This window comes from Streptomyces sp. NPDC037290 (assembly GCF_055603245.1).
Map to the genome: position 1 here is coordinate 901,184 of NZ_JBVJVZ010000001.1, position 52,662 is coordinate 953,845.

Sequence of the window (52,662 nt, forward strand, 5' to 3'; positions counted from 1 at the left end):
TCGCATTGCCAGCCCATTCCTACCCCGACCCCCGGCAGGTGACGGAAGTGTCCGACAGGGAAGCGCCACGCCGTCGTGTGCCCGGGCCGGCCAAGCCGCCGCGGCCGAGGAGTGCCGTGCGGCGGCAGCCCGGGCCCGGCGCGCGTCCCGCCCGGCGGCCGAGCGGCGCACGGCCGCCGGCCCAGCGCCCCCTCCGGCTCGGCAGCGCGCGGCCCCGGCTGCGCATGGTCAGTCTCGCCCTGACCCTGGTCCTGCTCGCCTTCGTCGTACGGCTGCTCCAGGTGCAGGCCGTCGACGCCAGCGCCTACGCCGCGCGGGCCGAGCAGAACCGGTATGTCGCGCACACGCTGGTCGCCGCACGCGGCGGGATCACCGACCGCAACGGTGTGGCCCTCGCCATCAGCGAGGACGCCTACGACATCACGGCCGACCCCACGATGTTCACCAGGAAGCAGCTGAAGATCGGCGACGGGCCCGAGCAGGCCGCCGCGCTGCTCTCGCCGATCCTCGGGCAGAGCCAGGACGAGCTCGTGAAGAAGCTGCGGCCCGAGAACCCGAACTCCCGGTACACCCGGCTCGCCACCAGGCAGACCCCGCAGGTCTGGAAGCAGATCAAGGACCTGAGGAACGCGCTCGCCAAGAAGGCCGAGACGGACCACAACACCGCCAACGTGCTGGCCGGCGTCTTCGCCGACCCCAGCAGTCAGCGCGTGTACCCCAACGGCGACCTCGCCGCCGGGATACTGGGCTGGGTCAACGCCGACGGCCAGGGCGGCGGCGGTATCGAGCAGGAGCTGAACAAGCAGATGGCGGGCAAGGACGGCAAGATCCGTTATGCCCAGTCCGGCGGACGTGAGGTGCCCACCGTCGGGTCCAACGAGACCCCCGCCGTGCCCGGCTCCGACGTCGAGCTGACCATCGACCGCGACATCCAGTGGGCCGCGCAGACCGCCATCACCGAACAGGTGAGGAAGTCCAGGGCGGACCGCGGGTACGTCGTCGTCCAGGACACCCGCACCGGCGAGATCCTGGCCATGGCCAACGCACCCGGCTTCGACCCGAACAACCTGTCCAAGGCGGACGCGGAGGCCATGGGCAACGCCGCCGTCCAGGACGCCTACGAGCCGGGCTCGACCGCCAAGATCATGTCCATGGCGGCCGTGCTGCAGGAGAACGCCGCGACCCCGCTCACCCACGTCGTCGTACCCAACCGGCTGCACCGCGGCGACCGGCTCTTCTCGGACGACGTCGACCACGACACCTGGTACCTCACCCTCAACGGCGTCCTCGCCAAGTCCAGCAACATCGGCACCATCCTGGCCACCGGCCAGCTCGGCAGGACGCAGGCCGAGGCGAACAAGGTCCTCTACTCCTACCTGCGCAAGTTCGGCATCGGCAGCTACACCGGGCTCGGCTTCCCCGGCGAGACCCCCGGCATCCTCGCGCCGTACCAGAAGTGGTCCACCTCGCAGCAGTACACGATTCCTTTCGGCCAGGGCTTCTCCCTCAACGCCCTGCAGGCCGCGTCCGTCTACTCGACCATCGCCAACGGCGGGGTCCGGATCGAGCCGACCCTGGTGCGCGGCACCAAGGGCCCCGACGGCCGCTTCACCCCCGCACCGAAGCCGAAGCAGACACGGGTCGTCAGCCAGAAGACCGCCACGTCCGTCGCCCAGATGCTGGAGTCCGTCGTGGACGACGAACAGGGCACCGGCATCAGGGCCCGCATCCCCGGCTACCGGGTCGCGGGCAAGACCGGCACGGCCAACCGTGTGGATCCGGCCACCGGCAGGTACCACGGATACACCTCGTCGTTCGCCGGTTTCGCGCCCGCGGACAACCCCCGCATCACCGTCTACTGCGCCATCCAGAACGCCACCTCCGGCAGCTACTACGGCGGCCAGATCTGCGGTCCCATCTACAAACAGGTGATGGAGTTCGCGCTGAAGACCCTGCAGGTGCCGCCGACCGGCGCGCAGCCCGCCAACCTGCCCGTCGACTACAAGCCCTGATCAGCACCTCGGAAACACCAGGAACCAGCCCGTGACAACGATCACCCCGGAACCCGGGAACCAAGGCGCCGTGCGCCCCTCACTTCGCTCCGGAGCGGGTGCGCCGGGTACGCTCACCGCCGTGCCACACGCTGATCAGTCCCAAACCACCCAGAAGGGCGCTTCCGTGACATATCCGGGACCGCCGCGACCGGTCGAGGTCTCCGCCACACCCCTCGCGGAACTGGCCGATCAGCTGGGTGCCGCCGTCCCGGACGCCGCCGCCGAGGTCACGGGCATCACCCACGACTCGCGCGCCGTGCGCCCCGGCGACCTGTACGCCGCCCTCCCGGGTGCCCGTCTGCACGGCGCCGACTTCGTCACCCAGGCCGCCGGGCTGGGCGCGGTCGCCGTGCTCACCGACCCGACGGGCGCCGAGCGTGCCGCCGCCACCGGACTGCCGGTCCTCGTGGTGGACGACCCGCGCGCGAGGATGGGCGAACTCGCGGCCACCATCTACGGCCACCCGGGCCGCGACCTGCTCCAGATCGGCATCACCGGCACCTCCGGCAAGACCACCACGGCCTATCTGGTCGAGGGCGGTCTGCGGACCGCGAAGTCCACCGGTCTCGTCGGCACGGTCGAGATGCGCATCGGAGACGAGCGCATCAAGTCCGAACGCACCACCCCCGAAGCCACCGACCTGCAGGCCCTGTTCGCCGTCATGCGCGAGCGCGGCGTCCAGGCGGTCGCCATGGAGGTCTCCAGCCACGCCCTGGTCCTCGGCCGGGTCGACGGCTGCGTCTTCGACATCGCCGTCTTCACCAACCTCAGCCCGGAACACATGGAGTTCCACTCCGACATGGAGGACTACTTCCGGGCCAAGGCACAGCTCTTCACGCCGGACCGCAGCCGGCTCGGCGTGATCAACGCCGACGACGAGTACGGCCGCCGGCTCGCCGAGGAGGCGACCGTCCCGGTCGTCACCTTCTCCGCCGAGGGCCACCCCGACGCCGACTGGCGCGCCGAACACGTCCAGGTCGGCCCCATGGACTCGACGTTCACGGTCGTCGGTCCGAACGGCGAGCGCGTCCACGCCAAGTCCCCGCTGCCGGGCCCCTTCAACGTGGCGAACACCCTCGCCGCCATCGTCGCCCTCGCCGCCGCCGGCCTCGACCCGCAGGCCGCCGCCGACGGCATCGCCGCCGTACCGGGCGTCCCCGGCCGCCTGGAGCGCGTGGACGCCGGGCAGCCCTACCTCGCGGTCGTCGACTACGCCCACAAGACCGACGCGGTCGAGTCGGTGCTCAAGGCGCTGCGCAAGGTCACCAAGGGCAGGCTGCACGTGGTCCTCGGCTGCGGCGGCGACCGCGACCGGACCAAGCGTGCCCCGATGGGCGCGGCCGCGGCCCGGCTCAGCGACACGGCCGTACTGACCTCCGACAACCCCCGCTCCGAGGACCCCCTCGCGATCCTCGCGACCATGCTCCAGGGCGCGGCCTCCGTGCCCGCGCACGAGCGCGGCGAGGTGCTCCTCTTCGAGGACCGGGCCGCTGCGATCGCCGCCGCCGTGGGCCGCGCCCAGGCCGGCGACACCGTGCTGGTCGCGGGCAAGGGCCACGAGCAGGGCCAGGACATCGCCGGCGTGGTCCGTCCCTTTGACGACCGCCAGGTGCTCCGCGAAGCCATCCAGAAGACCCAGGGATGAAAATCCAGAAGACCCAGGGGATGAACTTGTGATCGCCCTCTCCCTCGCCGAGATCGCAGCAGTCGTCGGCGGGCAGACGCACGACATACCGGATCCGTCCACGCAGGTCACGGGACCGGTCGTCCGGGACTCCCGAGAGGTGGAGCCCGGCAGCCTGTTCGCCGCCTTCGTCGGCGAGCGCGTGGACGGCCACGACTTCGCGGCGCAGGTCGTCGAGGCGGGCGCGGTCGCCGTACTGGCGTCGCGCCCGGTCGGCGTGCCCGCGATCGTCGTCGAGGACGTCCAGACGGCCCTCGGCGCCCTAGCCCGGCACGTCGTCAGGCGGCTCGGCGCGACCCTCGTCGCCCTGACCGGCTCGGCGGGCAAGACCAGCACCAAGGACCTGATCGCGCAGGTGCTCCAGCGCAAGGCGCCGACCGTGTTCACGCCCGGCTCGTTCAACAACGAGATCGGGCTGCCGCTGACCGCCCTGTCCGCCACCGAGGAGACGCGGTTCCTCGTGCTGGAGATGGGCGCGCGCGGCGTCGGGCACATCCGCTACCTCACCGGCCTCACCCCGCCGAAGATCGGCCTGGTCCTCAACGTCGGCACCGCCCACATCGGCGAGTTCGGCGGCCGGGAGCAGATCGCCGAGGCCAAGGGCGAGCTCGTCGAAGGGCTCCCGGAGGACGGGGCGGCGATCCTCAACGCCGACGACCCGCTGGTCAGGGCCATGGCCTCGCGTACCAAGGCGAAGGTGGTCCTTTTCGGAGAGTCGACCGAAGCGGACGTACGCGCCGAGAACGTACGACTCACGGACAGCGGACAGCCCTCCTTCAGGCTTCTCACACCCTCCGGTGCATGCGATGTGACCATGCGCCTGTACGGTGAGCACCACGTGTCGAACGCGCTCGCCGCGGCCGCCGTCGCCCATGAGCTGGGCATGTCCGCGGAAGAGATCGCCACCGCGCTCTCCGAGGCGGGCTCCCTCTCCCGCTGGCGCATGGAGGTCACCGAGCGCCCGGACGGCGTGACCATCGTCAACGACGCCTACAACGCCAACCCCGAGTCCATGCGGGCCGCCCTGAGGGCGCTCGCGGCCATGGGCAAGGGGCGCCGCACGTGGGCGGTGCTCGGCCAGATGGCCGAGCTGGGGGACGAGGCGCTCGCCGAGCACGACGCCGTCGGACGGCTCGCCGTCCGGCTCAACGTCAGCAAGCTCGTCGCCGTCGGGGGGATTGAGGCCTCCTGGCTGCAACTGGGCGCATATAACGAGGGTTCGTGGGGTGAGGAGTCGGTGCACGTGTCCGACGCACAGGCGGCGGTCGACCTGTTGCGCAGCGAGTTGCGCCCGGGGGACGTCGTACTCGTGAAGGCGTCCCGTTCGGTGGGTCTGGAGAGCGTTGCCCAGGCGCTCGTCGAGACCGGTGCCGAGGGTGAGGTTGCCGCCCGATGATGAAGCAGATCCTGTTCTCAGGAGTCATTGGCCTCTTCCTGACGCTGATCGGCACCCCGCTGCTGATCAAGCTCCTCGCCCGCAAGGGCTACGGCCAGTACATCCGTGACGACGGCCCGCGCGAGCACGCCAGCAAGCGCGGTACGCCGACCATGGGCGGTATCGCCTTCATCCTGGCGACGATCGCGGCGTACTTCCTGAGCAAGCTCATCACCGGTTACCCGCCCACCTACTCCGGGCTGCTGGTCCTCGGGCTGATGTTCGGCATGGGCCTGGTCGGCTTCCTCGACGACTACATCAAGATCGTCAAGCGGCGTTCGCTGGGTCTGCGGGCCAAGGCGAAGATGGCCGGCCAGCTGATCGTCGGCATCTCCTTCGCCGTGCTGTCCCTGATGTTCGCCGACGCGCGCGGCAACACCCCGGCCTCCACCAAGCTGTCCTTCATCACCGACTTCGGCTGGACGATCGGCCCGGTGCTGTTCGTCGTCTGGGCGCTGTTCATGATCCTCGCGATGTCGAACGGCGTGAACCTCACCGACGGTCTGGACGGCCTCGCCACCGGCGCCTCCGTGCTCGTCTTCGGCGCCTACACGTTCATCGGCGTCTGGCAGTTCCAGGAGTCCTGCGCCAACGCGCAGACGCTGACCAACCCGGCCGCCTGCTACGAGGTGCGCGACCCGCTCGACCTCGCCGTCATCGCCTCCGCGCTGATGGGAGCCTGCCTGGGCTTCCTGTGGTGGAACACCTCGCCGGCCAAGATCTTCATGGGCGACACCGGTTCGCTCGCCCTCGGCGGCGTCCTCACGGGCCTGGCCATCCTCTCCCGCACGGAGCTGCTGGTGGCCATCATGGGCGGCCTGTTCGTCCTCATCACCATGTCGGTCGTCATCCAGGTCGGCTCCTTCCGGCTCACCGGCAAGCGCGTCTTCCGGATGGCGCCACTCCAGCACCACTTCGAACTCAAGGGCTGGTCCGAAGTCCTGGTGGTGGTCCGCTTCTGGATCATTCAGGGCATCTGTGTGATTGTCGGACTGGGCCTCTTCTATGCAGGATGGGCAGCGGACAAGTGACCTCCACCTCGGAGCTCTTCGACTTCCAGGGCAAGCACGTCACCGTCGCCGGGCTCGGTGTATCCGGCGTCCCGGCGGCGAGAGTGCTGCACGCGCGCGGGGCGGTCGTCACGGTCGTCAACGACGGCGACGACGCACGCGCGCGTGAGCAGGCCGCCGAACTCCAGGCGCTCGGCATCACCGTGCGCCTCGGCGACGGCGCGACCCTGCCGGAGGGCACCGAGCTGATCGTCACCGCGCCCGGCTGGAAGCCCGACAAGCCGCTGTTCCTGGCGGCGGAGAAGGCAGGCGTGCCGGTCTGGGGCGACGTCGAGCTGGCCTGGCGCCTGCGCGGCCCTGACGCCGCCCCCTGGCTGGCCGTCACGGGCACCAACGGCAAGACCACGACCGTGCAGATGCTCGCGTCGATCCTGAGGGCGGCCGGCCTGCGCACGGCCGCCGTCGGCAACATCGGCGTCTCCCTGCTGGACGCGGTCCTCGGCGAGGAGCGGTACGACGTACTCGCCGTGGAGCTGTCCAGCTACCAGCTCCACTGGGCGCCCTCCCTGCGGGCCGATTCTGCCGCGGTCCTCAACCTCGCGCCCGACCACCTGGACTGGCACGGCTCCATGGAGGCCTACGCCCGCGACAAGGGCCGCATCTACGAGGGCAATCGGGTCGCCTGCGTGTACAACGTCGAGGACAAGGCCACCGAGGACCTGGTGCGCGAGGCCGACGTCGAGGAGGGCTGCCGGGCCATCGGGTTCACCCTCGGTGCGCCCGCGCCCTCCCAACTGGGCGTCGTGGACGGCATCCTGGTCGACCGCGCCTTCGTGGAGAACCGGCAGAAGAAGGCGCAGGAGCTGGCCGAGGTCTCCGACGTCAACCCGCCGGCCCCGCACAACATCGCCAACGCCCTTGCCGCGGCAGCCCTCGCGCGCGCCTTCGGGGTGCCCGCAGTGGCCGTACGCGAGGGTCTCAGGGCCTTCCAGCCGGACGCCCACCGCATCGCGCACGTCGCCGACATCGACGCGGTGGCGTACGTGGACGACTCCAAGGCGACCAACACGCATGCCGCGGAAGCGTCGTTGGCGTCATATGAGTCGATTGTATGGATTGCCGGGGGTCTGGCGAAGGGTGCGACCTTCGACGAGCTGGTCGCCAAGTCGGCGAAGCGACTTCGCGGGGCCGTTCTGATCGGTGCCGATCGTGCCCTGATCCGCGAGGCCCTCGCGCGACACGCCCCGGAAGTACCCGTCGTGGACCTCGACCGGACCGACACTGGGGCGATGCTCACGGCGGTGACGGAAGCGAAGCGGCTCGCGCAGCCCGGTGACACGGTGCTGCTGGCCCCGGCCTGCGCCTCCATGGACATGTTCACCAACTACAACCAGCGCGGTGACGCGTTCGCGGCGGCGGTCCGCGAACTCGAAGCCTGACCCCGGCCGCCTGCCGGGCGGATCTTGGGAGGGACGCGTGGGACGGTCGACGTTCAGTGGAGGCGCCGATGCCCAGTAGCCGTACCGGCCGGCCACCCGTGCAGCGGGCGTCCGGGCGCCCCACCCTTCCCCGGCCCTCGGGCGACAACCCCGCACTACGGCTGTACACGCGCGCGCGGAAGGCCTGGGACCGTCCGCTGACCGCCTACTACCTGATCCTCGGCGGCAGCGTGCTCATCATCGTGCTGGGCCTGGTGATGGTCTACTCGGCCTCCCAGATCACCGCGCTGCAGATGTCGCTGCCGGGGTCGTACTTCTTCCGCAAGCAGCTGCTGGCCGCTGTGATGGGCGGCGTACTGCTGTTCGCCGCTTCCCGCATGCCGGTGAAGCTGCACCGGGCGCTGGCCTACCCGATCCTGGCCGGTGCCGTCTTCCTGATGGCCCTGGTGCAGGTGCCGGGGATAGGAGTGGCGGTCAACGGCAACCAGAACTGGATCGCCCTCGGCGGCTCCTTCCAGATCCAGCCGAGCGAGTTCGGCAAGCTGGCCCTGGTGCTGTGGGGTGCCGACCTGATCGCGCGCAAGCAGGAGAAGAAGCTGCTCAACCAGTGGAAGCACATGCTGGTGCCGCTGGTGCCGGTCGCCTTCCTGCTGCTCGGGCTGATCATGCTCGGCGGTGACATGGGCACCGCGATCATCCTCACGGCCATCCTGTTCGGCCTGCTGTGGCTCGCCGGGGCGCCGACGCGGCTGTTCGCCGTGGTGCTGCAGATCGCCGCCCTGATCGGGTTCGTCCTCATCAAGACCAGCCCCAACCGGATGGCCCGGCTCTCCTGCATCGGCGCCACCGAGCCCAAGGCGGGCGCCGCCGACTGCTGGCAGGCCGTGCACGGCATCTACGCCCTCGCCTCCGGCGGACTCTTCGGCTCCGGGCTCGGCGCGAGTGTGGAAAAATGGGGCCAACTCCCCGAAGCCCACACCGACTTCATCTTCGCCGTCACCGGTGAGGAACTGGGCCTGGCGGGGACACTGTCGGTGCTCGCCCTGTTCGCGGCTCTAGGCTATGCGGGTATCCGCGTGGCCGGACGCACGGAGGACCCCTTCGTGAGGTACGCCGCGGGAGGCGTGACCACCTGGATCACCGCCCAGGCGGTGATCAACATCGGTGCGGTGCTCGGTCTGCTGCCGATCGCCGGCGTCCCCCTCCCGCTGTTCTCCTACGGAGGGTCCGCCCTGCTGCCGACCATGTTCGCCATCGGGCTGCTGATCGCCTTCGCGCGCGACGAGCCCGCTGCGCGGGCGGCGCTTGCGATGCGGCAACCTCGCTTTGGTAGAAAGCGGGCGGGAGGCTCCGGTTTTGGCCGGGCGCCTCGGAGATGGAACACGATGCGACGGCGTGCCTCGGCGGCGCGTTCGTCCGGAGAGCGGTGAATTTCGGTGCATGTCGTACTCGCCGGCGGGGGCACCGCGGGCCACATCGAGCCCGCGCTCGCCCTCGCGGACGCCCTGCGCAGGCAGGACCCGACCGTGGGGATCACGGCCCTGGGCACGGAGCGCGGCCTGGAGACCCGGCTGGTCCCGGAGCGCGGCTACGAGCTGGCGCTCATCCCGGCGGTGCCGCTGCCCCGCAAGCCAACCCCCGAGCTGATCACCGTCCCGGGCCGGCTGCGCGGCACGATCAAGGCCGCCGAGCAGATCCTGGAACGCACCAAGGCGGACGTCGTGGTCGGTTTCGGCGGTTACGTCGCCCTGCCCGGCTACCTGGCCGCCAAGCGGCTCGGGGTGCCCATCGTGATCCACGAGGCCAACGCCCGGCCGGGCCTGGCCAACAAGATCGGCTCCCGGTACGCCGCCCGGGTCGCCGTCTCCACCCCGGACAGCAAGCTGCGTGACGCCCGCTACATCGGCATCCCGCTGCGCCGCTCCATCGCCACCCTGGACCGGGCCGCCGCCCGCCCCGAGGGCCGGCACCGCTTCGGTCTCGACCCGAACCTGCCCACGCTGCTCGTCTCGGGCGGCTCCCAGGGCGCCCGGCGCCTCAACGAGGTCGTCCAGCAGGTCGCGCCCTGGCTCCAGCAGGCCGGCATCCAGATCCTGCACGCGGTCGGCCCGAAGAACGAACTGCCGCAGGTGCATCAGATGCCGGGAATGCCGCCCTATGTCCCGGTAAGTTACCTGGACCGGATGGACCTCGCGTACGCCGCGGCCGACATGATGCTCTGCCGTGCGGGCGCGATGACCGTCGCCGAACTCTCCGCCGTCGGGCTCCCGGCCGCCTATGTCCCGCTGCCCATCGGCAACGGCGAACAGCGGCTCAACGCCCAGCCGGTGGTGAAGGCCGGCGGCGGACTCCTCGTCGACGACGCGGAACTCACGCCCGAGTGGGTGCAGCAGAACGTCCTGCCCGTGCTCGCCGACCCGCACCGGCTGTACGAGATGTCCCGCGCGGCAAGCGAGTTCGGCCGCCGGGACGCCGACGAGCTGCTCGCCGGCATGGTGTACGAGGCGATTGCCTCGCGCCGATAGGACCGTATGACGAAAGGGCAGTGAGCGTGGCCGGACCGACGACCGCCGAGCGCGGTGAACGCCAGCAGGAGTCGTCCGGCCCGCCGTCCGCCCGCCGGCTGGGAAGACTGCGCCTTCGTACGATCGTCATTCTGGCTCTGGCCGTCGTGCTTCTCGGCGCCGGTGCGACCTGGGTGTTGTACGGCTCTTCATGGCTGCGCGTTGACCACGTCTCGGTGTCCGGCACCGGCGTGCTGACCCCCGCCGAGGTGCGCGACGCGGCGGCCGTACCCGTCGGGGCGCCGATGATTTCCGTCGACACCGAGGGCATCGAAGCCCGACTGCGCCGGAAACTGCCCCGGATCGACACGGTCGACGTGGTCCGTTCCTGGCCCCGTGGAATCGGACTGAAAGTGACTGAGCGCACTCCGGTTCTGCTGCTCCGAAAGGGCGGGAACTTCGTCGAAGTCGATGACGAAGGTGTCCGTTTCGCTACCGTTTCGCGGGCGCCGAACGCCGTTCCGATGCTGGAATTGTCCGCTTCCCGCACGGGTCCCGGCGCCGCCAGCTTCCGGCGTTTCGGCACCGACCGGCTGGTGCGCGAGGCGGTCCGGGTGACCGGCGCCCTCCCGGCCGCCGTTGCGAAACAGGCCCGGACCGTCCAAGTCCGCTCCTATGACGACATCTCGCTGCAGTTGGCCGACGGCCGCACGGTGGGGTGGGGCAGCGGCGAGAACGGCCGCGCCAAGGCACGGACCCTCACAGCTCTCATGAAAGCAGCTCCCCGCGCGCGGCACTTCGATGTCAGCGTTCCCACCGCGCCTGCGTCATCGGGGAGTTGACGCACATCAGCGCAGGCCAGCACCCTGGTTGGGCACTGCTACGGCTGATCACATAGGGTGAAAAGAAAAACGGGAGGTTCGGCGTGTTCGTTGAACGGGCGCCACTTGTCGACTTAGTGTCCTGTTCAGAAGACTCCAGGGAACAGACACACTGGTAACCCTAAACTTCAGCGTTAGGGTTCGGGTCGGCGCTACGGACCGTCCCATTCGGCATCCGTCGTCCCGGCGCGGGGCACCGCACGGCGGCGACAACGTAATTCGAGGCGAGAGGCCTTCGACGTGGCAGCACCGCAGAACTACCTCGCAGTCATCAAGGTCATCGGTGTCGGCGGCGGTGGTGTCAATGCCATCAACCGGATGATCGAGGTCGGTCTCAAGGGTGTCGAGTTCATCGCCATCAACACCGATGCACAGGCGCTGTTGATGAGCGACGCCGACGTCAAGCTCGACGTCGGCCGCGAACTCACCCGCGGACTCGGCGCCGGAGCCAACCCGGCCGTCGGCCGCAAGGCCGCCGAGGACCACCGCGAGGAGATCGAGGAGGTCCTCAAGGGGGCCGACATGGTCTTCGTGACGGCCGGTGAAGGCGGCGGCACCGGCACCGGCGGCGCACCCGTCGTGGCCAACATCGCACGCTCGCTGGGCGCCCTGACCATCGGCGTGGTCACGCGCCCGTTCACCTTCGAGGGACGGCGTCGCGCGAACCAGGCCGAGGACGGCATCGCCGAGCTGCGCGAAGAGGTCGACACCCTCATCGTGATCCCCAACGACCGGCTGCTGTCCATCTCGGACCGCCAGGTATCGGTCCTGGACGCCTTCAAGTCCGCGGACCAGGTCCTGCTCTCCGGTGTCCAGGGCATCACCGACCTCATCACCACCCCTGGCCTGATCAACCTCGACTTCGCCGATGTGAAGTCGGTCATGTCCGAGGCCGGTTCGGCCCTCATGGGCATCGGCTCGGCCCGCGGCGACGACCGCGCCGTGGCCGCCGCCGAGATGGCGATCTCCTCGCCGCTGCTCGAGGCGTCCATCGACGGCGCCCGCGGCGTGCTGCTCTCCATCTCCGGCGGCTCCGACCTGGGCCTCTTCGAGATCAACGAGGCCGCCCAGCTGGTCAGCGAGGCCGCACACCCCGAGGCCAACATCATCTTCGGCGCGGTCATCGACGACGCCCTCGGCGACGAGGTGCGGGTCACCGTGATCGCGGCCGGCTTCGACGGCGGCCAGCCTCCGGCCCGCCGGGACAACGTCCTCGGCTCGGCCTCGTCCTCGACGGCCCCGCGTCGCGAGGAGCCCGCCCCGGCGCGGCCGGCCGAGCCCAGCCGGCCGGCCTTCGGCTCGCTCGGCAGCGTGACGCCGAAGGAGGAGCCGGAGCCGGCGCCGGAGCCGGTGCCCGACATCCCGGTCACCCCGCCGGTGACGCCGGCGCCCCGGGCGTACTCGGACAGCGCGGCCGAGGAACTGGACGTCCCGGACTTCCTCAAGTGATAGGACAGCGCGAGAGCGTGAGCGGCGCGCACTTCGCCTTCACCGACCGGTGGGGCGGGGTGAGCGCCGCTCCGTATGAGGAGCTGAATCTGGGCGGCGCGGTCGGCGACGGACCGGAGGCCGTACGGGCCAACCGGGACATCGCCGCCAAGTCGCTCGGCCTCGACCCGCACCTGGTCGTCTGGATGAACCAGGTGCACGGCGCCGACGCGGTCGTGGTGGACGAGCCCTGGGGCGACCGGCCGGCGCCGGAGGTCGACGCGATCGTCACCGCCCGCCGCGGCCTCGCCCTCGCCGTCCTCACCGCCGACTGCGTGCCGGTGCTGCTGGCCGACCCCGTCGCCGGGGTCGCGGCGGCCGCCCACGCCGGCCGGCCCGGCATGGTCGCGGGGGTCGTCCCCGCCGCCGTACGGGCCATGGTCGAACTCGGCGCCGAGCCGGGCCGGATCACCGCCCGCACCGGACCGGCCGTCTGCGGGCGGTGCTACGAGGTGCCGGAGCGGATGCGCGCCGAAGTGGCAGCCGTCGAGCCGGCGGCGCACGCTGAAACGAGCTGGGGCACGCCGGCGGTCGACGTGAGCGCCGGGGTGCACGCGCAGCTCGACCGGCTCGGGGTGCGCGACCGGGCGCAGTCGCCGGTGTGCACGCTGGAGTCGGGCGACCACTTCTCGTACCGCCGTGACCGCACGACGGGGCGGCTCGCGAGCTATGTGTGGCTGGACTGATGGGGCATGACGGACCGTAAGACCGAACTCGCCGCAAATCTGGCGAAAGTGGAGGAGCGCATCACCGCCGCGTGTGTGGCGGCGGGGCGCAAGCGGGAAGAGGTGACCCTGATCGTGGTCACCAAGACCTACCCGGCGAGTGATGTGCGGATCCTGTCGGAACTCGGTGTGCGTCAGGTCGCCGAGAACCGTGACCAGGACGCGGCACCGAAGGCCGCCGCATGCTCGGATTTGCCGCTCACATGGCATTTTGTCGGCCAGTTGCAGACCAACAAGGTGCGTTCGGTGGTCGGTTACGCCGATGTCGTGCAGTCCGTCGACCGTGCCCGGCTCGTCACCGCGCTGTCCAAGGAGGCGGTGCGGGCGGAGCGTGAGGTGGGCTGCCTGATCCAGGTCGCGCTGGACGCGGGCGCGAGCGGCCGGGGGGAGCGCGGCGGCATCGCGCCGGACGGAATCGAAGAGTTGGCCGACCTCGTCGGCGAGGCGCCGGGGCTGCGGCTCGACGGGCTGATGACCGTCGCTCCGCTCACCGGTGAATACGCGGGACGCGAACAGGCGGCGTTCGGGCGGCTCATGGATTTGTCGACTGACCTGCGCCGCGCTCATCCGGCTGCAACCATGGTGTCGGCAGGGATGAGCGCGGACCTCGAACAGGCCGTGGCCGCCGGAGCGACACATGTGCGCGTCGGCACTGCGGTACTCGGAGTCCGCCCCAGGCTCGGGTAACGTCGCCAGGAAGTCGGACCACAGCAGAAAATATGGTCAGTACCTGCGAAGGCGGGCACAACGACCACGTGGATCGCGGGCACTTGGCAGTCGTCAGCCGATCCACCACAGAGCGGAGGACTCAGAGCATGGCCGGCGCGATGCGCAAGATGGCGGTCTACCTCGGCCTCGTGGAGGACGATGGGTACGACGGCCGCGGATTCGACCCCGACGACGATTTCGAGCCCGAGTTGGACCCCGAGCCCGAGCGGGACCACCGACGGCATGAATCTTCACACCAAGCGCACAGCGCACATCAGTCCCAAAGGGACGAAGAGGTGCGAATCGTGCAACCGCCCGCGCCGCGCGAATCGGTGGCCCGTTCAACGGCGCTCGCCGCGGAATCCGGACGTCCGGCGCGGATCGCGCCCGTGGCGTCCATCACACAAGAACGTCAGTCCCTGGAGAAGAACGCGCCGGTGATCATGCCCAAGGTCGTGTCGGAACGAGAGCCTTACCGGATCACTACGCTTCACCCGCGGACCTACAACGAAGCCCGTACCATCGGGGAACACTTCCGTGAGGGCACCCCGGTGATCATGAATCTGACTGAGATGGATGACACAGACGCGAAGCGACTTGTCGACTTTGCGGCCGGTTTGGTGTTTGGTCTTCACGGCAGCATCGAGCGGGTGACGCAGAAGGTGTTCCTGTTGTCTCCTGCTAACGTCGATGTCACGGCGGAGGACAAGGCCCGCATCGCAGAGGGCGGGTTCTTCAACCAGAGCTGAGACGCACAACCAGATCGAAGCTCGGAAGAGCACGGAACAGGGGAGAGGGAAGCGCAGGCGATGAGCGTGTTCGTCACGGTGGTCCACACCGCGCTGCTGGTGTTCCTCGCCGTGCTCATCTTCCGGCTGGTCATGGATTACGTGTTCCAGTTCGCCCGCTCGTGGCAACCCGGCAAGGCGATGGTGGTCGTACTGGAGGCCACCTACACTGTCACCGATCCACCGCTGAAGCTTCTGCGGCGGTTCATCCCGCCGCTGCGTCTCGGGGGCGTGGCGCTCGACCTGTCCTTCTTCGTGCTGATGATCATCGTCTACATCCTCCTCTCCATCACGGGGAGCTTCATGTGATGAGGGTGGACGATACGGTCTTGCCGACTGCCGATGACTACGTTGAGGTGAAGAGATGCCGTTGACCCCCGAGGACGTGCGGAACAAGCAGTTCACGACCGTCCGCCTCCGAGAAGGCTATGACGAGGACGAGGTCGATGCCTTCCTCGATGAGGTCGAAGCCGAACTGACCCGTCTGCTCCGCGAGAACGAGGACCTGCGCGCCAAGCTGGCCGCGGCGACCCGTGCGGCCGCGCAGAACCAGCAGAACATGCGCAAGGGCCCGCCGGAGCAGGACCAGCAGCAGCACCCGCAGCAGCAGGGCATGCGAGGTCCCGGCGCGCCGGTGCCCGCCGGCATATCGGGCCCGCCGCAGCAGCAGATGGGTGGCCCCATGGGTGGCCCGCCCCAGCTGCCGAGCGGTGCCCCGCAGCTGCCCGCCGGTCCCGGCGGCCAGGGCGGCCCTCAGGGTCCCGGTCCGATGGGCCAGGGTCCGATGGGTCAGGGCCCGATGGGTGGTCAGCCGCCCATGCAGCAGCAGATGGGTGGTCCGATGGGCGGCCCCATGGGCGGTCCGATGGGCGGCCCCGGTCAGGGCCCTGGTGGCGACAGCGCCGCCCGAGTCCTCTCGCTGGCCCAGCAGACCGCCGACCAGGCGATCGCCGAGGCCCGCTCCGAGGCCAACAAGATCGTCGGCGAGGCCCGCAGCCGCGCCGAGGGTCTGGAGCGTGACGCCCGTGCCAAGGCCGACGCCCTGGAGCGGGACGCGCAGGAGAAGCACCGCGTCGCGATGGGCTCCCTGGAGTCCGCCCGCGCCACGCTGGAGCGCAAGGTCGAGGACCTGCGCGGCTTCGAACGCGAGTACCGCACGCGTCTGAAGTCGTACCTCGAGTCCCAGCTGCGTCAGCTGGAGACCCAGGCCGACGACTCCCTGGCCCCGCCGCGCACCCCGGCCACCGCGTCGCTGCCGCCGTCCCCGGCGCCCTCCATGGCTCCGGCCGGCGCGAGCGCCCCGTCGTACGGGGGCAACCAGACGATGGGCGGCAACCCCGCCCCGTCCGCCCCGTCCTACGGCGGCCAGCAGCAGATGACCCCGGCCATGACCCAGCCGATGGCCCCGGTCCGTCCGCAGGGCCCGTCCCCGATGGGCCAGGCACCCTCGCCGATGCGCGGGTTCCTGATCGACGAGGACGACAACTGAGCACCGGGCACTAGTACGACAACGGCGTCGGCAGCGCTCCATAGGGCGGGCCCCCGGACTTCGGTCCGGGGGCCCGCCCTTTTTACGCGGGTTGCGTGACCCGTAGGTGTGGCACCGCGGGTGTGACCGGTCGGTGTGACCTGTAGGTGTGAGAAGGGCCCGGCCTCCTCGGTGGAGACCGGGCCCTTCTCGGAGCGTTGGCGTTTACGCCGTGCGCAGCCGGAACGTGAGGGACAGCCCCTCGTCGGTGAACGGCTCGCCGTAGCTGCCGTCGGCCTCACCCTGCCGGAAGTCCGTCGACAGGACCTCGTCGGCGATCAGTTCCGCATGCTCGCCGAGCGCGGCGACCACCGCCGGGTCCGTGGACGTCCACCGCAGAGCGATCCGGTCGGCCACGTCCAACCCGCTGTTCTTGCGGGCCTCCTGGATCAGCCGGATCGCGTCACGGGCCAGGCCCGCCTGCCGCAGTTCCTCGGTGATCTCCAGGTCCAGGGCGACCGTGGCCCCGGAGTCGGAGGCCACCGACCAGCCCTCGCGCGGGGTTTCCGTGATGATCACCTCGTCCGGAGCGAGGGTGACCGTCTCACCGTCGACCTCCACGGAGGCCGTGCCCTCACGCAGCGCGAGGGAGAGCGCGGCGGCGTCAGCGCCGGCGACGGCCTTGGCCACGTCCTGCACCCGCTTGCCGAACCGCTTGCCCAGCGCACGGAAGTTGGCCTTGGCGGTCGTGTCCACCAGCGAGCCACCGACCTCGGACAGCGAGGCGAGCGAGGAGACGTTCAGCTCCTCGGTGATCTGGGTGTGCAGCTCGCGGTCCAGGGACTCGAAGCCGGCCGCGGAGATCAGCGCGCGGGACAGCGGCTGACGCGTCTTGACGCCCGACTCCGCGCGCGTGGCCCGGCCCAGCTCCACCAGCCGGCGGACCAGGACCATCTGCCTGGACAGCTCCGGGTCGATGGAGGACAGGTCCGCCTCCGGCCAGGAGGCCAGGTGTACGGACTCCGGCGCGCCCGGGGTGACCGGCACGACCAGGTCCTGCCATACCCGCTCGGTGATGAACGGGGTGATCGGCGCCATCAGCCTGGTGACCGTCTCCAGCACCTCGTGCAGCGTGCGCAGCGCGGCCTTGTCGCCCTGCCAGAAGCGGCGGCGCGAGCGGCGGACGTACCAGTTGGACAGGTCGTCGACGAACGCGGAGAGCAGCTTGCCGGCGCGCTGGGTGTCGTACGCCTCCAGCGCCTGGGTCACCTGGTCGGTGAGCGCGTGCAGCTCGGACAGCAGCCAGCGGTCGAGCACCGGGCGCTCGGCCGGGGCCGGGTCGGCCGCGCTGGGCGCCCACTGGGACGTACGGGCGTACAGCGCCTGGAAGGCGACCGTGTTCCAGTACGTCAGCAGGGTCTTGCGGACGACCTCCTGGATGGTGCCGTGGCCGACCCGGCGGGCCGCCCACGGCGAGCCGCCGGCCGCCATGAACCAGCGCACCGCGTCAGCGCCGTGCTGGTCCATGAGCGGGATCGGCTGCAGGATGTTGCCCAGGTGCTTGGACATCTTGCGGCCGTCCTCGGCGAGGATGTGGCCGAGGCAGACGACGTTCTCGTACGACGACTGGTCGAAGACGAGCGTGCCGACGGCCATCAGCGTGTAGAACCACCCACGCGTCTGGTCGATCGCCTCGGAGATGAACTGCGCCGGGTACCGGCTCTCGAACAGCTCCTTGTTCTTGTACGGGTAGCCCCACTGTGCGAACGGCATCGAACCCGAGTCGTACCAGGCGTCGATGACCTCGGGCACGCGCGTGGCCGTCTTGCCGCAGCCGTCGTGGCGGCAGGCGAAGGTGACCTCGTCGATGAACGGGCGGTGCGGGTCGAGGCCCGACTGGTCCGTGCCGGTCAGCTCGGTCAGCTCCGCGCGGGAGCCGACGCAGGTGAGGTGGTCGTCCTCACAGCGCCAGATCGGCAGCGGGGTGCCCCAGTAGCGGTTGCGGGACAGCGCCCAGTCGATGTTGTTGTTCAGCCAGTCGCCGAAGCGGCCGTGCTTGACCGTGTCCGGGAACCAGTTGGTCTTCTCGTTCTCCTGGATGAGGCGGTTCTTGATCGCCGTCGTGCGGATGTACCAGGACGGCTGCGCGTAGTAGAGCAGCGCGGTGTGGCAGCGCCAGCAGTGCGGGTAGCTGTGCTCGTACGGGATGTGCTTGAACAGGAGGCCACGCTGCTGGAGGTCCTCGGTGAGCCGTTCGTCCGCCTTCTTGAAGAAGACACCGCCGACCAGCGGGACGTCCTCCTCGAAGGTGCCGTCCGGGCGGACCGGGTTCACGACCGGCAGGCCGTAGGAACGGCAGACCTTGAGGTCGTCCTCACCGAAGGCGGGGGACTGGTGGACCAGACCCGTGCCGTCCTCGGTGGTGACGTAGTCGGCGTTCACGACGAAGTGCGCCGGCTCCGGGAACTCCACGAGCTCGAACGGACGCTGGTACGTCCAGCGCTCCATCTCGGCGCCGGTGAAGGTCTGGCCCGTGCTCTCCCAGCCCTCGCCGAGCGCCTTGGCGAGCAGCGGCTCGGCGACGACGAGCTTCTCCTCGCCGTTGGTCGCGACGACGTAGGTGACGTCCGGGTGCGCGGCGACCGCCGTGTTGGACACCAGGGTCCAGGGGGTCGTCGTCCACACCAGGAGCGCGGCCTCGCCGGCGAGGGGACCGGAGGTGAGCGGGAAGCGGACGTACACGGACGGGTCGACGACCGTCTCGTAGCCCTGCGCGAGCTCGTGGTCGGACAGGCCGGTGCCGCAGCGCGGGCACCAGGGGGCGACCCGGTGGTCCTGGACCAGCAGGCCCTTGCCGAAGATCTCCTTCAGGGACCACCAGACCGACTCCACGTACTCGGGGTCCATGGTCCGGTAGGCGTCGTCCAGGTCGACCCAGTAGCCCATGCGGGTCGTCAGCTCGGCGAAGGCGTCGGTGTGCCGGGTCACGGACTCGCGGCACCTGGCGTTGAACTCGGCGATGCCGTACGCCTCGATGTCCTGCTTGCCGGAGAAGCCCAGCTCCTTCTCGACGGCCAGCTCCACGGGCAGGCCGTGGCAGTCCCAGCCGGCCTTGCGGGCCACGTGGTAGCCGCGCATGGTGCGGAAGCGGGGGAAGACGTCCTTGAAGACGCGCGCCTCGATGTGGTGGGCGCCGGGCATGCCGTTGGCGGTGGGCGGGCCTTCGTAGAAGACCCATTCCGGGCGGCCCTCGGACTGCTCCAGGCTCTTGGCGAAGATCTTCTGGTCGCGCCAGAAGTCGAGCACGGCGTGCTCAAGAGCGGGCAGGTCGACCTGTGCGGGCACCTGGCGGTACGTCGGCGCTGTCATCTGCGAGCATCCTCCAACGGACTTGCTGCCTTCCGTCGGAGGGACGAGAGCCTTCGATCCTGTCTACGCCGTGTGCGGCGCGCTCCCGCGGTACCACCCTCCTTGGCCCTCCGTCGCGCCGTACGCGCCGGTGAGCCCCCTCATTGGGGTCGCGAAGCCGGTTCTACGGACCCGGGACGGGCTTTCTTCCGGCGGCTCCGGGGTGATCTTCACGTCGCGCTCGCCCCCGGGCTCACACCGTCCCCGGGTCGCTCTGGGCTGCGTACGCCGCTACTCGTCCCCATCCACGCTTTTCGCTCCGCCCAGTGTACGGCGCCTCGCGGACAGCGGCCGACCGGATTTCCGTACGGTGTCGCGGCGCGCGGGGCGAGGGGCCGGGATGACCCGAATGGCGAGGGGGTGGCCGCTCGGGTCCGGCGAGGACCGGCTCCGGCGGATTACCCGGCGGGGAGCTGGGCACAACGGATGCAGGCCCGCTGCGCGGGGGGTGCGGGCGGGCGAATCGGGCGGTGTGCCCCGTTGCCGCGGGACTCAAGTCGATTTATCGTCCCAGCACGATTCGCGAGCAAGATCACAATATGTGAAGGGGCCGCGGCCATGGTGGCGAAAAAGACCGCCGTACAGCAGCCGGCGACCGCCCGGCGCAGGGACGCGGCCGCCTCCGGCGCGGCTGCCACCGGCGGTGGGGCCAAGACGGGGGCCGGGAAGAAGACGCTGGCCGGGGGCAAGGGCACCGGGGGAAAGAACGCGGAGCCGGCCGCCGGGAAGCCGGCCGTGAAGCAGACGGCCGCCAGGGAGAAGGCCGCGGGGAAGGCTGTGGCCAAGGGTGCGGCCGAGGGGACGGTCGGCAAGAAGTCCGCGGCCAGGGCGACAGCCGCCGGGGAGACGGTCGCCGAGAGGACCGCCGCCAAGAAGTCCGAGGCGAGGGGGACGGCCGGCAAGAAGGCGGTGGTGGACGAAGCGGCCGTTGAGAAGAAAGCCGGCAAGAAGGCGGCTGCGGTTGCCGAGAAGACGGCCGCGGCGAAGACGGCGGGCGGGAAAGCGGCAGGCGGGAAGGCGGCCATGCAGAAAAGGGCCGCCGGGGCGGGTGCCGCGACCAGGACCGCCGTCAAGGAGGCGACGTCAGCGAAGAAGGCCGCTGCCAAGAAGACTGCTGCCGAGAAGACCGCCGCCGAGAAGGCCACGGCAAAGAAGACGCCGGCCGGGAAGGCGGCGGCCAGGAGGGCGGTCGCCGACGCGGGGGCGTCGGCCGAGGCAGCGGCCTTGGAGCAGGCGGTGGCCGAGAAGGCCGCCGGGAAGAGGACCACGGCGAGGACGAAGGGGGTGGTGGAGGCGGAGGAGACGGCCGTCAGGAAGCCGGCGGCGAAGAAGGCCGGCGGCGCAAGGACGGGCGCCGAGGGCGTCTCCACGGAGGCGGCCCACACGAGCAGGGCCAAGAAAGCGGGCGCGGCGCGGGCCGCGAAGCAGACGGGAGCCACGACAGTGGTTGCGAAGAAGACTCCTGGCACGGCCACGGCGCAGACCGCCGTTCCCAAGGCGCGGGTCGCCGCGGCGGAGCCCGGCGAACTGGCGGTGCGCCCCGGCGAGGACCCCTGGACACCGGAAGAGGTCGCTTCGGCCCGTACCGAGCTGCTGTCCGAGGTGGAGCGGCTGCAGAACGAGATCAGCTCCTCCGAGGCGTCCCTGGTGGGCCTGATGCGGGACTCAGGGGACGGCGCGGGAGACGACCAGGCCGACACGGGCACGAAGAACATCACGCGCGAGCACGAGATGGCGCTGGCCGCCAACGCGCGCGAGATGCTGATCCAGAACGAGCACGCCCTGGAACGGCTGGACGAGGGTACCTACGGCCTGTGCGAGAACTGCGGCAACCCCATCGGCAAGGCCCGGATGCAGGCCTTCCCGCGGGCCACGCTGTGCGTGGAGTGCAAACAGAAGCAGGAACGCCGCTCCTGAGCGGGAGCGGCCGTGCCGTAGTCTCGTCCTCAGTCAGGCACCTAGGTTGAGGGACTCACGTGGCAGAGGCGGAGCGCATCATCGGTACGCCGGACACCCCGGACGACAGCGGCGAGCAGACGTCGGCGGCCGGAGCACCCGCCGGCACCGGCGCCTCCGCCGCGCCCGGTCCTTCCGGCGCGGGCGGGCGCCAGGCGCCCGCCCGGGGTCCCCGCGGGCGCCGGATCGCCCTGCTGTTCGCGGTGGCCGCCTTCGCGTACGCCCTCGACCTGATCAGCAAGACGCTCGTGGTCGCCAAGCTGGAGGGTCACGCGCCGATCAAGCTGATCGGGGACTGGCTGGAGCTGAACGCCATCCGCAACCCGGGCGCGGCCTTCGGCTTCGGCGCGGCCTTCACGATCATCTTCACCCTGATCGCGGCGGCCGTGATCGTGGTGATCATGCGCCTGGCCCGCAAGCTCTACAGCTACCCCTGGGCCATCGCGCTCGGCCTGCTGCTCGGCGGCGCCCTCGGCAACCTCACCGACCGGATCTTCCGCTCGCCCGGGGTGTTCGAGGGCAAGGTCGTGGACTTCATCGCGCCCAAGGGCTTCGCGGTGTTCAACCTGGCGGACTCGGCGATCGTGTGCGGCGGCATCCTGATCGTGCTGCTGTCCTTCCGCGGTCTGGACCCGGACGGCACGATCCACAAGGACTGAGCCTCGCGGGAGTTGTCCACAGGCGGATTCGGGGGGCCGGGGCCCGTCCGGCATACTCGACGGGTGAGCACGATTCCCGAGATCCGTACCCTGCCCGTGCCCGACGGCCTGGAGGGCGAGCGCGTCGACGCCGCCATCTCCCGCATGTTCGGCTTCTCCCGCACGAAGGCCGCGGAGCTGGCCGCGGCCGGCAAGGTGCAGGTCGACGGCACGTTGGTCGGCAAGTCCGAGCGGGTGCGCGGCGGCGCCTGGCTCGAGGTCGAGATGCCGCAGGCGCCCGCGCCGGTGCAGGTGGTGGCCGAGCCGGTCGAGGGCATGGAGATCGTGCACGACGACGATGACGTGGTCGTGATCGTCAAGCCGGTCGGCGTGGCCGCGCACCCCTCGCCGGGCTGGAGCGGCCCCACCGTCATCGGCGGTCTCGCCGCCGCGGGGTACCGGATCTCCACCTCGGGCGCCGCCGAGCGCCAGGGCATCGTGCACCGCCTGGACGTCGGCACCTCGGGCCTGATGGTGGTCGCCAAGTCGGAGCGGGCGTACACGTCGCTCAAGCGCCAGTTCAAGGAGCGCACGGTCGACAAGCGCTACCACACCCTGGTCCAGGGCCACCCGGACCCGACGAGCGGCACGATCGACGCGCCGATCGGCCGCCACCCGAACCACGACTACAAGTGGGCGGTCACGGCCGACGGCAAGCCCTCCGTGACGCACTACGACCTCATCGAGGCGTTCCGTGCCGCCTCCCTGCTGGACGTGAAGCTGGAGACCGGCCGCACCCACCAGATCCGCGTGCACATGTCGGCCCACCGCCACCCCTGCGTCGGCGACCTCACCTACGGCGCCGATCCCACCCTCGCCAAGCGGCTGCGCCTGACCCGCCAGTGGCTGCACGCCGTGCGCCTGGGCTTCGAGCACCCCGGGGACGGCCAGTGGGCGGAGTTCGAGAGCGACTACCCCGCGGACCTGCAGCAGGCCCTCGACCAGGTCCGCGAGGAGACGTACGCGTGAGCGCGCCGTACACCGTCCGGGTCGCCGAGGACTCCGCCGACCGCGAGGCCTGCTTCGCGGTCCGCAAGGAGGTCTTCGTCGTCGAGCAGGGCGTCGCCGAGGACATCGAGTACGACGCCTACGACGCGGTCGCCGTCCATGTGCTGGCGGTCCGTGCGGACGGTGTGCCGCTCGGCACCGGGCGGCTGCTGCACGGCGAGGCCGCGGCGGCGAAGACGGGCGGGGACGCGTCGGTGGGCTCCCTGGGCCGGCTCGCCGTGTCCCGCGAGGCCCGCGGACTCGGCGTCGGCGCGGCCCTGGTGCGGGCCATCGAGGAGGCGGCACGCGCGCGCGGCCTCACCGCGGTGGACCTGCACGCGCAGACCCAGGCATCGGGTTTCTACGAGCGTCTCGGCTACGAGGCCTACGGCCCGCGCTTCCCGGACGCGGGCATCCCGCACCGGGCGATGCGCCGGGCCCTGTAGGCCTGGCGCACGGCCGTCGGGCGGCAGGCGTACCCGCCGGCCGGATGGCAGGCTTGAGGTCTGCCGTGTGATCGTCGACCTCCGGAGCGCCGGCCGTGGATCAGTTGGCCCTGTTGTTCGTACTGCTGCTCGGGGCCCTGGTGAGCGTCCCGGTGGGGGACCGCTTCGGGGTCCCGGCGCCGGTGCTGATGACGCTGTTCGGCGGGATCCTCGCGGTCGCCGACTTCGTGCCGAACGTGGACATCCCGCCGGAGCTGATCCTGCCCGGGCTGCTTCCGCCCCTGCTCTACGCCGCCGTACGACGCACCTCCTGGCGCCAGTTCGCGGCCAACGTCCGCCCGATCCTCCTGCTCGCCGTCGCCCTGGTGTTCGTCACGACGGTGTGCGTGGCGTTCGTCGCCAACGCGATCGTGCCGGGGCTGCCGATCGCCGCGGCCGTCGCGCTCGGCGCGCTGATCGCCCCGCCGGACCCGGTCGCCGCGACCAGTGTCGCCGGGCAGCTCGGGCTGCCACGCCGGCTGGTGTCGATCCTGGAGGGCGAGGGTCTGTTCAACGACGTCACGGCCATCGTGCTGTACCACGTGGCGATCGCCGCGGCCGTGAGCGGCTCGTTCTCGCCGTGGCGGGCCGGCCTGGACCTGGTGCTGTCCGCCGTCGTCGCGGTGGCGGTGGGCCTGGTGCTCGGCTGGGGCGCCAACAAGCTGATGGACCTGCTGGGCGATCCGACCCTGCAGATCGGCATGACCCTGCTGGTGCCGTACGCCTCCTACGTGCTCGCGGAGAAGACGCACGGTTCGGGGGTGCTGGCGGTGCTCACCACGGCGCTCTTCCTCGCCGAGTACGCGACCGACGCCGACGACGTGATGACCCGCCTGGCCGGACACACCTTCTGGGACATCATCGACACCCTGGTCACCGGAGTCGCCTTCGGGCTCATCGGTCTCGAACTGCACAACGCCATCCGCACGGCCCAGGGGCGCTGGGGCGAGATGCTCGGCTGGGCCGCCGCCGTCGTGGGCGTGGTGATCGTCGTACGGCTGCTGTGGCTGATGCCCGCGACCTGGCTGACCAAGCGGCTGCACGCGCGGCGGGACTACGACGAGGAGATCCCGGTGAGCTGGCGGGAGACCGTCGTGATGTGGTGGTCCGGGATGCGCGGGGTGGCCTCGGTGGCGCTGGCGCTGGCCGTTCCGCTGAAGACACGGGACGGATCCCCGTTCCCCGACCGGGACGAGATCATCTTCGTCGCGTTCGGAGTGATCGTTGTCACACTGGTGCTGCAGGGTCTCACCCTGCCGTGGCTGGTGAAGAGGCTCGGGGTGCGGGCCGACTCCGAGCGGGAGAAGGAGTTCGAGAAGGACCTGGCGGTGCGCGCGGCCAAGGCGGCCAAGCGCCGGCTGCGGGAGATCGAGCAGGTGGAGGACCTGCCCGAGGACCTGTCCGAACAGATGCTGCGGCGCGCCTTCGACATCGGGATCCGGATCAGCCCCGACATGGGCGAGGAGGAGCGCAGGGAGGCGCAGCACCAGCGGGCCCGACGGCTGAGGCGGATCCGGCACATCCAGAACGAGATGCTGAGCGCGGCGCGGCACGAGGTGCTCGCCGCGCGCAGCGAGCCGGGGGCGGATCCGGAGATCGTGGACCGGGTGCTCAGACATCTGGACGTGCGCAGCCTGCGGTGACGATGACTGTTTGTCATATGAACATGCCGGTCCTGTGGATAACTCCGCGCGCCGTCGGCGTCCCGCTCCTACGCTCGGATCATGACTCGCAACATCGTGATCAGTGGTGGCGGTACGGGCATCGGACTGGCGGCGGCACGGGCGTTCGCGGCGGACGGCGACCGGGTGCTGTTGCTCGGGCGGCGCGCGGAGGTGCTGGAGAAGGCGGGCGTGCCCGGGGCGCTCACCGTCGCCGCGGACCTGTCGGAGCCCGAGGAGGTGCGCGGGGTGGCCCGGTTCGTCGCCCGCGAACTGGGCACGGTCGACGTCCTCGTGAACAGCGCCGGCGGTGCCGGGCACCTGGAGCCCCCGGCCGGCAGTGACGACCCCCTCGACCGCGTGGCCCACGACTGGACCGTCAACTTCCGGCAGAACACCCTGACCGCCGCGCTCCTGACCGAGGCGCTCAAGGACCGGCTCGCCTCACCCGGCGGCCGGGTGCTCTTCGTCAGTTCCATCGCCGCCCACCGGGGTTCGGGCAGCGGCGCCTACGCGTCGGCCAAGGCCGGGCTGCATCCGTACGCGCACGACCTCGCCCGGCAGCTGGGACCGCACGGCATCACCGTGAACGTGGTCGCGCCGGGGTACATCGAGGACACCGAGTTCTTCGGGGACACCATGGACGAGGCCCGCAGGGCTCGGCTCATCGCCGACACGGTGACCGGGCGCGCCGGCATACCCGGTGACGTGGCCGCGACCCTGCACTGGCTGGCCTCGCCCGCCGCCGGGCACGTCACCTCACAGGTCATCCAGGTCAACGGCGGTGCCGAGCGAGGCCGTTGAGGTCCGGTGTCAGCCACGGCGGGCGCGCGGGAACTCGTGGTTCTTGTGGAGCGAGGTGCCGTCGGGGGACGGCAGCCGGCGCGGCGGGAGCACCGCGTCGGAGTGGCTGACGCGGGGAAGCGCGTAGGGGTGCTCGTCCACCAGCCACGTGATCATCTGCTCGCGGACCGTGACGCGTACCGTCCAGATGTCGTCGGCGTCCTTCGCGGTCACCAGGGCGCGCACCTGGATGGTGTTCGGTGTGGTGTCGGTCACCACCAGGCCGTAGGCACGGCCGTCCCAGGCCGGGCACTGGCGCAGGATGTCACGCAGCCGCTCGCGCATCGCCTCGACGGGCGCGCTGTGGTCGAGGTGCCAGTAGACGATGCCCGTCATCTGCGGGGTGCCCCGCGACCAGTTCTCGAAGGGTTTGGAGGTGAAGTACGACACCGGCATGGTGATCCGGCGCTCGTCCCAGGTCCGTACCGTCAGAAAGGTCAGCGTGATCTCCTCGACCGTGCCCCATTCGCCGTCCACGACGACCGTGTCCCCGATACGCACCATGTCACCGAAGGCGATCTGCAGCCCGGCGAACATGTTGGACAGGGTCGACTGGGCGGCGACACCCGCCACGATGCCGAGAATGCCCGCCGAGGCCAGCAGCGAGGCGCCGGCCGCGCGCATCGCCGGGAACGTCAGCAGCATGGCGGCGATCGCCACGACGATGACGATCGCGGACACCACCCGCATGATCAGCTCCACCTGCGTGCGCACCCTGCGCACGCGGGCCGGGTCCCGGTGCGCCCGGGCGTAGCGGCTGTAGCTGGTCTCGACGATCGCCGCCGCGATACGGATCACCAGCCAGGCGGCGGAGCCGATCAGCACCAGCGTCAGCGTCCGGCCGATGCCGGCCTGGTGTTGCTCCAGCAGTTTCGCCTGGTCGTAGGAGCCTCGGAGCAGGGCGGCGCACAGCACGAGCTGGTAGGGGACGCGAGCGCGGCGCAGCAGCCCCCACAGCGGGGTGCCGTGGTCACGTTCGTCGGCCTTGTGCAGCAACCGGTCGGTGGCCCAGCCGATGGCCAGGGTGAGCAGCACCGAGCCGCCGAGCACGATCACAGGTCGGAGCAGGTTCTCCATGCCTCCGCTTCTAACCGGCGCTCGGCGGGCATGAACATGTGAGTTCGGCGGGTTCCCGGGTACGGCGTGCTCCGGCAGCCTCGCACCGGCTGGCACCATGGCCTCATGAACATCATGCTTTTTCACTCGACGTACGGCCTCAGGCCGGCGGTGCGCGACGCCGCGGACCGGCTGCGCACGGCGGGCCACGAGGTGTGGACGCCGGACCTCTTCGAGGGGCGCACGTTCGACACCGTCGAGGAGGGCATGGAGTTCAAGGAGCGGATCGGCAAGGAGGAGCTGCTGAAGCGGGCCGTGCTGGCGGCGGCGCCGTACTCGGACCGCGGGCTGGTGTACGCCGGGTTCTCGCTCGGCGCCTCCGTCGCGCAGACCCTCGCCCTCGGCGACGACAAGGCGCGCGGGCTGCTGCTCCTGCACGGCACCTCGGACATCGCGCCGACCGCGCATGTGGACGGGCTGCCGGTGCAGCTGCATGTGGCCGAGCCGGACCCGTTCGAGACGGACGACTGGCTGACCGCCTGGTATCTGCAGATGGGCCGCACCGGCGCCGACGTGGAGGTCTACCGGTACGCGGGCGCCGGGCACCTCTACACCGACCCCGGCCTGCCGGACTATGACCGGGAGGCCGCCGAGGCCACCTGGCGGGTGGCGCTCGGCTTCCTCGACGGCCTGAGCGCGCAGTAGCCGCCGGCTACACCGGGTCGTAGGTCCGCTCGACCTTCTGGGTGCCGCTGCGGGTGCGGTAGGAGCGGACCCACTTGGAGGTGGCGTTCGCGTCGGTGCGGTCGGACAGGACGTAGTAGTCCATCTGCGCGCGGTCGGCGGTGATGTCCAGCACGCCGTAGCCGTGCCGGTCGGTGTCCACCCAGTGGACGTGCCGGTTGGCGGCCTCGATCAGCGGCGCGGCGACGGCGGAGACCGTGCCTTCGGGGACCTTGACGATGTCGTCGAGGTTGTCGGAGGTAACCGACGTGATCACGAACTCGGTGGCCGCCGACGGCGACAGCGGATAGGTGCCCGCGTCCACCGGCACGTCGTTGGCCCAGGACATGTGGATGTCACCGGTCAGGAAGACGGTGTTGCCGATGGCGTTCGAGCGCAGGTGGTCGAGGACTTCGCGGCGGTCGTGGGTGTAGCCGTCCCACTGGTCGGTGTTGACGCCGATGCCGTCCTGGGGCAGGCCGAGCAGCTTGGCGAGCGGCTTGAGCAGGTCGGCGGTGAGGGAGCCGATGACGAACGGCGCGATCATCACGGAGTTGCCGACCAGCCGCCACTTGGTGTCGGAGGCCTTCAACCCCGCCTTCAGCCAGTCCAGTTGGACCCGGCCGGTGATCGTACGGTTCGGGTCGTCCACCGAGCCGCTGCCGGCGGACGCCTGCTGGGAGCGGAAGGAGCGCAGGTCCAGCAGGGACAGGTCGGCGAGCTTGCCGAAGCGCAGCCGGCGGTAGGTGGTGCCCTCGATCGCCGGGCGGACCGGCATCCACTCGAAGTAGGCCTGCTTGGCGGCCGCCTTGCGGGCGGTCCAGGTGCCCTCGGCACCCTCGGTGTGGTTGACCGCACCGCCGGACCAGGCGTTGTCGGCGAACTCGTGGTCGTCCCAGATCGCCACGACCGGCGCCTTCAGGTGCAGGGCCTGCAGGTCGGGGTCGGTCTTGTACGCGGCGTGCCGGATGCGGTAGTCGGCGAGGGTGATGATCTCGTTCGCGGGTGCGTGCGGGCGCACGACCGTGCCCCGGGCCGCGTACTCGCCGGACTTGTACTCGTAGATGTAGTCACCGAGGTGCAACCACGCGTCCAGGTCGTTGCGGGCCGCGAGATGACGGTAGGCGGCGAAGTACCCGGCCTCCCAGTTGGCGCAGGTCACCACGCCGAAGCGCAGACCGGACACGTTCGCGTCGGCCGCGGGCGCGGTGCGGGTGCGGGCCACCGGGGAGTCGGTGCCGCCGGACGAGAACCGGAACCAGTAGTCGGTGGCCGGCTCCAGTCCGCGGACGTCGGCCTTCACGGTGTGGTCGCAGACGGCGGTCGCGGTGACGGACCCCTTGGCGACGATGCTGGTGAACGCCTTGTCCTTGGCGACGACCCAGTCCACCTCGGTGTCCGGGCCGACGCCCGAGCCGGGTATCGCGTCCGGGGTCGGGGTCACCCGCGTCCACAGCAGGACGCCGTCGGGGAGCGGGTCGCCGGAGGCGACACCGTGCAGGAAGGCCGGGGCCTGGCCGGCGGCGCGCGCCGGGAGGGCGGCGGCCAGCGGGCCCGCCAGCACAGCGGTCGCCGCCGCGGCCTTGACGACCGTACGGCGGCGGGGCGAGAGGGAGTTGAGGCCCTTGGATGCCTCGGATGCTCTGTATCGACTGGTCACGACCGATCAGGTTACTGATCGGTATGAGCAAGAGCGGGCGAACTCCCAAAGTTCGCCCGCTCTTCACGCGAAGGCCGGTTTCCGACGAGCCGTCAGCCCTTGAGGGCCGCGTCGAGGGCCTTGTTGAAGTCGGCCGGGTTCGACGGCGCGTTCTGGCCGTCGGGGCCTGTCAGCGTCTTGCCGTTCATCTTCAGGGTGGGGGTGCCGTGGATGCCGTCCTTGTCGAAGATCTTCGACTCCTCCAGCGCCCACCTGTCGTAGGTGCCGTCCTTCACGGCCTTCTGGAACGCCGCGTTGCCCTTCAGGGCGGGGACCGTGTCGGCGATCTGGATCAGATAGGAGTCGTCCTTGAACTTGTCGTCGGTCTCCGCGGGGTGCCACTTCGCCGAGTACATCGCGGACTTGTACTCGAGGAACGCCTCCGGGCTGACGTTGAGCGCGGCCCCCAGGGCGCTGAGCGCGTTCTTGGAGCCCACCCCGGGCAGGTTCCTGTCGAGGAAGGTCGCACCGACGTACCGGAGCTTGAACGTGCCGTCGTCGAGGTCCTTCTTCACCGTCGAGCCGACGTTCTGCTCGAACGCCGCGCAGACCGGGCAGCGCGGGTCCTCGTAGATGGTGAGGGTCTTCTTGGCGGTGCTCTTGCCGAGGACGACGGTGGTGCCGTCCGCTCCGCTGGTGTTGGCCGGCTTGACCAGCTTCTTGGTCTTCGCCGCGTCCCACCCGGTGGGCTTGCTCATCTGGACGACGGCATAGCTGATGCCGAAGACCGCGCCCAGCACGGCCACCACCGAGGCGGCCACGATGGCCTGCCGCTTGGCCTTGTCGCGCTTGGCCTGCCGCTCGCGCTCCTGGCGCAGCCGCTCCCGGGCCGCCGTCTTCGCCGTCTGGGTGTTCCGCTTGCTCATGTTGATGCTCTCCATGTGGGACGCGCACACGTCGTACGCGGGATACGTGTGGGGGACTGGATGTGCTCAGGCGTCGCCGCTCAGCGGGCGGCGGCAGCGGGCGAGCACGGCGGTCCACGCCGTCCCAGGGAGTGCACGAGAAGCCGGTCGCGGGCGGTGGCCCGGCGCGGGGCCGGACGCGGCAGCCGGCGCACCGGGATCAGCCGGACGCTGACCGCGGCCACCGCGAGCAACAGGGGCCGGAAGGTGGTGGCGGCGACCGCCCGCACCAGCTGGACCAGCGCCCGCTCGCCCCGGCGCAGCCAGGCGGCGGCGAGCAGGCCCACACCGATGTGGGCGGCCAGCAGCAGCCAGGCGGCCGCCGGACTGGCGTGTGCCAGCAGCGCCTCGGGGTGGCCCTGGGCCTCGGTCACCTGCGCCAGCGGGGTGCCGACGGCACCGCCCTCGCACAGCACCTTGAAGCCGAAGGCGTGCAGCGGGCCGGCGACCGGGCCGCCCGCCCGGCCGTAGCAGGCGTGCTGGCCGGTGGTGAACACCGTGTCGGCGGCCAGTTCCAGCGGGACCAGCAGGGCCGCGATCCGGCCGAAGCCGCGCTCGCGGCCCGCCAGCGCGTACGCGGTGACGAACACGCCGGCACAGACCGCCAGCACGGTCGCCGCCGGCAGCGGGGCCCGCGACAGCAGCACGTGCGACGCGGTGCTGAGCGTCACGGCCACGGCCGTGAACAGCGCCGCGCGCACGGCTCTGAGCTGGGTCCCGGATATGTCCATAGCGAGAGGAGAGTCTGTCACGTAGGCGGTTAAGAGACCCCTAAAGGGTGCCTGTGGGGGCGCGAAGGTTACAGCCCCGGAATGCGGCCGTTGCGGAACAGGTCGACGAAGATCTGGTGGTCGGCACGCGCGCGTGCGCCGTAGCTGTGCGCGAACTCCACCAGGAGGGGCGCGAAGCCCTCCTCGTCGGCCGCGAGCGCCGCGTCGATGGCGCGCTCGGTGGAGAACGGCACCAGGGACTCGCCGGACTGGTCGTCCGCCGCCGCGTGCATGGTGGCGGTGGCCCGGCCCAGGTCGGCGACCACGGCCGCGATCTCCTCCGGGTCGTCGATGTCGCCCCAGTCCAGGTCGACGGCGTACGGCGAGACCTCGGCGACCAGCTGGCCGGCGCCGTCCAGCTCGGTCCAGCCCAGCCAGGGGTCGGCGTGGGCCTGCAGGGCGCGCTGGGAGATCACCGTCCGGTGGCCCTCGTGCTGGAAGTAGCCGGCGATGGCCGGATCCGTGATGTGCCGGGAGACGGCCGGGGTCTGGGCCTGCTTGATGTAGATGACGACGTCGTTCTCCAGGGCGTCGCTGTGCCCCTCCAGGAGGATGTTGTACGACGGCAGGCCGGCCGAGCCGATGCCGATGCCCCGGCGGCCGACGACGTCCTTCACCCGGTAGGAGTCCGGGCGGGCCAGGGAGGAGTCCGGCAGGGTCTCCAGGTAGCCGTCGAAGGCGGCGAGGACCTTGTAGCGGGTGGCGGCGTCCAGCTCGATGGAGCCGCCACCCGGAGCGAACCGGCGCTCGAAGTCGCGGATCTCGGTCATCGAGTCCAGCAGCTCGAAGCGGGTGAGGGAGCGGGCGGCACGCAGCGCGCCCAGCAGCGGGCCCTCCGCGGTGTCCAGGGTGAACGGCGGCACCTCGTCGCTCTTGGCGCCCGTGGCGAGGGCGTGGACACGCTCGCGGTAGGCCGCCGCGAAGACCGTCACCAGCTCGGTGATCTGCTCGTCACTGAGCGCCTTCGCGTACCCGATGAGAGCGATGGACGCCGAGAAGCGCTTCAGGTCCCAGGTGAACGGGCCGACGTACGCCTCGTCGAAGTCGTTGACGTTGAAGACCAGGCGGCCGTTGGAGTCCATGTACGTGCCGAAGTTCTCCGCGTGCAGGTCGCCGTGGATCCACACGCGCGAGGTGCGGTCGTCCAGGAACGGACCACCGCGCTTCTCGGCGTCCAGGTCGTGGTAGAAGAGGCACGCCGTGCCCCGGTAGAACGCGAAGGCCGAGGCCGCCATCTTCCGGAACTTCACCCGGAACGCGGCCGGGTCGGCGGCCAGGAGCCGGCCGAACGCGGTGTCGAAGACGGCGAGGATCTCCTCGCCGCGCTGCTCGTCGCTGAGCTGGGGGACCGACATCGCTGGGTGCCTCCTGGTGCGGTGCATGAATGTGCATGAACGGGTACGACAGCGCTTCCGCCGTCTCCAACGGGCGACGCCACGCGGGAGTGCCCGGTTCCCGCATGAAGGTACGCGGGGAAGCCCGCCGTGTGTCAGTGCCGGGGCATAGACTTCGACGCTGACCCCAGAACCGTCCGCCCGCCCGCTACCGAGTGTTTCCGCCGGAGGCCATACCGTGTCAAAGCCGCCCTTCACGCACCTGCACGTCCACACCCAGTACTCGCTGCTGGACGGTGCCGCGCGGCTCAAGGACATGTTCAACGCCTGCAACGAGATGGGCATGACGCACATCGCCATGTCCGACCACGGCAACCTCCACGGGGCGTACGACTTCTTCCACTCCGCGAAGAAGGCCGGAATCACCCCGATCATCGGGATCGAGGCCTATGTCGCCCCCGAGTCCCGGCGCAACAAGCGCAAGATCCAGTGGGGCCAGCCGCACCAGAAGCGGGACGACGTCTCCGGCTCCGGTGGCTACACCCACAAGACGATGTGGGCGGTGAACAGGACCGGTCTGCACAACCTCTTCCGCCTCTCCTCCGACGCCTACGCCGAGGGCTGGCTGCAGAAGTGGCCGCGGATGGACAAGGAGACCATCGCGCAGTGGTCCGAGGGCATCGTCGCCTCCACCGGCTGCCCCTCGGGCGAGGTGCAGACCCGGCTGCGCCTCGGCCACTTCGACGAGGCCCTGAAGGCCGCCGCCGACTACCAGGACATCTTCGGCAAGGACAAGTACTTCCTGGAGCTGATGGACCACGGCATCGAGATCGAGCGCCGGGTCCGCGACGGCCTGCTGGAGATCGGCAAGAAGCTCGGCATCCCCCCGCTGGTCACCAACGACTCGCACTACACGTACGCGCACGAGGCGGGCGCCCACGACGCGCTGCTGTGCATCCAGACCGGCAAGAACCTCTCCGACCCGGACCGCTTCAAGTTCGACGGCACCGGCTACTACCTGAAGTCCACCGACGAGATGTACGCCATCGACTCCTCGGACGCCTGGCAGGAGGGCTGCGCCAACACGCTCCTCGTCGCCGAGATGGTCGACACCACCGGCATGTTCGAGAAGCGCGACCTCATGCCGAAGTTCGACATCCCCGAGGGCTACACCGAGGTCACCTGGTTCAAGGAGGAGGTGCGCCGCGGCATGGAGCGCCGCTTCCCCGGCGGCATCCCCGAGGACCGCCAGAAGCAGGCCGACTACGAGATGGACGTCATCATCTCGATGGGCTTCCCGGGCTACTTCCTCGTGGTCGCCGACTTCATCATGTGGGCCAAGAACAACGGCATCGCGGTCGGCCCCGGCCGAGGCTCCGCGGCCGGCTCGATCGTCGCCTACGCCATGGGCATCACCGACCTCGACCCGATCCCGCACGGCCTGATCTTCGAGCGGTTCCTCAACCCCGAGCGCATCTCGATGCCCGATGTCGACATCGACTTCGACGAGCGCCGGCGCGTCGAGGTGATCCGCTATGTGACCGAGAAGTACGGCGCCGACAAGGTCGCCATGATCGGCACCTACGGCACCATCAAGGCCAAGAACGCGATCAAGGACTCCGCGCGCGTGCTGGGCTACCCGTACGCGATGGGCGACCGCATCACCAAGGCCATGCCCGCCGACGTCCTCGGCAAGGGCATCCCGCTGTCCGGCATCACCGACCCCAGCCACCCCCGCTACAGCGAGGCCGGCGAGGTCCGCGGGATGTACGAGAACGAGCCGGACGTGAAGAAGGTCATCGACACCGCGCGCGGTGTGGAGGGCCTGGTGCGGCAGATGGGTGTGCACGCCGCCGGCGTGATCATGTCCAGCGAGACCATCACCGAGCACGTCCCCGTGTGGGTGAGGCACACCGACGGCGTGACCATCACCCAGTGGGACTACCCGAGCTGTGAATCGCTCGGCCTGCTGAAGATGGACTTCCTGGGCCTGCGCAACCTCACGATCATGGACGACGCCGTCAAGATGGTGAAGGCCAACAAGGGCGTCGACATCGACCTCCTGGCCCTCCCGCTCGACGACCCCACGACCTTCGAGCTGCTCCAGCGCGGCGACACCCTCGGCGTCTTCCAGTTCGACGGCGGCCCCATGCGCTCGCTGCTGCGGCTGATGAAGCCCGACAACTTCGAAGACATCTCCGCCGTGTCGGCCCTGTACCGCCCGGGCCCGATGGGCATGAACTCCCATACGAACTACGCGCTGCGAAAGAACAAGCAGCAGGAGATCACGCCGATCCACAAGGAGCTGGAAGAGCCCCTCGAAGAGGTCCTGGCCGTCACCTACGGCCTGATCGTCTACCAGGAGCAGGTGCAGAAGGCAGCCCAGATCATCGCCGGCTACTCGCTCGGCGAGGCCGACATCCTCCGCCGCGTCATGGGCAAGAAGAAGCCCGACGAGCTGGCGAAGAACTTCACCATCTTCCAGGCCGGCGCCCGCAAGAACGGCTACAGCGACGAGGCCATCCAGGCGCTCTGGGACGTGCTGGTCCCCTTCGCCGGCTACGCCTTCAACAAGGCCCACTCGGCCGCGTACGGCCTGGTCTCGTACTGGACCGCCTATCTGAAGGCGAACTACCCGGCCGAGTACATGGCCGCGCTGCTGACCTCGGTCAAGGACGACAAGGACAAGTCGGCGGTCTACCTCAACGAGTGCCGCCGCATGGGCATCCGGGTGCTCCCGCCGAACGTCAACGAGTCCGAGGCCAACTTCGCCGCCCAGGGCGACGACGTGATCCTCTTCGGCCTCTCCGCCGTCCGCAACGTCGGCACCAACGTCGTCGAGTCGATCATCAAGTGCCGCAAGGCCAAGGGGAAGTACGCCTCCTTCCCGGACTACCTCGACAAGGTCGAAGCGGTGGTCTGCAACAAGCGCACCACGGAATCGCTGATCAAGGCCGGCGCCTTCGACGAGATGGGCCACACCCGCAAGGGCCTCATGGCGCAGTACGAGCCGATGATCGACAACGTGGTCGCGGTCAAGCGCAAGGAGGCCGAGGGCCAGTTCGACCTCTTCGGCGGCATGGGCGAGGACACGGGCAGTGAACCCGGCTTCGGCCTCGACGTGGAGTTCTCCCCCGACGAGTGGGACAAGACCTATCTGCTCGCCCAGGAGCGGGAGATGCTCGGTCTGTACGTCTCCGACCACCCGCTCTTCGGCCTGGAACACGTCCTCGCCGACAAGGCGGACGCGGGCATCGCCCAGCTCACCGGGGGCGAGCACGCGGACGGCGCGGTCGTCACCATCGGCGGCATCATCTCGGGCCTGCAGCGGAAGATGACCAAGCAGGGCAACGCCTGGGCCATCGCCACCGTCGAGGACCTCGCCGGCTCCATCGAGTGCATGTTCTTCCCGGCGACCTACCAGCTGGTGTCGACCCAACTCGTCGAGGACGCGGTCGTGTTCGTCAAGGGCCGCCTCGACAAGCGCGAGGACGTGCCCCGGCTCGTCGCCATGGAGCTGATGGTCCCCGACCTGTCCAACGCGGGTACCAACGCGCCGGTGATCCTCACCATCCCGGCCACCCGGGTCACTCCGCCGATGGTCAGCCGCCTCGGCGAGATCCTCAGCCATCACAAGGGCGACAGCGAGGTCCGCATCAAGCTCCAGGGACCGCGCAAGACCACCGTGCTGCGCCTGGACCGGCACCGGGTCAAGCCCGACCCGGCACTGTTCGGCGACCTGAAGGTGCTGCTCGGCCCGTCCTGCCTGGCGGGCTGAGCTGATGACGTGCGAAGGGGCGCACCCCCGTCGGGTGCGCCCCTTCGCTGTGCCTGGGCTTCAACTGCCCTTTAGTTGTGGCCGAAGCTCTTCTGCTTCTTGCGGGCAACCTCCGCGGGGCTGCCCTGGATGTGCGTCACCGGAGACTCGTGGCTCTCCTGCGACCGCTGTGCGTGCTCGTGAGCCTGCTCGGTCTGCGGGGCGCGGTTCTGCGGGCCACCCTGCTTGCGGTTCTTGTTCTTGGCCATGGTGATCTGCCTCCTGTGGGGGATCTAGGGGCCAGGGCCGGGATCAGATTCACATATGCCGACATCAGGCGCATGTCGGATAATTACCGTGTGTGACAGGGGTGGTGGATGGGCGGGATCCGCAAACGCCACGCCGAAGATCGAGTTCGGGCCGTTAACCTCCGCGCCGTCGGGCAGACTCGAAGGAAGTCCGAAGCAAAACCTCCCGGGAAGAGGGTGAGTCGCGTGGACCGCTGCATCGTCCTGGTGGACGCCGGGTACCTGCTGGGAGCCGCCGCCAGCCTCCTCGCCGGTGAGCCCTCGCGGTCCCGGATCACCGTCGACCACACCGCGCTGATCCAGGCACTGCGTGAACGCGCCGAGTCGGAGACCGAGCGGCCGCTGCTGCGCATCTACTGGTTCGACGGCGCCCCCGACCGTGTCCCCCAACCGGAGCATCGCCGACTGCGCGTGATGCCCCGGGTCACCGTCCGGCTCGGCGCCCTCACCCGCAGCGACGGGCGCTGGGCGCAGAAGGGCGTGGACGCCGCCATGCACGCCGAGCTGACCGAGCTGGCCCGTAACCGCGCCTGCTCCGACGTCGTCCTCGTCACCGGCGACGGCGATCTGCTGCCCGGCATGATGGCAGCCAAGGAACACGGCGTCGCCGTCCACCTGTGGGCCGTCCAGGCAGCCGACGGCGACTACAACCAGTCAGAGGACCTGGTCGCCGAGGCCGACGAGCGGCGTGTGCTGGACCGCGCCTGGATCACCCAGGCCGTCCGCGCCAAGGAGCTGACCGGCGTCTGCGCCTCGCCGCCCGCGCCCCGGCCCGAGATCGCCGCGATCCTCTCCGCACCCCTGCCCGAGTCCGCGCTCGCCGCGGCGGCCGAGCGGCCGGCCGAGCAGGACGCGCCCTCGTCGGCCGTCGGCGTGACGGCCAACGGCACCCAGGAGCGGGCCGCCGCCTCCAAGGGCGTACCGACGCCGAAGGACCTGGCCGCGCTGCGTGCCCCCGGCGCCCAGCCGGTCCAGCACCCCGCGTCCGCGACCCTGCGCTGGTCCTCGGACAAGGGCTGGGTGGACCGGCCGGGCGTGGTCGCCGAGCCACCCGACGTCGCCTCCATGCCGACACTCGCCCAGCTCACCACGGCCGAGCAGCGCTGGGCCGACCGTGAGGAGGACATCACCACCGTCGGCGGCGACCCGTACGAGGTGGGACAGGTCTTCGCCCGCCGCTGGATGTCCCGGCTCGGTGACCAGACACATCTGCAGAAGCTGTCGCAGATGTATCCGCGCGTCCCGCACCGCATCGACGGGGAGCTGCTGCGCTACGCCGCGCGGTTCGGGCTGCTCGCCCACAAGGACGACCAGATCGACGAGCACGACCGCTACGCCATTCGGGCGGGGTTCTGGCGGGAGATCGACGTTCCGGCCGCCGCCGAACACGCGGGCACCGGGGACTGAGGCCGTTTCTTACCGGTCACGGACAGAAGAGGCCCCAAAGACGAGTAAAGGCCCCCGACCCCGTACTCTCGTCCCTTGTGAGTACGCGCGCGGCACAGGCACTTCGGCATGACGAGGTCGTACGCGTGCGCGGGCTCGGGAAGACCTATCCGGCCGTGAAGGGACGGCGCGGAGCGCCGGGGACCCCCGAGGTGCGGGCCACCGACGGGGTCGAGCTGGACGTGCGGCGCGGCGAGGTGTTCGGGCTGCTCGGGCCGAACGGCGCCGGCAAGTCCACGCTCGTACGGCAGCTCACCGGACTGCTCCGGCCCGACACCGGCAGCGTCGAGATCCTCGGGCACGACATCGTCCGGCACCCCGAACGGGCCGCACGCATCCTCGCCTACCTGGGCCAGGAGTCCTCCGCGCTGGACGAGCTGACCGTCTCCCTCGCCGCCGAGACCACCGGCCGCCTGCGCGGCCTGGACGTACGGCGGGCACGGGCCGAGCGGGATGCCGTACTGGAGGAACTGGGGCTCACGCCGATCGCCGGGCGGGCGCTGAGGAAACTGTCCGGCGGGCAGCGCAGGCTCGCCTGCTTCGCCGCCGCCCTCGTCGGGGAGCGGCCGCTGCTCGTGCTGGACGAGCCCACCACCGGCATGGACCCGGTGGCCCGGCGCGCGGTCTGGGCGGCCGTGGACCGGCGGCGGGCCGAGCGGGGTACGAGCGTGCTGCTGGTCACCCACAACGTCATCGAGGCCGAGACCGTGCTGGACCGGGTCGCCGTGCTCGACCAGGGCCGGGTCATCGCCTGCGACACCCCGGCCGGGCTGAAGGAACAGGTCGCCGGAGAGGTGCGGGTCGAGCTGGTGTGGCGGGAGCGGGCGCCGCTGGAGGTGCCCGAGGTGGCCGTGCTGCGTGAGCGCGCGGTGGAGTCCGGACGGCGCTGGACGCTGCGGCTCGCGCCCGAGGAGGCCCGTGCCGCCGTCGCGACCGTCACCGGCGGGGCCGCCTTCGCCGCCCTGGACGACTTCACGCTCGCCACGCCCAGCCTCGAGGACGTCTACCTGGCGTTGGGCGGCGCGGCGCGGCAGGGGCTGGTGAAGGCATGAGCGCGGCGGCCGTGCCATGCGTATGGGTCTGCGCGACCACCGTGGGGGTCTGCGTGCCTGCCGTAGGGAAGAGGAGCAGCTCGTCGTGAGTGTCGTACCCGCCGAGATTCTGCCGGGCGGCGGCCGGGTCGTGCCGAGGACGGCGCCGGGCGCGGCCGAACTCGGACCGCCCGCGCGGCTGTGGCCGTCGCTGGCGGCCGTCTACCGGGCGCAGCTGTCCCGGGCCCGGGTGGCGCGGATCCCGCTGCTGTTCGTGGCCACCTTCCAGTCCGTCGGCATCGCCGTGATGATGCGGGGCGTCGTCGACAGCGGGAGCGAGGCCCAGTCCGTGGTGGCGGGGTCGTCGGTGCTGGTCGTCGCGTATGTGGCGCTGAACCTGCTGTCGCAGTACTTCGGGCAGTTGCGGGCGAGCGGGGGGCTCGATCACTACGCCACGCTGCCCGTGCCGCCGGCGGCTGTGGTGCTGGGCGCGGCGGCGGCCTACGCGTCGTTCACGGTGCCCGGGACCCTGGTGACGGCCGTCTTCGGGTGCGTGCTGTTCGGGCTGCCGCTGTCCAACCTGTGGATCCTGCTGGCCGTGATCCCGCTCGCCGGGGCCGCACTGTCCGGGCTCGGGGCCGCCTGCGGACTGCTCGCGCCCCGGCCCGAGCTGGCCACGCTGCTCGGACAGCTGGGCATGTCGGCGGCGCTGCTGCTCGGGGTGCTGCCGGCCGACCGGATGCCGGAGGTCGTACGGCTGGCGCGCGATCTGCTGCCGTCGACCTACGGCGTGGAGGCGTACGCACGGACCTTCGGGGCACACCCGGACTGGGCCGTCGTGCTTGTCGACCTGGGGGTGTGCGCGGGTGTCGGAGTCGTCTCGCTGGCCGTCGCGACCTGGGCGTACCGCAGGGCCGCCGTCCGGTGACGCGGCGCACAGCACCACCTGGCACGATGGCAGGGTGACCGCACCGTTGACTCCGCCACCGCACGACAACTCCCCGCACCAGGTCTGGCAGGCGCCGCCGCCTGCCGGGGCGCCGGGTGAGGGCAGGTACGAACAGGACGGCCCCGGGATGAAGACCGAAGTGCGGGACGCCGCCGTGATCACGGTGGCCGTGGCTTTGGGCGGGGTGCTGCTGGGGCTGCTGTGGTGGTGGCTGGCGCCGCATGTGCCGCTGGTCGGCGACCGGGTCGGGAACGGCTGGGTGGTCTACCTCAAGGACAGCGAGGGCGAGCAGGCGGTCGGGGTGGACGGCACGTTCACCCTGCTGGGGCTGGGCTTCGGGGTCGTGAGCGCGGCGGTCGTCTTTCTGCTGCGGCGGCGCGGGGGTGTGCCGGTCGTGGTCGCGCTGGGCGTCGGGGCGCTGCTCGGGTCGTTGCTGGCGTGGCGGCTGGGCGCGTGGCTGGGGCCCGAGTCCGACGTGCTCGCGCATGCGAAGGAGGTGGGGAAGGGGGTCACCTTCTCCGCGCCGTTGAAGCTGGGGGCGAAGGGGGCGTTGCTGGCCTGGCCGTTGGGGGCGATGCTGGTGCACCTCGGGCTCACGGCGTTGTTCGGGCCCCGGGACCCTGAGACGCCCTACCCGCAGCAGCCGTAGCGACGCACCCGCCTCGGCCGGCCGAAACGGCACCGGCCAGGCCGCGCCCCACGCCGCACACACCGGCCCCGCCGTCAAGCGCCCGGGCCCGTGAGTCTCACCCGCTCGGCCGGCCGTAGGCAGTCCCGCCCGCTCGGCCGGTCGCAGGCAGTCCCCCGCTCGGCCGGCCGTATCGGCACGCGGTGCGGCTAGCCTCGGCCGATGGGGGCGAGTACCGCGCTCGTCAGCGTCGCCAGGTCCCCCGGGGACAGTTCCACCTCGAGGCCCCGCCGTCCCGCCGACACGCAGATCGTCTCGTGCGCCGCCGCCGAGTCGTCCAGGACCGTCGGGAGCTTCCTGCGCTGGCCGAGCGGCGAGATGCCGCCCCGTACGTACCCCGTGGTCCGCTCCGCCAGGGTGGGGTCGGCCATCGTCGCCCGCTTGCCGCCGACCGCCGCCGCCAGGGCCTTCAGGTCGAGGGAGCCGGACACCGGGACGACCGCCACCGTGAGGGCTCCGTCGACGTCCGCCACCAGGGTCTTGAAGACGCGGTCGGGGGAGACGCCCATGGCCTCGGCAGCCTCCTCGCCGTAGGAGGGGTGGGAGGGGTCGTGGTCGTAGGCGTGGACCGTGAAGTCCGTGCCGGCCGATGTCAGGGCGACCGTCGCGGGGGTGCCCCCGGACTGCTGCTGTTTCTTCGACTTCTTCGCCATCCGTCTTCCGCCAGTCAGTTCAGGCTCGTCGGCGCCCGCGTCAGCTCGAACGCGGGCAGCGACGGCAGACTACGGATGATGGACGTCTCGGAGCGAAGAAGTTTCAGCTCGTCACGGAGGCGGGACGCGGTGTCGGGGGCTTGCAGCAGCCGCTGTTTCGTCGGGGTGTCGTGCACCATCGCCGCCGCCACCAGGTAGGACACCACCGACGGGTCGTCGGGCAGGTCCGCGCCCGTGGACAGCGAGCGCTCACGCGCGCCCGCCAGCCGCTTCTGGTACTGGCGGAAGGAGCGCAGCACCCCCTCGGCCAGCGCCCCCGCCTCGTCGCCCGGCTCCTCCGGCAGCTCCTCCAGCTCCGCCGTCAGGAACGGGCCCGACGCGTCGACGGAGAGGAGCCGCACCCGGGTGGTACCCGTCGCCAGCACTTCGTAGGTGCCGTCGGGCCGCTCCCTGATCGTCGCCGCGTCCGCCACACAGCCCACGCCGTGGAAGGCCTTGAGCGGGTCCGGGCCGAAGCCCGCGGCCGGCCCGCGTTCGGGCTGCGCCGTGGGGTCCGGCATGCCGGGGGAGCTCGGCGCCACCTCGTAGCCGTCGCGGATGGCCACGACGGCGAACCGGCGCGGCTCGTCGTCCGGTGTCTTGAGCAGCTCGCGCATCAACGCGCGATAGCGCTCCTCGAAGATGTTCAGCGGCAGCACGAGTCCCGGGAACAGCACGGTGTTCAGCGGGAAGAGCGGGAGACGGGCGGTGGTCACGGCGCCCCAGCCTAGTGGTCACCGGCGCGGGCGTGTCCGCCGTGCTCGCCGAGCGGGGCCCCGGCCCAGGTCATCAGCCCCGCGGGGACGGTCCGGGGACCCGGCGTCAGCAGGTGCTCGCGCAGCCGCAGGAAGTGGCCGAGCGGGTCCTCGGAGAACCGCTCCCAGGGGAAGGACGTGGCGTACGGGCCGATCAGACGCAGCTGGGCGCGGGCGTCCTCCCAGCGGTCCAGGCGCATCAGGACGTACAGGAGCTTGTTGCGGATCTGAGCGGGCCACGGGTCGGCCGACGGGAAGCGGGCGGAGAGGTCGAGCGCCCGGTCGGCCGCGGCCTCCAGCCGGGGGCGCGGGACCTCGGGACCACAGCCGTCGGTCAGATAGCTGAAGGCGGCCCGGGCCGGCAGGGCCTGGACGAGCGCGTCGGCCGGGGCGTCCTGTGCGGCCTGTTCGGCGAAGTCGAAGCACTCGTGGTGCGAGGCGCGGGCGGTGTGCGGGGTGTCCCCCCACAGGACGCAGCAGGAGGCGGCCAGGTAGCGCAGCGCGGCCACATGGCAGCCGTAGTGGTGCGGGGCGCGCCGGACGGCCGCCTCCCACAGCTCCTCGAAGTACCGGTGGCCGGCCCGTGAGCCACGCGCGTGGTCGAGGGCGATCCGCCAGGGCACCGGGTCACGGTCGTCGGCGCGAGCGGCGGCGGTGATCAGCGGGCTCACCTCGCGCAGCAGCTCGGCGCGGGCCGGTGAGGCCCAGACCCGGTCCACCGCCAGCTGTGCCTGGACCAGCAGGACGCCGGGGTCGTCCGGGGCGGCCGTGCGCCAGGCGTCGAACCACTCGGAGCGCGAGCGGGCGAAGGCGGCCAGGTGCCGTACGTACCGGTCGTGGTTCTCCCAGAAGGCTGCGGCGCGGGTGTCGGCCAGCAGGCGGGCCGCGGCGTTGTACTCGCCCCGGCCGGCCGCGACCAGCGCGGGCGAGAGCCGGTCGTCGGGCGCGTCGAGCACGGCCTCGTCCCCGGCCGGAGGACGCCCGGCCGGGCGTGCGGAGCGTTTGGTCATCCGGGTGGGGCGGATGAACGAGGGCAGCAGAGCCATGGTGCCGACCATTGAAAGTCCGCAGGTCGGCCGCGCGCCAGAGGCTTCGGGCAAGTCATGGAAAGTTGTATGGCCGACGGTCAAGGACCGGTAAAGGTGATAGGTCAACTTTTGAGTCGTCCGGGCGCAACCGTCACCCTTGTCCCCTCAGCCACGCCGCAGCAGCCGGGTCGCCCCCGCCGCCACCGTCGTCGCCAGGATCCAGCCGAGCAGGATCATCGCGGCCGCCAGCCACTGCCAGCCGCCGCGCAGCTGCCACTGGCCGCCCTGGCCGAGGTCGATCACCGGCAGCAGCAGGTCCAGTGTGAACAGGGCCGGGCTCCAGTACGGGTGGCCGTCGTGGTTCATCGGCGGGTGGTCCGCGTGCGCGAACGCCAGCGTGCCCGCCGCCCACAGCACCGCCATCCACACGGCGGCCCGCCCCGGCCGGTAGCCGTAGGCCACGGTCCAGTCCTGCACGAACCCCCAGACCTTAGCGGCCGGCGGCAGCGTCTCGCGGCGCCGGCGCTGCTTGGCGAGCAGCACCTCCCGGGCGTCCTCGTCCTCCCCGGCCGCCCGCAGCACGGCCGCCAGGCGCTCGTACGGCTCCGGGGCGTACTCGGCGGTGGCCGCCGCGATCCAGTTCAGCCGGCCGGTCAGCGGGAACGGGCCGCGCGGGACCAGGTTCTCGTACACGAAACCGCCCATGTGCAGACTGCCGGGGCCCGGCCAGCTCGCCGCCCGGTCCACCAGGTTGACGATCCGCGCGCCGGACAGCAGCACCTGACCGCGCTGCGGCGCGTCCCCGAGGAAGCGCAGTTCCGGCGTCTGCATCCGGCGCATCGACAGCACCTGGTCGTCGGTGAGGACGAACCGGGCCCGCTCCAGGTCGACGGCGTCCCCGAACCGCCCGTCGTCCAGTCGCAGCCCGCCCCGGCACTCGAACGGCTGAATCCGTGTCCCTCGTGCGGGTGTCGTGCCGCTCAGCAGGGGGCTGCCCACACCGGCCGGGGTCAGGTACAGGGTGCGCTCGACGGTCAGCTGGGGGGCGTTGAGCGCGTAGCGGGAGTACGGGTTGTCGAGGCGCGCGCCGCGCAGGCTGAGCGAGACGCCGACCTGCGCGGCGCGCAGGCTCAGCTCGCCGTGCGACTCCAGCAGCTCCGCCTGCAGGTCCTGGCCGACGGTCAGACCGTCCGCCGCGATCGACCGCCCGCTGCGGTCACGGTGCACCACCGACTGGTTGAGCAGCAGGTCGGTGCCGATGTGCGCGTCCGTCAGCCGGACGCCGTGCTGGAAGCGGCAGCGCGGCAGATGCAGATCGCCCTCGGTGTGCAGCCGGGCGGCCTCCAGCCGGGGCACCGCGCAGTCCACCAGGCGTACGGTCGTGAACCGTGCCTCGGGCAGCAGGACCTCCTGGTCGAAGCGGCAGCCGCGCAGCTCGAGGTAGGGCTGCACGGTGCCGCCCGAGAGGTCCAGGGTGCCGGTGATCCGTACGCCGGTCAGCTTCAGCGAGGACACCCGGCCCGCCAGCGCGGGCGGCCCGTCCAGCAGCAGCCAGGCCACGATCCGCGCCCGCACCGAGCGCTCCGGGCCCCAGGGGTGCCCGCCGTGCGGGTCGTCCACGACGGTATCCCCGCTGCTCAGGTCGTACACGGTGCCGTTGCGGAAGGCCTGCCACATGCCCGCCTCGGCCGCGGTCAGCTCGTCCGGCAGCTCCCCGGCGACGATGCCCGCCCCCTCGGTCACCTTTCTCCTCTCCCGGTCCCAGTGCTTTCGTACAGCCGTTCATGCCCGCTGGGTGACGCCCGGAACACTAGAGGTGAAGGTGATCTTCCGAGTTCGGCCACGTTCTGTATCAGCCATTGATACGCGCCAACGGCTCGCGACGTCGGTCTGAGAGAATTGGGACTGTGATTTCCCGAATCGATCTGCGCGGCGACGCCCTTCCCGAGGGCCCCGCCCTGCGCGACCTGCTGCCCCGAGCCGACTTCGACGTCTCGGCCGCCCTGGAGAAGGTGCGCCCGATCTGCGAGGCCGTGCATCATCGGGGCGACGCGGCGCTGATCGACTTCGCCGAGAAGTTCGACGGAGTACGGCTGGAATCCGTCCGTGTCCCGGCCCAGGCCCTCTCCGACGCGCTGGAAGGCCTCGACCCGGCCGTGCGCGCCGCGCTGGAGGAGTCCATCCGCCGCGCCCGTCTGGTCCACCGCGAGCAGCGCCGCAGCACGCACACCACGCAGGTCGTGCCCGGCGGCTCCGTCACCGAGAAATGGGTGCCGGTCGACCGCGTGGGGCTGTACGCACCGGGCGGCCGCAGCGTGTACCCGTCCTCCGTGATCATGAACGCCGTCCCGGCGCAGGAGGCCGGCGTCCCCTCGATCGCGCTCGCCTCCCCGCCCCAGGCGGAGTTCGGCGGGCTGCCGCACCCCACGATCCTCGCCGCGTGCGCACTGCTCGGCGTGGACGAGGTCTACGCGGCCGGCGGCGCCACCGCCGTCGCGATGTTCGCCTACGGCACCGAGTCCTGCCCGCCGGCCAGCATGGTCACCGGCCCCGGCAACATCTGGGTCGCCGCCGCCAAGCGCTTCTTCACCGGCAGGATCGGCATCGACGCGGAGGCCGGCCCCACGGAGATCGCGATCCTCGCGGACGACACCGCCGACCCGGTGCACGTGGCCGCGGACCTGATCAGCCAGGCCGAGCACGACCCGCTCGCGGCGGCCGTGCTGGTCACCGACTCCGTCGAGCTGGCGGAAGCGGTGGAGAAGGAGCTGGAGCCCCAGGTCGCGGCCACCAAGCACGTCGAGGACCGGATCGTGCCCGCCCTCAGGGGCCGGCAGTCCGCGATCGTGCTGGTCGACGGCGTCGAGGAAGGCCTCAGGGTCGTCGACGCGTACGGCGCCGAGCACCTGGAGATCCAGACCGCCCAGGCGGCCCGGGTCGCCGACCGGGTGCGCAACGCGGGCGCGATCTTCATCGGCCCCTGGGCCCCCGTCTCGCTCGGCGACTACGCGGCCGGGTCCAACCACGTCCTGCCCACCGGCGGCTGCGCCTGCCACTCCTCGGGCCTGTCCGTGCAGTCCTTCCTGCGCGGTATCCACATCGTCGACTACACGAAGGACGCGCTGGCCGAGGTCGCGCATCACGTGGTGACGCTGGCGGAGGCGGAGGACCTGCCGGCGCACGGCGCGGCGGTCAAGGCGCGGTTCGGCTGGAAGGTACCCGAGAGCAAGTGAGCGACGTGAGGATCGACGATCTTCCCGTACGGGACGAACTGCGCGGCAAGTCCCCCTACGGCGCGCCCCAGTTGGACGTCCCCGTACGGCTGAACACCAACGAGAACCCCTACCCGCTGCCCGAGCCGCTGGTCGAGCGGATCGCGGAGCGGGTGCGGGAGGCCGCCCGTGACCTGAACCGCTATCCCGACCGGGACGCGGTCCAGCTGCGCACCGAGCTGGCCAAGTACCTGACGAAGACCGGGAAGTACCCCCTCGGCATCGAGAACGTGTGGGCCGCCAACGGCTCCAACGAGGTCATCCAGCAGTTGCTGCAGACCTTCGGCGGACCGGGCCGTACGGCGATCGGCTTCGAGCCGTCGTACTCGATGCACGCGCTCATCGCACGCGGCACGGGCACGGGCTGGATCCCGGGTCCGCGGGGCGAGGACTTCACGATCGACCTCGCCGCCGCCGAGCGGGCGATCGCCGAGCACAAACCGGACGTCGTCTTCATCACCACCCCCAACAACCCCACCGGCAACGCGGTGGCGCCGGAGACGGTCCTCGCGCTGTACGAGGCGGCCCAGGCGGCCAAGCCGTCGATGGTGATCCTGGACGAGGCCTACGTCGAGTTCAGCCACGGTCAGTCGCTGCTGCCGCTGCTCCAGGGCCGCCCGCACCTGGTCGTCTCCCGGACCATGTCGAAGGCGTTCGGCGCGGCGGGCCTCCGCCTCGGCTACCTCGCCGCCGACCCCGCGGTCGTGGACGCCGTCCAGCTCGTACGGCTGCCCTACCACCTGTCGGCCATCACCCAGGCGACCGCCCTGGCCGCGCTGGAGCACACCGACACGCTGCTGGGCTATGTCGAGCAGCTGAAGTCGGAGCGGGACCGGCTGGTCGCCGAGCTGCGCGCGATCGGTTACGAGGTCACCGAGTCCGACGCGAACTTCGTGCAGTTCGGCCGGTTCGCCAGCGCCCACGAGGTCTGGCAGAAGATCCTCGACCGGGGCGTCCTGGTGCGGGACAACGGCGTACCGGGGTGGCTGCGGGTGTCCGCGGGGACCCCCGAAGAGAACGACGCGTTCCTCGACGCGGTACGGGACTTGAAGAAGGAGCTTGAGGCATGAACCGCGTTGGACGCGTGGAGCGCACCACCAAGGAAACCTCGGTCCTCGTCGAGATAGACCTCGACGGCACCGGCCGGACCGACATCGCCACGGGCGTCGGCTTCTACGACCACATGCTCGACCAGCTCGGCCGGCACGGTCTGTTCGACCTGACCGTGAAGACCGACGGCGACCTGCACATCGACTCGCACCACACCATCGAGGACACCGCCCTCGCGCTCGGCGCCGCCTTCAAGCAGGCGCTCGGCGACAAGGTGGGGATCTACCGGTTCGGAAACTGCACGGTCCCCCTGGACGAGTCCCTCGCCCAGGTCACCGTGGACCTGTCCGGCCGCCCGTACCTCGTGCACACCGAGCCCGAGAACATGGCGCCGATGATCGGCGAGTACGACACCACGATGACCCGGCACATCCTGGAGTCCTTCGTGGCCCAGGCGCAGATCGCGCTGCACGTGCACGTGCCCTACGGGCGCAACGCGCACCACATCGTGGAGTGCCAGTTCAAGGCCCTTGCCCGGGCTCTGCGTTACGCCTCCGAGCGTGACCCGCGCGCGGCCGGCATCCTCCCCTCCACGAAGGGCGCGCTGTAAAGCCATGAACGGCCTCTCCACCCTGCTGATCGTCGTCGGCCTCTTCCTGGTCGGCGGCATCGTCTCCTTCGTCAAGCAGAAGATGCCCGCGAGCCTGATCGTGCTGCTCTCCATCGGCGCGGGCCTGTGCCTCGTCGCGGGCGTCATGCGGCTGGAGGTGTGGAATTGAGCACCAAGAAGGTCGTGGTCTTCGACTACGGCTTCGGCAACGTCCGCTCCGCCGAACGCGCCCTCGCGCGCGTGGGCGCCGATGTCGAGATAACGCGTGACTTCGACAAGGCCATGAACGCCGACGGGCTGCTGGTGCCGGGCGTCGGCGCGTTCGCCGCCTGCATGCAGGGCCTGCGCGGGGCGCGCGGCGACTGGGTGGTCGACCGGCGGCTGTCCGGAGGCCGGCCCGTGATGGGCATCTGTGTCGGTATGCAGATCCTGTTCGCGCGCGGCATCGAGCACGGCGTCCAGGCCGAGGGCCTGGACGAGTGGCCGGGCACCGTCGAGCCGCTCCAGGCCGAGGTCGTCCCCCACATGGGCTGGAACACCGTCGACGCCCCGGCCGACTCGGAGCTGTTCGCCGGCCTGGACGCCGACGCGCGCTTCTACTTCGTGCACTCCTACGCCGTCCACGACTGGCAGCTGGAGTCGCACAACCCGGTGATCGCGGCCCCCAGGGTCACCTGGTCGACGCACGGCAAGCCGTTCGTGGCCGCCGTGGAGAACGGCGCCCTGTGGGCCACGCAGTTCCACCCCGAGAAGTCCGGCGACGCCGGCGCCCAGCTCCTCACCAACTGGATCGGAACCCTGTAGACCATGGCCAAGCTCGAACTCCTCCCCGCCGTCGACGTCCGCGACGGCCAGGCCGTCCGCCTCGTGCACGGCGAGTCCGGGACCGAGACGTCCTACGGCTCCCCGCTGGAGGCCGCCCTCGCCTGGCAGCGGTCCGGCGCCGAGTGGCTGCACCTGGTCGACCTGGACGCGGCTTTCGGCACGGGCGACAACCGCGACCTGATCGCCGAGGTCGCGGGGGCGATGGACATCAAGGTGGAGCTGTCCGGCGGCATCCGAGACGACGCCTCCCTCGCCGCGGCCCTCGCCACCGGCTGCACGCGCGTGAACCTGGGCACCGCCGCCCTGGAGACCCCCGAGTGGGTCGCCAAGGTCATCGCCGAGCACGGCGACAAGATCGCCGTCGGTCTTGACGTGCGCGGCACCACCCTGCGCGGCCGTGGCTGGACCCGTGACGGCGGCGACCTCTACGAGACGCTGGAGCGCCTCAACAAGGAGGGCTGCGCCCGTTACGTCGTCACCGACATCGCCAAGGACGGCACGCTGCAGGGCCCGAACCTGGAGCTGCTGAAGAACGTGTGCGCGGCGACGGACCGCCCGGTGGTGGCCTCCGGCGGCGTGTCGTCCCTGGACGACCTGCGCGCCATCGCCGAGCTGGTACCCCTCGGTGTCGAGGGCTCCATCGTCGGGAAGGCCCTGTACGCGAAGGCGTTCACCCTGGAAGAGGCCTTGGAGGCTGTGTCGTCATGACGTCCGAAGCCGTGCGGCGCGTGCAGAGCGGAAGTCCCTGGGAAGAGAGTTTCGGTTTCGCACGTGCCGTCGCGGCGGGCGACCGGGTGCTGGTGGCCGGCACGACGTCCTTCCGGGGCGATGTGCTCTACGGCGAGGGCGATCCGTACGAACAGGCCAAGGTGGCCTTCACCAGCGCCCTCGAGGCGATCGGTGAGTTCGGGCTCGGTATCGGGTCCGTGATCCGGACGCGGATGTACCTGACCCATGTGCGGGACGTGGACGCCGTCGGCCGGGCGCACAAGGAGATCTTCGACTCCGTACGCCCGGTCTCGACCCTGCTGGTCGTGGAGGGCTTCGTCGACCCGCGCATCCTGGTCGAAGTGGAACTAGAAGCATTCAGAGGCCAGTAGGGCCTTCTAAGGAGCCGTGACCTCATGACCCTGGCGGTCCGAGTCATCCCCTGCCTGGACGTGGACAACGGCCGGGTCGTCAAGGGCGTCAACTTCCAGAACCTGCGCGACGCGGGTGACCCCGTCGAGATGGCCAAGGTGTACGACGCCGAGGGCGCCGACGAGCTGACGTTCCTGGACATCACCGCGTCCTCCGGCAACCGGGAGACGACGTACGACGTGGTGCGCCGCACCGCGGAGCAGGTGTTCATCCCGCTGACGGTCGGCGGCGGTGTCCGCACGGCCGAGGACGTGGACAGGCTGCTGCGGGCGGGCGCCGACAAGGTGGGCGTGAACACCGCCGCGATCGCCCGCCCCGACCTGATCCGTGAGATCGCCGAACGCTTCGGCCGGCAGGTGCTGGTGCTGTCGGTGGACGCGCGCCGCACCGAGTCGGGTTCCTTCGAGGTGACGACCCACGGCGGCCGCAAGGGCACCGGCATCGACGCCGTCGAGTGGGCGCACCGGGCGGCCGAGCTGGGCGCCGGCGAGATCCTCCTCAACTCCATGGACGCGGACGGCACCAAGGACGGCTACGACCTGGAGATGATCGCGGCGGTCCGCAAGCACGTGACGGTCCCCGTGATCGCCTCCGGTGGCGCCGGCAAGTTGGCGGACTTCCCGCCGGCCATCGAGGCGGGCGCCGACGCCGTGCTCGCCGCCTCGGTCTTCCACTTCGGGGATCTGCGGATCGGCGAGGTGAAGCAGACGCTGCGGGAGGCGGGGCACCCCGTCAGGTAGCCGCGAGGGCCCCGGCCGCCCCTGGGTGGCCGGGGCCCCCTTGATCGCGAATAGGAAAGGAAAGTTGCGCAAAACAGATTGCGCAACTTTCCCTTCCTACCTAGCGTGGCGGCATGGCAGAACCCGAGGCAGGACGTGAGAGGGACCGCCGGATCAAGGACGTGGGCACGCTCAAGGCGCTCGCGCATCCACTGCGGGCGCAGCTGTACCGGCTCCTGATCATCGCGCGGACGGCGACCGCGTCCCAGCTCGCCGAGCAGGTCGACGAGGCCGTCTCGCTGGTCAGCTACCACCTGCGCAAGCTGGCCGGGCACGGGCTGATCGAGGAGGCTAAGGCGCGGAGCGCGGACGGCCGGGAGCGCTGGTGGCAGCCCGCGTCCGAAGGGGTCTCCATCCATGACGAGGACTTCCGCGACGCCCCCGAGAAGGCCGCCGCACACACCGCGGCCAGCCGCCTCTTCTTCGAGCAGCGCGCCGACATGTACCGGCGCCACCTGGACGAGCGGGCCCACTGGAGCGAGGCGTGGACGGCGGCGTCCGACTCCTCGGAGTGGCTGCTGAAGCTCACGGCGGACGAACTGGCCGAGCTGCGGCAGCGGATGAACGACCTGGTGCGCACGTACGAGGAGCGGGGCCGGGCCGCCGTCGCCGCCGGCGACACCGAGGGCCGCGAGAACGTCGCGGTGCACACGTACGGCTTCCCCTTCCGCCTCTGAGAGGACGGTCCGCACCGTGACCGGCACGCTCACGTCCCCGCCCGGCCTGGACGACAGGCCGGCCCACCGCGACCCCAACGTCCTGCGCTGGCTCGGCGCGTACCTCTCCTCGGCGATCGGCGACAACGTCTACTACGTCGCCCTGTCCTGGGCCGCCGTCCAGTCCGGCACTCCCGCTCAGGCCGGTCTGGTCACGGCGGCGAGCGCGCTGCCGAGGGCCCTGCTGATGCTGGGCGGGGGAGTGGTCGCCGACCGCTACGGCCCGCGCCGCGTGATCCTCGGCAGTACCGCTGTCCGCAGTGCACTGATCGTCACCGCCGCCGTCCTGCTCTACGCCACCGCTCCCGGCCTGTGGGCCCTGGGCGCGGTCGCGGTCCTCTTCGGTGTGGTGGACGCCGTGTTCCTGCCCGCCGCCGGTGCGCTGCCGGCCCGGCTCACCGGGCCCGGCCAGCTCGCGCGGGTGCAGGGCATGCGGGGTCTGGCCACCCGGCTCGCCAACGTCCTCGGCGGTCCGTTCGGCGGCCTCGGCATCGCCCTGGGCGGCACCGCCGGCGCGTTCGGGCTCGCCGCGCTCCTGGTTGGCATGTCCCTGCCCTTGTTGTCGGGGGTCCGGGTCGGACCGCTGCCTCCGGACGAGCGGCAGACCCGGCGTGCCGTCCTCGCCGAGCTGCGGGACGGGCTGCGCCGCATCCGCGAGGACGCCGTCCTGCGCCCGCTGGTGCTCGCCGCGGCCCTGAGCGACCTCGGCTTCGTGGGCCCGATGAACCTCGGCCTGACCCTCCTCGCGCAGGCGCGGGGCTGGGGTTCCGCCGGGCAGGGCTGGATGCTGGCCGGCTTCGGGGGGGGGGGGGGGGTGGGGTGCCGGGTGGGCCCCTAGCGCGGGAGGTGGACCCCCCCGTGGGCGCCGGCCCCCTCAAACAGGGGAGTCGGGGGAGGGGGGAAAACG

Annotated in this window: 46 protein-coding genes and 1 pseudogene; 36 read left to right on the top strand and 11 right to left on the bottom strand. The window is 71.0% G+C overall.

What is annotated here, in order from left to right:
• Nucleotides 1–47 precede the first annotated feature (47 nt).
• The 14 genes from ACZ7HQ_RS04145 (at nt 48) to ACZ7HQ_RS04210 (ending at nt 16,205) form a co-directional block, all read left to right on the top strand.
• The gene (locus ACZ7HQ_RS04145; RefSeq protein WP_470984352.1) at nt 48–2,012 is read left to right on the top strand and encodes a peptidoglycan D,D-transpeptidase FtsI family protein; all 1,965 of its coding nucleotides are present in this window, start codon (nt 48–50) and stop codon (nt 2,010–2,012) included.
• A gap of 166 nt (nt 2,013–2,178) precedes the next feature.
• Nucleotides 2,179–3,699 carry a UDP-N-acetylmuramoyl-L-alanyl-D-glutamate--2,6-diaminopimelate ligase gene (locus tag ACZ7HQ_RS04150; protein ID WP_470984354.1) on the top strand — a complete coding sequence of 507 codons (1,521 nt, stop codon included), beginning with the start codon at nt 2,179–2,181 and terminating at the stop codon, nt 3,697–3,699.
• A 28-nt stretch (nt 3,700–3,727) separates the two neighbouring features.
• On the top strand, nt 3,728–5,134 hold the full coding sequence (locus ACZ7HQ_RS04155) for a UDP-N-acetylmuramoyl-tripeptide--D-alanyl-D-alanine ligase (protein WP_470984356.1): 1,407 nt from the start codon (nt 3,728–3,730) through the stop codon (nt 5,132–5,134).
• On the top strand, nt 5,131–6,204 hold the full coding sequence (gene mraY, locus ACZ7HQ_RS04160) for a phospho-N-acetylmuramoyl-pentapeptide-transferase (RefSeq protein WP_360088147.1): 1,074 nt from the start codon (nt 5,131–5,133) through the stop codon (nt 6,202–6,204). The genes ACZ7HQ_RS04155 and mraY overlap by 4 nt, the downstream gene beginning before the upstream one ends.
• Nucleotides 6,186–7,622 carry a UDP-N-acetylmuramoyl-L-alanine--D-glutamate ligase gene (murD, locus tag ACZ7HQ_RS04165; protein WP_470984358.1) on the top strand — a complete coding sequence of 479 codons (1,437 nt, stop codon included), beginning with the start codon at nt 6,186–6,188 and terminating at the stop codon, nt 7,620–7,622. Before mraY ends, murD begins: the two co-directional genes overlap by 19 nt.
• 68 nt (nt 7,623–7,690) lie before the next feature.
• Complete coding sequence (gene ftsW / locus ACZ7HQ_RS04170) at nt 7,691–9,052, top strand: putative lipid II flippase FtsW (protein WP_470984359.1); 1,362 nt, start codon at nt 7,691–7,693, stop codon at nt 9,050–9,052.
• 6 nt (nt 9,053–9,058) lie between these two features.
• The gene (gene murG / locus ACZ7HQ_RS04175) at nt 9,059–10,147 is read left to right on the top strand and encodes an undecaprenyldiphospho-muramoylpentapeptide beta-N-acetylglucosaminyltransferase (protein WP_470984362.1); all 1,089 of its coding nucleotides are present in this window, start codon (nt 9,059–9,061) and stop codon (nt 10,145–10,147) included.
• A gap of 26 nt (nt 10,148–10,173) precedes the next feature.
• Nucleotides 10,174–10,968, top strand: a complete 795-nt coding sequence (locus tag ACZ7HQ_RS04180) for a cell division protein FtsQ/DivIB (RefSeq protein WP_470984363.1) — start codon at nt 10,174–10,176, stop codon at nt 10,966–10,968.
• A 279-nt stretch (nt 10,969–11,247) separates the two neighbouring features.
• Nucleotides 11,248–12,456 (top strand): cell division protein FtsZ, encoded by a 1,209-nt coding sequence (gene ftsZ / locus ACZ7HQ_RS04185; RefSeq protein WP_470984365.1) that lies wholly within the window; start codon nt 11,248–11,250, stop codon nt 12,454–12,456.
• Entirely contained in the window at nt 12,453–13,181 is a 729-nt protein-coding gene (gene pgeF, locus ACZ7HQ_RS04190; RefSeq protein ID WP_470984367.1) for a peptidoglycan editing factor PgeF, read from the top strand. Before ftsZ ends, pgeF begins: the two co-directional genes overlap by 4 nt.
• 6 nt (nt 13,182–13,187) lie before the next feature.
• On the top strand, nt 13,188–13,907 hold the full coding sequence (locus tag ACZ7HQ_RS04195; protein ID WP_470984369.1) for a YggS family pyridoxal phosphate-dependent enzyme: 720 nt from the start codon (nt 13,188–13,190) through the stop codon (nt 13,905–13,907).
• A gap of 128 nt (nt 13,908–14,035) precedes the next feature.
• Nucleotides 14,036–14,677, top strand: a complete 642-nt coding sequence (locus ACZ7HQ_RS04200) for a cell division protein SepF (RefSeq protein ID WP_031166478.1) — start codon at nt 14,036–14,038, stop codon at nt 14,675–14,677.
• A gap of 60 nt (nt 14,678–14,737) precedes the next feature.
• Nucleotides 14,738–15,025: a YggT family protein gene (locus ACZ7HQ_RS04205; RefSeq protein WP_055707297.1), complete on the top strand. Its 288-nt coding sequence runs from the start codon at nt 14,738–14,740 to the stop codon at nt 15,023–15,025.
• A gap of 55 nt (nt 15,026–15,080) precedes the next feature.
• The gene (locus ACZ7HQ_RS04210; RefSeq protein WP_399770003.1) at nt 15,081–16,205 is read left to right on the top strand and encodes a DivIVA domain-containing protein; all 1,125 of its coding nucleotides are present in this window, start codon (nt 15,081–15,083) and stop codon (nt 16,203–16,205) included.
• A 204-nt stretch (nt 16,206–16,409) separates the two neighbouring features.
• On the opposite strand, the gene ileS is transcribed toward ACZ7HQ_RS04210, so the two are convergent.
• Nucleotides 16,410–19,553: an isoleucine--tRNA ligase gene (gene ileS, locus ACZ7HQ_RS04215; RefSeq protein ID WP_470984373.1), complete on the bottom strand. Its 3,144-nt coding sequence runs from the start codon at nt 19,551–19,553 to the stop codon at nt 16,410–16,412.
• 597 nt (nt 19,554–20,150) lie between these two features.
• Between ileS and ACZ7HQ_RS04220 the strand changes: the two genes are divergently transcribed.
• From ACZ7HQ_RS04220 to ACZ7HQ_RS04245, 6 genes are all read left to right on the top strand, one after another.
• A complete protein-coding gene (locus ACZ7HQ_RS04220; protein ID WP_470984375.1) occupies nt 20,151–21,509 on the top strand; it encodes a TraR/DksA family transcriptional regulator in 1,359 nt (452 codons plus the stop codon).
• 59 nt (nt 21,510–21,568) lie between these two features.
• Complete coding sequence (lspA, locus tag ACZ7HQ_RS04225) at nt 21,569–22,207, top strand: signal peptidase II (RefSeq protein ID WP_470984377.1); 639 nt, start codon at nt 21,569–21,571, stop codon at nt 22,205–22,207.
• Nucleotides 22,208–22,270: 63 nt separating this feature from the next.
• On the top strand, nt 22,271–23,215 hold the full coding sequence (locus ACZ7HQ_RS04230) for an RluA family pseudouridine synthase (RefSeq protein WP_470984380.1): 945 nt from the start codon (nt 22,271–22,273) through the stop codon (nt 23,213–23,215).
• A complete protein-coding gene (locus ACZ7HQ_RS04235; protein WP_470984381.1) occupies nt 23,212–23,679 on the top strand; it encodes a GNAT family N-acetyltransferase in 468 nt (155 codons plus the stop codon). Before ACZ7HQ_RS04230 ends, ACZ7HQ_RS04235 begins: the two co-directional genes overlap by 4 nt.
• Before the next feature lie 95 nt (nt 23,680–23,774).
• Complete coding sequence (locus ACZ7HQ_RS04240; RefSeq protein ID WP_470984383.1) at nt 23,775–25,361, top strand: Na+/H+ antiporter; 1,587 nt, start codon at nt 23,775–23,777, stop codon at nt 25,359–25,361.
• Nucleotides 25,362–25,442: 81 nt separating this feature from the next.
• The gene (locus ACZ7HQ_RS04245; protein WP_470984385.1) at nt 25,443–26,183 is read left to right on the top strand and encodes an SDR family NAD(P)-dependent oxidoreductase; all 741 of its coding nucleotides are present in this window, start codon (nt 25,443–25,445) and stop codon (nt 26,181–26,183) included.
• Between the two features lie 9 nt (nt 26,184–26,192).
• Here the strand turns inward: ACZ7HQ_RS04245 and ACZ7HQ_RS04250 are convergent, their stop codons facing one another.
• Nucleotides 26,193–27,299 (bottom strand): mechanosensitive ion channel family protein, encoded by a 1,107-nt coding sequence (locus ACZ7HQ_RS04250; protein WP_470984387.1) that lies wholly within the window; start codon nt 27,297–27,299, stop codon nt 26,193–26,195.
• 105 nt (nt 27,300–27,404) lie between these two features.
• On the opposite strand from ACZ7HQ_RS04250, the gene ACZ7HQ_RS04255 reads away from it, so the two are divergent.
• Nucleotides 27,405–27,983 (top strand): dienelactone hydrolase family protein, encoded by a 579-nt coding sequence (locus ACZ7HQ_RS04255; protein WP_470984390.1) that lies wholly within the window; start codon nt 27,405–27,407, stop codon nt 27,981–27,983.
• A gap of 7 nt (nt 27,984–27,990) precedes the next feature.
• On the opposite strand, the gene ACZ7HQ_RS04260 is transcribed toward ACZ7HQ_RS04255, so the two are convergent.
• From ACZ7HQ_RS04260 to ACZ7HQ_RS04275, 4 genes are all read right to left on the bottom strand, one after another.
• Entirely contained in the window at nt 27,991–29,661 is a 1,671-nt protein-coding gene (locus ACZ7HQ_RS04260; protein WP_470984393.1) for an alkaline phosphatase D family protein, read from the bottom strand.
• A gap of 92 nt (nt 29,662–29,753) precedes the next feature.
• Nucleotides 29,754–30,566 carry a DsbA family protein gene (locus ACZ7HQ_RS04265; protein WP_470984395.1) on the bottom strand — a complete coding sequence of 271 codons (813 nt, stop codon included), beginning with the start codon at nt 30,564–30,566 and terminating at the stop codon, nt 29,754–29,756.
• Between the two features lie 80 nt (nt 30,567–30,646).
• A complete protein-coding gene (locus ACZ7HQ_RS04270; RefSeq protein WP_470984397.1) occupies nt 30,647–31,336 on the bottom strand; it encodes a hypothetical protein in 690 nt (229 codons plus the stop codon).
• 68 nt (nt 31,337–31,404) lie between these two features.
• Nucleotides 31,405–32,730 carry a DUF2252 domain-containing protein gene (locus tag ACZ7HQ_RS04275; RefSeq protein ID WP_470984400.1) on the bottom strand — a complete coding sequence of 442 codons (1,326 nt, stop codon included), beginning with the start codon at nt 32,728–32,730 and terminating at the stop codon, nt 31,405–31,407.
• A gap of 217 nt (nt 32,731–32,947) precedes the next feature.
• On the opposite strand from ACZ7HQ_RS04275, the gene dnaE reads away from it, so the two are divergent.
• A complete protein-coding gene (gene dnaE / locus ACZ7HQ_RS04280; RefSeq protein ID WP_470984402.1) occupies nt 32,948–36,487 on the top strand; it encodes a DNA polymerase III subunit alpha in 3,540 nt (1,179 codons plus the stop codon).
• 71 nt (nt 36,488–36,558) lie between these two features.
• Here the strand turns inward: dnaE and ACZ7HQ_RS04285 are convergent, their stop codons facing one another.
• On the bottom strand, nt 36,559–36,735 hold the full coding sequence (locus tag ACZ7HQ_RS04285; protein ID WP_470984404.1) for a hypothetical protein: 177 nt from the start codon (nt 36,733–36,735) through the stop codon (nt 36,559–36,561).
• Between the two features lie 225 nt (nt 36,736–36,960).
• On the opposite strand from ACZ7HQ_RS04285, the gene ACZ7HQ_RS04290 reads away from it, so the two are divergent.
• From ACZ7HQ_RS04290 to ACZ7HQ_RS04305, 4 genes are all read left to right on the top strand, one after another.
• Nucleotides 36,961–38,181 carry an NYN domain-containing protein gene (locus ACZ7HQ_RS04290; protein ID WP_470984406.1) on the top strand — a complete coding sequence of 407 codons (1,221 nt, stop codon included), beginning with the start codon at nt 36,961–36,963 and terminating at the stop codon, nt 38,179–38,181.
• Nucleotides 38,182–38,258: 77 nt separating this feature from the next.
• On the top strand, nt 38,259–39,272 hold the full coding sequence (locus ACZ7HQ_RS04295; RefSeq protein ID WP_470984409.1) for an ABC transporter ATP-binding protein: 1,014 nt from the start codon (nt 38,259–38,261) through the stop codon (nt 39,270–39,272).
• Nucleotides 39,273–39,357: 85 nt separating this feature from the next.
• Complete coding sequence (locus tag ACZ7HQ_RS04300) at nt 39,358–40,179, top strand: ABC transporter permease (protein ID WP_470984411.1); 822 nt, start codon at nt 39,358–39,360, stop codon at nt 40,177–40,179.
• 34 nt (nt 40,180–40,213) lie between these two features.
• Nucleotides 40,214–40,849 carry an AAA family ATPase gene (locus ACZ7HQ_RS04305; RefSeq protein ID WP_470984413.1) on the top strand — a complete coding sequence of 212 codons (636 nt, stop codon included), beginning with the start codon at nt 40,214–40,216 and terminating at the stop codon, nt 40,847–40,849.
• Nucleotides 40,850–41,037: 188 nt separating this feature from the next.
• On the opposite strand, the gene ybaK is transcribed toward ACZ7HQ_RS04305, so the two are convergent.
• From ybaK to ACZ7HQ_RS04325, 4 genes are all read right to left on the bottom strand, one after another.
• The gene (gene ybaK, locus ACZ7HQ_RS04310; protein ID WP_470984416.1) at nt 41,038–41,541 is read right to left on the bottom strand and encodes a Cys-tRNA(Pro) deacylase; all 504 of its coding nucleotides are present in this window, start codon (nt 41,539–41,541) and stop codon (nt 41,038–41,040) included.
• A gap of 14 nt (nt 41,542–41,555) precedes the next feature.
• The gene (locus ACZ7HQ_RS04315; protein ID WP_470984418.1) at nt 41,556–42,296 is read right to left on the bottom strand and encodes an LON peptidase substrate-binding domain-containing protein; all 741 of its coding nucleotides are present in this window, start codon (nt 42,294–42,296) and stop codon (nt 41,556–41,558) included.
• A gap of 11 nt (nt 42,297–42,307) precedes the next feature.
• Nucleotides 42,308–43,393, bottom strand: coding sequence for a hypothetical protein (locus tag ACZ7HQ_RS04320; protein WP_470984420.1), 1,086 nt, complete (start codon nt 43,391–43,393; stop codon nt 42,308–42,310).
• A gap of 135 nt (nt 43,394–43,528) precedes the next feature.
• On the bottom strand, nt 43,529–45,106 hold the full coding sequence (locus tag ACZ7HQ_RS04325; RefSeq protein ID WP_470984423.1) for an oxidoreductase: 1,578 nt from the start codon (nt 45,104–45,106) through the stop codon (nt 43,529–43,531).
• Between the two features lie 164 nt (nt 45,107–45,270).
• Here ACZ7HQ_RS04325 and hisD point away from each other — a divergent pair, with 164 nt between their 5' ends.
• The 10 genes and pseudogenes from hisD to ACZ7HQ_RS04375 form a co-directional block, all read left to right on the top strand.
• Entirely contained in the window at nt 45,271–46,596 is a 1,326-nt protein-coding gene (hisD, locus tag ACZ7HQ_RS04330; protein WP_470984426.1) for a histidinol dehydrogenase, read from the top strand.
• Nucleotides 46,593–47,705: a histidinol-phosphate transaminase gene (locus ACZ7HQ_RS04335; protein ID WP_470984428.1), complete on the top strand. Its 1,113-nt coding sequence runs from the start codon at nt 46,593–46,595 to the stop codon at nt 47,703–47,705. The genes hisD and ACZ7HQ_RS04335 overlap by 4 nt, the downstream gene beginning before the upstream one ends.
• Entirely contained in the window at nt 47,702–48,295 is a 594-nt protein-coding gene (gene hisB / locus ACZ7HQ_RS04340; protein ID WP_031166423.1) for an imidazoleglycerol-phosphate dehydratase HisB, read from the top strand. Before ACZ7HQ_RS04335 ends, hisB begins: the two co-directional genes overlap by 4 nt.
• Nucleotides 48,296–48,299: 4 nt before the next feature.
• Nucleotides 48,300–48,464: a hypothetical protein gene (locus ACZ7HQ_RS04345; protein WP_470984431.1), complete on the top strand. Its 165-nt coding sequence runs from the start codon at nt 48,300–48,302 to the stop codon at nt 48,462–48,464.
• Nucleotides 48,455–49,099 carry an imidazole glycerol phosphate synthase subunit HisH gene (gene hisH, locus ACZ7HQ_RS04350; RefSeq protein ID WP_470984434.1) on the top strand — a complete coding sequence of 215 codons (645 nt, stop codon included), beginning with the start codon at nt 48,455–48,457 and terminating at the stop codon, nt 49,097–49,099. The genes ACZ7HQ_RS04345 and hisH overlap by 10 nt, the downstream gene beginning before the upstream one ends.
• 3 nt (nt 49,100–49,102) lie before the next feature.
• Nucleotides 49,103–49,828 carry a bifunctional 1-(5-phosphoribosyl)-5-((5-phosphoribosylamino)methylideneamino)imidazole-4-carboxamide isomerase/phosphoribosylanthranilate isomerase PriA gene (gene priA / locus ACZ7HQ_RS04355; protein ID WP_470984437.1) on the top strand — a complete coding sequence of 242 codons (726 nt, stop codon included), beginning with the start codon at nt 49,103–49,105 and terminating at the stop codon, nt 49,826–49,828.
• Nucleotides 49,825–50,220, top strand: a complete 396-nt coding sequence (locus ACZ7HQ_RS04360; RefSeq protein ID WP_470984439.1) for a RidA family protein — start codon at nt 49,825–49,827, stop codon at nt 50,218–50,220. The genes priA and ACZ7HQ_RS04360 overlap by 4 nt, the downstream gene beginning before the upstream one ends.
• 24 nt (nt 50,221–50,244) lie before the next feature.
• Entirely contained in the window at nt 50,245–51,000 is a 756-nt protein-coding gene (gene hisF / locus ACZ7HQ_RS04365) for an imidazole glycerol phosphate synthase subunit HisF (protein WP_470984442.1), read from the top strand.
• Nucleotides 51,001–51,113: 113 nt separating this feature from the next.
• On the top strand, nt 51,114–51,716 hold the full coding sequence (locus ACZ7HQ_RS04370) for an ArsR/SmtB family transcription factor (protein WP_470984444.1): 603 nt from the start codon (nt 51,114–51,116) through the stop codon (nt 51,714–51,716).
• Between the two features lie 16 nt (nt 51,717–51,732).
• Nucleotides 51,733–52,569 (top strand): annotated as a pseudogene (locus tag ACZ7HQ_RS04375) (MFS transporter); the annotation flags it as partial.
• Nucleotides 52,570–52,662 lie beyond the last annotated feature (93 nt).

Excerpts from the sequence above, each read along its gene's own strand:
- ACZ7HQ_RS04360 (WP_470984439.1), top strand. The coding sequence starts at position 49,825 with ATGACGTCCGAAGCCGTGCGGCGCGTGCAGAGCGGAAGTCCCTGGGAA.
- ACZ7HQ_RS04195 (WP_470984369.1), top strand. The coding sequence starts at position 13,188 with ATGACGGACCGTAAGACCGAACTCGCCGCAAATCTGGCGAAAGTGGAG.
- ACZ7HQ_RS04275 (WP_470984400.1), bottom strand. The coding sequence starts at position 32,730 with ATGTCGGTCCCCCAGCTCAGCGACGAGCAGCGCGGCGAGGAGATCCTC.
- ACZ7HQ_RS04370 (WP_470984444.1), top strand. The coding sequence starts at position 51,114 with ATGGCAGAACCCGAGGCAGGACGTGAGAGGGACCGCCGGATCAAGGAC.
- ACZ7HQ_RS04320 (WP_470984420.1), bottom strand. The coding sequence starts at position 43,393 with ATGGTCGGCACCATGGCTCTGCTGCCCTCGTTCATCCGCCCCACCCGG.
- ACZ7HQ_RS04205 (WP_055707297.1), top strand. The coding sequence starts at position 14,738 with ATGAGCGTGTTCGTCACGGTGGTCCACACCGCGCTGCTGGTGTTCCTC.
- ybaK (WP_470984416.1), bottom strand. The coding sequence starts at position 41,541 with ATGGCGAAGAAGTCGAAGAAACAGCAGCAGTCCGGGGGCACCCCCGCG.
- ACZ7HQ_RS04255 (WP_470984390.1), top strand. The coding sequence starts at position 27,405 with ATGAACATCATGCTTTTTCACTCGACGTACGGCCTCAGGCCGGCGGTG.
- ACZ7HQ_RS04265 (WP_470984395.1), bottom strand. The coding sequence starts at position 30,566 with ATGAGCAAGCGGAACACCCAGACGGCGAAGACGGCGGCCCGGGAGCGG.
- hisF (WP_470984442.1), top strand. The coding sequence starts at position 50,245 with ATGACCCTGGCGGTCCGAGTCATCCCCTGCCTGGACGTGGACAACGGC.
- hisB (WP_031166423.1), top strand. The coding sequence starts at position 47,702 with ATGAACCGCGTTGGACGCGTGGAGCGCACCACCAAGGAAACCTCGGTC.
- ACZ7HQ_RS04285 (WP_470984404.1), bottom strand. The coding sequence starts at position 36,735 with ATGGCCAAGAACAAGAACCGCAAGCAGGGTGGCCCGCAGAACCGCGCC.
- murD (WP_470984358.1), top strand. The coding sequence starts at position 6,186 with ATGGGCAGCGGACAAGTGACCTCCACCTCGGAGCTCTTCGACTTCCAG.
- ACZ7HQ_RS04210 (WP_399770003.1), top strand. The coding sequence starts at position 15,081 with ATGCCGTTGACCCCCGAGGACGTGCGGAACAAGCAGTTCACGACCGTC.
- ACZ7HQ_RS04345 (WP_470984431.1), top strand. The coding sequence starts at position 48,300 with ATGAACGGCCTCTCCACCCTGCTGATCGTCGTCGGCCTCTTCCTGGTC.
- priA (WP_470984437.1), top strand. The coding sequence starts at position 49,103 with ATGGCCAAGCTCGAACTCCTCCCCGCCGTCGACGTCCGCGACGGCCAG.
- ACZ7HQ_RS04250 (WP_470984387.1), bottom strand. The coding sequence starts at position 27,299 with ATGGAGAACCTGCTCCGACCTGTGATCGTGCTCGGCGGCTCGGTGCTG.
- ileS (WP_470984373.1), bottom strand. The coding sequence starts at position 19,553 with ATGACAGCGCCGACGTACCGCCAGGTGCCCGCACAGGTCGACCTGCCC.
- ACZ7HQ_RS04270 (WP_470984397.1), bottom strand. The coding sequence starts at position 31,336 with ATGGACATATCCGGGACCCAGCTCAGAGCCGTGCGCGCGGCGCTGTTC.
- mraY (WP_360088147.1), top strand. The coding sequence starts at position 5,131 with ATGATGAAGCAGATCCTGTTCTCAGGAGTCATTGGCCTCTTCCTGACG.
- ACZ7HQ_RS04220 (WP_470984375.1), top strand. The coding sequence starts at position 20,151 with ATGGTGGCGAAAAAGACCGCCGTACAGCAGCCGGCGACCGCCCGGCGC.
- ACZ7HQ_RS04200 (WP_031166478.1), top strand. The coding sequence starts at position 14,036 with ATGGCCGGCGCGATGCGCAAGATGGCGGTCTACCTCGGCCTCGTGGAG.
- ftsW (WP_470984359.1), top strand. The coding sequence starts at position 7,691 with ATGCCCAGTAGCCGTACCGGCCGGCCACCCGTGCAGCGGGCGTCCGGG.
- ACZ7HQ_RS04245 (WP_470984385.1), top strand. The coding sequence starts at position 25,443 with ATGACTCGCAACATCGTGATCAGTGGTGGCGGTACGGGCATCGGACTG.